A 57671-nucleotide genomic window follows, 5' to 3' on the forward strand; every position below is an offset into this window, starting at 1 on the left:
GGAGCTGTATGCGGTGAAAGTCGCACGTACAGTTCTTAATGGGGAAAGCGGCAGCAATGCCGCCGACCTACATAACATTCATGTTATATGGATATACACGAGATTATCAATAAGATATACCCGATACCGGAAGCTTCGATGGATAAATTGACAAAGCATCTGTCTAAAGTGACGTACCCCAAAGGGTATCATATACTGGAAGCCGGTAAAACTGAAACGAATATCTTTTTTATCGAGAAAGGGATTGTCAGAGCTTATATTCCTGTGGATGGGAAAGAAGTTACATTCTGGATCGGGAAAGAGGGTGCTGCCATTGTCTCGCTGAAAAGTTATGTGGATAACCAGCAGGGATATGAATCGATGGAGTTGATGGAAGAGTCGGAGTTGTATTTACTGAAGCGTAAAGACTTACAGGAATTATTCAAAGAAGACATTCATATCGCCAACTGGGGACGTAAGTTTGCCGAATCCGAATTCATGCAAACGGAGGAAAGACTTATTTCCCTATTATTCACCAATGCATCCGAACGGTATATGAAGCTGATCCGGAACAATCCGGAGTTATTGCAGAGAATGCCATTAGAATGCCTTGCTTCTTATCTGGGAATAACTCCGGTAAGTTTGAGCCGGATCAGGGCAAAGCTGAAACGAATGCTCTGAAAAAGAACAAAGAGGGAAATCATGAATATAGAGGAGTATAGAGACTATTGCCTGTCTGTTAAAGGAGCAACAGAATGTATGCCGTTTGGTGAAAATGTCCTGGTTTTTAAGGTCATGGATAAAATGTTCACTTTTGCCACATTACAACCAAAGAACGGAAGATTCTGGGCTGATATGAAATGTGCTCCTGATAAGGCAGAAGAATTAATAGAACAGTATAGAGATATTTTTTGGGGACCATTTTCTGATAAGAAACATTGGATAACCGTATACTTAGAGGGAGATGTGCCCGACAAACTTATCAAAGAACTGATTAATCATTCGGTAGAAGAAGTCATCAAGAAGTTGTCCAAGAAAAAACAGGAAGAATATTATAGAATATGCGAAAGATACAGAATGCCATAAACTCTCGTTGGCAGGTATCAGAATTACAATTTAGTATTCTAACAATAAATATCCGGTTCTACTGTCATTGCAGAATGTAGAACCGGATAAGAATCCTCCCTTTTCAGAAACGTATGTCCCAAATGCCACAAGCCTTTTCCAGTTCTACCAACGAGACAGCATATCCTTTCATCGTTTCAAGATATTCTTGCTGCACTTCATTATAAGTACGCTGGGCGACTAATACATCCAAAATGTTGGTTTCACCACGTTTGTATTTATATACCATCCCATCCATTACTTTTTGAGCATCTCCAAGCATTCCCGACTTAAATTGAACCACTTTCTTTTTCTCTGCTTCATAACTGAACCATGCCTGCATAATCTCTGCCTGTATTTGTTGTTCTATATCTTTCTCCTGAATTTCGGACTGGGAAATACGAAATTTAGCAGCCTTAACGGCCCCTTTATTGATATTCGAAAAAGCCAAAGGAACAGACACTCCTACCGTAGCAGAACGAGCCGATGGAAAAAAACGATTCCAGTCTTTTTCATAAGAAACGGACAAGCCAATATCCGGGCGGCGTTCTGCCCTCGTCAGTTTATATGCACGGGAAGTAACTTCCGTATTTTTTTGAGCCGTAAACAAATCTATACGATTATCCAGACCTACTTTAATCAACTCCGAAAGATAAAACTCACGGTTTAGTTCATCCCAATGACCTAACGGAATATAAAGAGTGTCCGCAGCCATCCCCATCTGTCTATTCAGCACGACCAATGCCGACTGATAGGCAGCTTCCTGACTATAAACCGCATTGAGCAAAGTGACAGCTTCCAACTTTGATTGCCGGGCATCATTCTCTGTAATCTCTCCCGCCACATAACGTAAACTATCTGACTGGCTCAATTGCAACATATACTGGTAAGAACTTTGCTGTACTTCAAGCAACTCTCTTTGAAGAACTGCCTCCAAAAAAAGACTGGCAGCTTCGGCCCTCAAATTCTGAAATGACTGTTCCAGGATTAGTTTTTCAAGCTCCATCTGACTACGTGCCAACTTTATACGTGCCCCTCGTTTGTTTCCTAATTCCAGTGAATAGGAAAGCCCTAATGAAAAAGTCTCATGACCGGCTTCAAATCCCACTTCCGGATCAGGAAGCACTTTTTGCGCAATCATCTCCGCATCAGCTATACTTACATTCAATTTCTCTGCCAGATAGTTTAGATTACCTTCCCCTACCCGTTTCAGATACTCATCGAGAGAAATACTCTGATAGAGAGTACTGTCCGGTATTTGCGCCACTGCATGAACAGACATTGCTTCCACAAGCAACAAAAGGAGCAAGATATTAAAGTGTATATTCCTTCTCATCATTCTTCTTTTTATTTAAAACGTTATTCTCAATCAGATAATAAAAAACCGGAAGCACAAACATAGAAATGAGTGCGGAGAACATCAATCCATATACAATAACCGTTGCCAAAGGACGTTGCACATCACTCCCGATTCCAGTTGCCAGAGAAGCGGGAAACAGTCCGAGTACCGTAGTGACCGAGGTCATCAGAATGGGACGGAACCGTTGACGTGCCCCTTCGATAACAGACTTCCGAAGTTCCATTCCTCCTTTACGCAAGTTATTTATCTGAGATACCATAATAATTCCGTTTTGAATGGAAAGTCCGAACATGGCAATAAAGCCCACGGCAGACGATACATTCAATGTCATACCGCGTACATTGAGTGCAAGCATTCCGCCAAAAAGAGCCAACGGCACGATGGACAATACCAGACCGGCTTGCCGGAACTTCCCGAACGTAGCATAAAGCAAAATAAACATACACATCAGCGTCAACGGAAGAATGACAGAAAGACGGGTATAAGCCCTGTGCTGGTTTTCGAAAGCCCCTCCCCACTTGACTGTATATTTGCTTTTATCATAGTTCACTTTCGCATCGATCACATTCTGCGCTTCTTTTAAGAAAGAAGCCAGATCGCGTCCACGCAGATTCAACTTTACCGTCAGGTGGCGTCTGTTCATTTCACGAGTGATCGTACTTTCCCCGACACTCAACCTCACTTCGGCTACCTGCGAAAGGGGTATTTTAGCTCCGGTAGAAGAGGTCAGCATCAATCCGGCTATCTTTTCGGGTGTATCCCGCATTTCTTCTTTATATTTACAGGTAATGTCATACTGACGGTCTCCCTGATAAAGCTGAGCAATAGCTTTCCCTCCGATTGCCACCTCTATCAAATCAGCCACATCAGACACGTTCAGACCATATCGGGCAATCGCATCCCGATTCATAATGATTTGCAGTTGAGGTAATGGAGGTTCCTGGTCAATATCCAGATCAACGGCACCTTTCACCGTTCCCAGCGCCCGGGTGATTTCTTCCGCAATACGACGTGTTTCCCGAAAATCCTCACCATATACCTTTACAACCAATTCACTATGCGCACCGGCTATTTTATCCATCACCCCGTCTATCATCGGTTGGCTGAATCCGACCCTAAAACCGGGCAGTGTCTTATATTCTTCTTCCAGTTCATGAATCAAATCTTGCTTGGTCTTTCCCTTCGGCCATTCATCATAAGGCTTTATCCCGATAGATACCTCAAAATGCGAAGGGGTGAACGGATCTGTACCATCGTCATTTCTCCCTGCCTGAACCATGATATAAGTTACTTCGGGATACTTCATCGTACGGAAACGAAGGGTATCGGACATCTCTCTCGATTTCTCAACAGAAATGCCGGGAGGAAGATTCACCTGCAACCAGATCGAACCCTCATCCAATTCAGGAAGGAAATCTTTCCCTACAACACCACTTAACACGATACCTGCAATCAGAATCAAACATGAAAAGAGTATGGTCTTTATTGGTTTTTCTATGAGTTTCACTATTGCGCCAGTATATTTCTCCTTCAATTTTTCCAGCCATTTATTCTTATAGACCTTGCGCGGCTTACGATAAATAGCATAAGCCAGTCCCGGAATCAGCAGAAGAGCAACCAAAAGTGCTCCGATCATTGCATAACTCATCGTAAATGCCATAGGAGTAAACAGTTTACGTTCCACACGTTCGAAAGCGAATAATGGCAAGTAGGCTGTAATAATGACTATGGTGGAGAAAAGAATCGGGCGTCCTACCTCTTTGGCTCGTTGTGCGATACTTTGTTCTTCGATGTACTGTTCGGGATAATCCTCACGTTTCTTGAGAATAGTTTCCAGCATAACAATGGCACCATCTACTATGATTCCAAAATCTATGGCTCCGAGTGACAGAAGATTGGCAGGGATATCCGTAAGATGCATCAGGATAAAAGCGATAAGCAAGGATACCGGAATGGTGATTGAAACCAGTAATGCTCCACGCCAGTTGCCCAAAAACAAAATAAGCACAATAACAACCAATGCCATCCCCATTAAGAGCGTATGGGAAACAGTATCCAAAGTTGTATCTACTAGGCTGGTACGATCCAGAAAAGTATGTATACGCACCCCCTCCGGCAAAATTTCATGATTCAATTCATCCACTGCCGCATGAATGCCATCCAATACCTTAGACGGATTCTCATGTTTCAGAAGAAGTACAATCCCTTCCAAGCTTTCCGAATAATCACGGGTACGATCGGTATATCCCAATACACCTTTCCTCTCCAGATTACCGTATTTCAAAGAGCCGATATCATTTAAAAAGACAGGAACTCCGGAAGTTGTAGTGACCACAATATGCCCCAAATCGTCCAGATTCTCTATCAAACCTATACCGCGTACCACATACCCCAGATCTCCCCTATTCAATATGCTGCCTCCCACATTGGCATTGTTATTTTCAATAGCCTCAATAACCTGACTAAGGGATAAGTGATATTGTTCCAGTTTATAAGGATCTATTTCTACTTGAAACTGGGTGGTGATACCTCCGAAATTTGTCACATCCGCCACTCCTGAGACTTCTTTGATACGGGGAATAACCACCCAATTCTGGAGGTCGGTCAGTTCACGAAGTGAATGTTGGTCACTTTCTATAATATAACGGTAGACTTCTCCCACAGGTGATGTCAGCGGATCGAGCCCGGGGACTGCCCCATAAGGTAGTTCCACTTCATTCAATCTTTCCTGTACCCGTTGGCGGCTCCAATAATCTTCTGTCCCATCCTTGAATACAATCGTAATCATAGAGAGTCCGAACGTACTCTTGCTACGCATAACATGCATGCCGGGCAAACCGTTGATGGCACGTTCCAAAGGAATAGTGATCTGTTGTTCCACTTCTTCGGCAGCCAGTCCCGGCACTTGGGTAACAACCTGCGATGTGACATCTGCAATATCCGGATAGGCTTCTATTGAAAGTTGCGTCCATGAGTAATATCCGAAAACACACATCATCACAAACAGACAAAGCATGATCCATCTTTTCTGTATAATTGAAAGCATCAAATCCTTCTTCATAATCTCCTATTTTAAATAATATCCTCCTTCACTGATGACTTTATCTCCCGGATGCAATCCCTCATTTATCACAGCAAATCCATCTTTGGTCGCTTCTACCTTCACCGGTGTTCTTACAAAGATATCCGGAGTAACCTGCACATACACATAACTGTCTTTCTCTCCCTGCAACAATGCGCTCTCCGAAATCTGAATCTGTTCAATGGGAGCACTAAGAAAATGGACGGTAGTATACATACCCAATTTCAAATGTTTCTTCGAATTATCACAAACCGAAAGTACTTTGATAGACCTTGTATCTTCGTCAACCGCCTCTTCCACATGATAGACGTTACCTTTAATCACCATCCCCGGTAATGCCGACACTTCTATATCCAGACTGCTGCCTGCATTGATAAACCGGATGTCTTTTTCTTTCACTTGGGCGGCAATCCATACTTCCGACAAATCTGCCACTATTGCAACAGGTTCGGTATCATCTTTCAGGTATTGTCCGGTCACAATATTATTCTCTATAATTTCGCCCGAAATAGGCGAACGCACCACAAGGGGCTGTCCCAGTGTCATATTCTCCGGATGCTCTACCTGATATACTTCCAGTGCAGCAGACGCATTTTCAAACTCTTTGTCGGCAATAAGCAAAGCATTTTGTGCTTCTTCCAGTTCTTTCTGCGAACTAACTCCGTTCTTTATCAGGTCTTCTTTGCGCTTTAAATCTTTCTTAGCCAGCTCACGTGACGATAATGCCTGGAAGTATTCTTTTTGTGCCGTAGTAAAATCCGGTGAGCTGATTTCAAACAAAGGGGTTCCCCGGTTCACCTGTTGTCCGATTTGTATATACGATTTTGTAACTCTTCCTGCAAAAGGGGAAGCAATGCAGGCATAACGGGTAGGAATAGGACGCACCACACCGGAAGTTATCACTTCTTTGGAATAAGGTTCAAGTCTGGCCTCAGCCACTTTTATCTTTTCAGATAAAAAACGGTCTGTGATCTGCACTGTGTCACCTTCCATACGATAACCACTCTGTTGTTCTTCCTTTGATTTACTCTTGCATGCGGTAACTAGCAATGCACCGCAAATTAAAAGCATTTGCAAATTTTTCTTTTTCATCATCATCCATAAAAATATTGTTAGCATTCTTTTTCGGATGCAAAGGTAAGTGGAGGTATTCCGGAAGCCTGTTAGAGATTTGTTAGAACGCTATTAGAATTTTATTAGAGTCATGCTATCGGTATAGCCAATCTCTTTGCTATATGCGGTATTGCAATTGTGATAACAGGGACACTCGCATTCTTCATTCCATCGATCATGAATCTGAAGAAAAAATAAATGACTAATTTTATTAACTAATCCTTTTTTAGAAGCTTTTTTTTAGGTTATTTTGCGGAACAAATATCACGAACTTGTCAAATTATGGATTGGATTGGCCTTGATTTAACATTCCCTATCACCGACCCTACATGGATATTTCTCCTTGTACTCCTAATTATTTTGTTTGCTCCGATATTATTGAATAAGCTGCGCATTCCTCATATTATCGGTATGATCCTGGCGGGATTGGCTATTGGCGAACATGGATTTAATATCCTGGCACGTGATAGCAGTTTTCAGTTATTCGGCAAAGTCGGGCTTTATTACATCATGTTTCTGGCCGGTCTGGAAATGAACATGGGGGATTTCAAAGAGACGCGAAACAAAGCATTAGTGCTGGGATTACTGGCTTTCATCATTCCCATCGGGATTGGGTTCGTGGCAAATATATCTTATCTGAAATACGGTGTAATCACTTCTGTACTGCTAGCCAGTATGTATGCCTCCCACACACTCGTTGCCTATCCCATCGTCACCCGCTTCGGTATATCCCGCCATCGTAGTGTAAGTATTGCTGTAGGAGGAACGGCCGTGACGGATACGCTCACGCTGTTAGTACTAGCCGTTATAGGCGGATTATTCAAAGGAGAAACCGGTGGTTTATTCTGGATTTGGCTAGTAGTAAAAGTAATCTTTCTAGGAGCACTTATCATTTATTTCTTCCCACGCATCGGTCGCTGGTTCTTCCACCGATACAATGACAACGTGATGCAGTTCATTTTTGTGCTTGCAATGGTCTTTTTAGGAGCAGGACTGATGGAACTTGTAGGTATGGAAGGTATTTTGGGAGCTTTCCTCGCCGGATTAGTACTCAACCGACTCATTCCGCACGTTTCTCCATTGATGGATCATTTAGAGTTCGTCGGTAATGCCCTCTTCATTCCTTATTTCCTTATCGGAGTAGGAATGTTAATCAACCTACGGGTTATTTTCGGACATGGGGATGCTTTAAAAGTTGCTGCCGTAATGATAACCATGGCACTGACAGGCAAATGGATTGCGTGCTGGCTGACACAAAAGATATACAAGATGTCTGTTCTTGAACGAAACCTGATGTATGGTTTAAGTAACGCACAGGCAGCAGCCACATTGGCAGCCGTATTGGTCGGATATAACATTATTCTGCCCACCGGCGAGCGCTTGCTGAATGATGATGTACTAAACGGCACAGTTTTGCTTATCCTGGTCACTTGCGTAGTGAGTTCACTGATTACCGAACGGGCAGCCAGAAAAGTGGCAATGGATGACTCACTATCGGAAAATGAATCTTCAAAAGAAACAGAGAAGATTTTAGTATCCATAGCCAACCCGGACACTATCGAGGACATGGTGAATCTGTCTCTAATCATACGTGATTCTAAATTGAAAGATAATCTACTGGCCCTCAATGTAATCAACGACAATAATAATTCCGATAATCTACGACTTCGAAGCAAATATTACCTGGAAAAAGCGGAAATGACAGCAACAGAAGCAAATGTACCACTGAAGAAAGTCACACGGTATGATTTGAATATAGCTTCCGGCATTATACATTCAGTCAAGGAAAATGAGATCACAAGTATTATCACCGGTCTGCATCGTAAGAAAAATATCACAGACTCATACTTTGGAATACTTGCCGAACATTTATTGAATGGATTAAACTGTGAGATAATTATTTCTAAGTTTCTAATACCAGTCCATACAATCAAACGAATTGTCATTGCCGTCCCTCCTAAAGCCGAATACGAATCCGGTTTTCCTCATTGGATGGAACATTTCTGTCGAATGGGAAGTACCCTCGGATGCCGGGTACATTTCTTTGCCAATGAAAAAACAACCATACGCCTGCAAACGTGGATAAAAAAGCGGCATAAGCAGACACTTACCGATTTCTCCCTTTTGGAAGATTGGAATGACTTGCTGGTGCTGACGGGACAAGTAAGCTACGACCATTTATTAGTTATTATCAGTGCACGACCGGGAACTCTCTCTTACGACAGTTCTTTTGAGAAACTACCGAGACAGCTTAGTAAGTACTTCTCCAACAATAGCTTAATCGTATTATATCCTAACCAATCGGGAGAACCATTAGATACATCATTCTTCTCTAAACTATACACTGATACCGAAACCCGGCATTATGAAAAGGTGGGTAAATGGGTTTACAGGTGGTTTAAGAAAGACTGATATTTCATAGTGCCTACCTTGTTAAAATTACAGGCTGCTTATACTAAACAAGAACAGACTAATTTTGTATAGTTGTCAATTTTCCATTCTCAAAATACAAGTATTGTCCCATTCCATATACCCATTGTTCATGTGTCCCCCATGCACCAGTAGTTTTATTAATGCCACCCGAAGGATGCCCCCATGATTCCAGAACCATAGCCTTAGTCATCCCAATACACACTTGGCCTTTTAATATCAAGTCCGCCGTAGCTTTTCCGTATTTCTTATATAATTCTTTAGTTCTCTGTTGTCTTTTTATACTAGCTAACTTCTTTGCCTCTTCTTGTGCTAACTTTTCCTTCATCAATAATTCCTCTTTAGCAAGTCTTTCTCTTTCCATTGTTTCCTCATAAACGTCTGCTTCGACAACATCCAAATTATAGAAATACATCTGAGTCATTCTTTTCTGATTATCAAATATGCTTACTTCGTATGAAAATAGAGATGGACTCTCACATAATGGCATTATCAAATCGGCACTATCATTCTTCAGAACAAATGAAGGAACCATATAAGTATCTTCACTGCCTGAATAGGCTATTTCCATACATTTATATTTATTAATCGGATGAATATTTTTAATGTATATGTCTTTATTCAAATACAACTGTTTCATTTTATCCATAAATCCTAATACAATGACAGGATAGTGTTGCCTAGTATAATTGAATCCATCATACTCACCACGTTTAGCATACCAATAAAGAGTATCACCTTCTTCAGACTGTAGTGCAAAAATTGTGTTTTTTTCAACTCCGGCATCAGACAGCTCTATATCTAAAATTTTAAAAGTCCTGCCTTCTATCTCATTATAAGGTGTGAAAATGCCATCATGTTTTTCCATTGAATGATTCGTTGCTCTATATATTTCAAATGGAAAAATCCTATATCCTTGTTCAAGTATATCGTGAAAAGAAGCACATAAAGTAACATAACCATCCTTCACCAACTGAGGTTTATATCTCTTGGAGGTTATTTGATTTAATTTATAATCTTTAGGTTTAGGGTTAGATCTTTTTTTTCGCCAAATAGTGTCAATGGCAACAACCTGCTCATTAGAAGTTAGAAAATTAGCATAATACTTAGGTAGTGATTCCGAAGAATTTGGATTCCGGGGATAGAACAAAATACTTTGCCCAACAAATTGTTTATAATAGGAAGCATCTTTATAAGGGCGTATATTAGTTAACGAATCATATTCAACTACCACAGCCTCCTTTTTATCTTTTTTAGGCACACTAGTATCAATCATTTTCATATTCTGAGCATAGGAAACAGTATAGAGCGTAAATACAATGGCAGATAGCAAGACTTTCATTTTCATAATTCTTTGTTTTATTTCTACAAAGCTAACTAAAAATACAATTCGTCCACAATGATTTCAGATAAAAAGCACCCTTTTATTTTCCCGTATTATCCTATCTGTTTATATTTGTAGAATTATGTAATTCACAAAGAACATTTAAAGAAAGGAAGCACCATGCCAAAAATTCCGAAGCTATTGGTGCGACTTCGATTCATGAATTGGTTAATTCCTAAATACACCGATATGGCAACTTACACTCATTTCGCAAAACAACCCGATGTCTTGAAACATCTGATACTCTGTGAAGTACTCAAGAATGAAACTCCGCAAGTATATGTAGAGACCAATTCGGCATGTGCCATCTATCCGATGACACAAACCCCGGAGCAGCAATATGGCATCTATCATTTCCTGGAGAAAGCAGATGAGGTCCCATCTCTAAAGGATTCCGTATATTACCAACTGGAAAGCGGAGAGATGGCAAAAGGAAATTATTTAGGTTCACCTGCCTTGGCTATGAATGTATTAGGGAAGCAAGCAAAAAGGTTTGTATTCTTTGATTTAGAAAAGAGTGCACTGAAGAATGTGGGTACCTATGCCAAACAAATCGGATTAAGTGCCTCTGTAGAGATACATCATACCGACTCTTCGAGAGGTACCATAGAGCTACTGCCTTCACTTCCCACATCCTCTTTCATCCATATCGATCCTTACGAAATAGACAAGAAAGGAAATTCTGGAGTAACCTATCTCGATGTCCTGATACAGGCTACTCTATTAGGAATGAAGTGTTTATTATGGTATGGATTCATGACCGGAGATGATAAAGCATCTTTGGACAACTATATTACATCCAGTCTGGAAAAGGCCGGCATCAAAGATTACACAGGTGTAGAGCTTACCATGAATTCAATAAGGAAAGACAGTGTATTATGTAATCCCGGTATTTTGGGAAGTGGTATTCTGGCGACCAATTTATCCCAAACCTCCACAGATATAATCCTTGATTACAGTAATCAACTGGTTGATATATACAAAGATGCTAAATACAAAGATTATGATGGGAGTTTATATATTCAGCATCTTTGATATCAACTTATTAACAATTTTATTTTAATCCATCTACTATCAATCAGTATCCTCCTCCCAATGCATGATAAAGATTAATAACTCCCTGTATTTCATCAAAACGATTGGAAGCGACGGATAATTCTGCCTGCAACAGAGTCTGACGGGCAGTAAGTACTTCCAAGTAGTTTTGCGAACTGTGCCGCATCAACAGTTCGGAACTACGCACCGCGGACTGAAGCGAAGTGACCTGCTGTTTGGAGAGTGCCAAACGGCCTTGCGCTTTCTGCCATTGCACCAACGCATCGTTTACTTCCGTTCCCACATCAAGCAAACTTTGGCGGAAGGTGAGTAACGCCTCTTCCTGTTGTGCTTTCGCTACTTTCAAATTAGCAATATTCTGCCCGCGATTGAAAAGTGGCTGAACCAATGAGCCGACAGCGGAAAGCAACCACTGTCCGGGATTGGTTACAGCGCCACCTGCCGAGTTTGTCCATCCTGCGGAACCACTCAACATGATAGAGGGATAAAAAGCAGAACGTGCCTGATTCGTTGCATAAAAAGCCTCGGCCAGTTCAGCTTCCTTTTGACGAATATCCGGACGACGGTGCAACAGTTGCAACGGCACTCCGGTTGAAAGGGATTCCGGGAAACGCTGGTTGTCAAGCGTAGAACGTGTTATCAACTGCGGAGCCATACCCAACAGAGCGGAAAGAGAATTCTCCATTTCACTGATTTGCTGTTCAATAGAAAGTACGGAGGCATCTACCGATAGCTTGCTCGCTTCTGTTTGGGCAACAGCCATTTCCGTCGTTTGCCCGGCTCTTTTCAATGCTTTCATTGCACGCAGGTTCTCATCCCATGTTTCAGCCGTGCGACGGGTGATATCCAATTGCTTATCAAGCATCAACAGGGTATAGTAACTATTGGCAATCGTTGCTACCAGTTGTGTCTGTACCGCTTGCCTATAGGCTTCACTCTGTTCGAGGGCGGCTTTGGCTCCTCGTTTGGCATTGGTCAACTTTCCGAAAATATCCAGTTCCCAGTCTGCCGATGCTGCCAGATCATAGGTCTTGGAGGTTTTCGAACCATCCACGCTACTCAATGTTCCTTGCGGAGTGAGCGATACAGAAGGCAAATAAGCCAACTTGGAAGAAAGCAGTAATGCTTCTGCTTCTTTCACTTTCAAACGGGCGATATTCAAATCGGTATTATTCGCGATACCCGTTTCAATCAGTTGTTGCAGTTGCGGGTCGGTAAACAGTTCCTTCCACGAAAGGGAAGCAATGGAAGCGGTATCCGCTACACCCACCGGCTGTCGGTAAAGACTGTCGGTAACCGTCATATCCGGACGTTCATAAGTCCGGTACACATGACAACCGCTCAATCCGGCCGACAGGAATAAACATATTATTATCTTTTTCATACACTTCAACAATTAAAGATTCTCCAACTCTTCCGGTTTACGTGCCGGCATCAGTTTTTCCTGAAGATACTGGAATACGATAAACAATACAGGTACGATAAACAACAGAGCAACCGTACCGATCAACATTCCACCTACGGTTCCTACACCGATGGAAATATTACCGTTTGCTCCTACTCCCGATGCAAACATCATCGGTAGCATACCGAATATCATCGTAAGAGAAGTCATCAGAATTGGACGCAGACGGACTTGTGCAGCCGAAACAGCCGCTTGTGTGATTGTCATTCCCTGACGGCGGCGTTCGGAAGCATATTCCGTAAGCAGAATAGCTGTCTTCGACAACAAGCCGATCAGCATAATCAAACCTGTCTGTAAATAGATATTATTCTCCAGCCCGAACATCTTGGCAAAAAGGAAACTTCCGGCAAGTCCGAATGGTACAGAAAGAATCACCGCAATCGGAATGAACAAACTTTCGTAGAGCGCACAAAGAATAAGATAGATAAAGACTACACAGATGATAAATACCAGTGTGGTGGTATTCCCTGTGGAGGATTCTTCACGTGACATACCTCCGAACTCAAAGCCATAACCTGCCGGCAACACTTGTTCCGCAACTTCACGTACCACCTGAATAGCTTGTCCGGAACTGTAACCATCTGCCGGAGCACCATTGACGGAGATGGCAGAGAACAGATTGAAACGCGTCAGCGACTCTGCACCGTAGACTCGTGTCAAAGTGAGATACTGACTGACAGGAGACATCTCTCCGTTGGAATTGCGGACAAACATATTATTCAATGCTTCGGTATCCAGACGGAATTCCGGTGAAGCCTGCACCATTACACGGTAAAGTTTGGAGAAACGGTTCATATTGGATGCATAGTTACCACCGATATAGCCGGACAAAGTACTCAATACATCCGAAGGTGACACTCCATTCCGCTTACAAAGGGCGGCATCCACTTCTACCAGGAATTGAGGATATTTTGTATCGAACGAAGTCGAAGCACGTCCGATTTCAGGCCGGGCATTCAACGCGTCAATCATCTGACGGGTGTATTTCAGCAAATCTTCTACCGAACCGCCTTTCTGGTCCTGGATATAAATTTCAAAACCACTACTTACCCCATACCCGGGAATCATCGGTTGTGCAAAGGCCATAATTTGCGCAGAAGAAATGTCATCCGTACGCCGGTAAATCTCGTTAATAACAGCATTGATACCGTCTTCCTTTTCCGTACGTTCATCCCACGGTTTCAGACGGACGATAAACATACCGTTCGATGCTCCCTGACCGCTTATCATACCGTTACCCGTCACTTTAGAAAACATTCTGACTTGCGGTATGTCATGAATACGCTTATCTATTTCGTCCATTACACTTTTGGTTTCTTCCAGACTGTTTCCGGGTGAAGTACGCACATCTACAAAGATAGTTCCCATATCCTCTTGAGGAACCAACCCGGTCTTGGTGGTTTTCATCAGAAGGAACAATCCCGCACAAGCGACTAACAACAATGCTCCTGCCAGCCATTTACGTTTCAACATGAAAAATACGCCACTCTTGTATTTCAGTACCAACCGATGAAAAGCACTATCAAATGCCATGTGGAAACGGGATGAGAAACTCAACTTCTCCCCTTTCGCAGCCTCCATGTGCGGTGTCATTATCAGTGCGCAGAGAGCGGGACTTAAAGTTAATGCGTTAATTAGAGATATTGCTACGGCAACAGCCATGGTCAGTCCGAACTGGGTGTAGAACGTTCCGGTAGTTCCTCCCATAAAACATACGGGAATAAATACCGCCATGAAGACAAAGGTGGTAGTTACCAGTGCCGAGGTAATGCCCCCCATGGCATCAATGGTGGCCCGGTAAGCCGATTTATATCCTTCATCGAACTTTGCCTGCACCGCCTCCACCACAACAATAGCATCATCCACCACCGTTCCGATAACCAACACCAGTGCAAACAACGTCAACATATTCAGACTGAAACCTGCGGCATAGAGAAAAGCAAAAGTACCCACAAGGGAAACGATGATAGAAATGGCCGGAATAAACGTAGACCGCAAATTTTGCAGGAAAACGTAAACCACAAGTACCACTAACAGAATGGCTTCAATCAAGGTTTTGATCACATTCTTAATGGATGCATCCAAAAAATCTTTCGAACTCATCAGGTCTACCAGCTCCATTCCTTTAGGCAATCCTTGAGCAATCTCTGCTGTCACCTTATCTATTTCCTTAATAATCTCATTGGCGTTCGAACCGGAAGTCTGCGCAATCATACAGTTGGAACCGGGATGCCCGTTCACTTCACCGATGTATGTATAAGAGTTGGCACCCAATTCGATACGTGCCACATCTTTCAGCCGTAGCACCTCGCCTCCTGCCTGCGAACGGATTACCAGATTGCCATAATCCTTTTCTTCTTCATAACGTCCGCGATATTTCAATACATACTGAAAAGTATTCTTCGATTCGGCGCCAAGCGTTCCCGTAGGGGCTTCCAGATTCTGTTCGTCAAGTACCGTCGTGATGTCGGACGGAACCAATCCATATTTAGCCATCTTGGCAGGATCGAGCCAGATACGCAACGAATAGTCCGCTCCCATCACATTCACCTCACCCACACCGGCAATACGTGAAAGACGGGGTTCGATATTGATTTTCAGATAGTTATTCAGAAAGCTTTCATCGAACGTGTTGTCGGGGCTATACAATGCCAATGCTTTGATATTACTTGTCTGGCGCTTACGGACGGTGATACCGCTGCGGGTGACTTCTGCCGGTAATAATCCTTGTGCCGTAGCAATACGGTTCTGCACATTAACTGTCGCCATATCGGGGTCGGTCCCTTGACGGAAGTAAATGGTGATTCTCGCTGAACCGTTATTGGTAGAGGAAGAGGTCATGTACATCATGTTCTCTACCCCGTTGAGCGCTTCTTCCAATGGCACGACTACACTCTTCTGTACTGTTTCCGCATTAGCACCGGTATAGGTAGCGGAAACACTGACGGTAGGAGGTGCAATTTCAGGAAACTGTTCAACAGGAAGCTGCGAAAGTCCTATCAATCCGATGATAAGAAAAACGACCGAAATTACTCCTGCGAGAATAGGCCGGTCTATAAATGTTCTGATTTTCATAACGGCATCTTATTCTTTAGTCGGATCACTCTTGATTACTGTTCCCTCACGCACCAGTCCGGCACCTTCGGCTATAATAACATCACCCGGCTCAAGTCCTGTTTCAACGATATATTCAGTACCGTTATTCAACCGGAACACTTCTACCGGGGTTGATTTCGCTTTACCGTCGACCACTTTATATACAAATATACGATTCTGCAATTCGTAAGTAGCCGCTTGCGGAATAATGATACATCCTTTCTTTATAGTAGGAACTACTACTTTACCACTTCCACCGTTACGCAGGAACTGGTCGGGGTTGGCAAAAACAGCCCGCAGTCCAACAGCACCGGTTCCTTCATCCACCGTACCGCTGATAGCGTCTACCTTTCCGGTATGGGAATAGGTTTTTCCATTGCTCATAGTCAGCTCCACTTCGTCCATGTTTTCTATCGCTTTTTTAAGTGAGCCATATTGTTGTACAAAGTCGAGTATCTGATTCTCCGTCATGGAGAAATAGGCGTATACTTCGCTGTCGTCCGAAACAGTGACTAACGGCTCGGTGATACTGCTGCTCACCAACGCCCCTACCCGATAAGGAATCATGCTGGCGACTCCGTTCACCGGACTTTTCACTTCGGTATAAGAAAGGTCATTGCGCGCATTCACTTCCTGTGCCTTAGCCTGTGCCAATGCCGCTTCTGCCGCCGCTTGTTCATTACGGGCTGTTTGCAGATCGAATTCGGACACAATCTGTTCTTTGTAAAGTTCAGCTTTACTATCTGCTGTCAATTTAGCAGTGGCAAGCTTGGCTTCCGCGCTTTTTACATTGGCAACTGCTGTTTCCAACGCTGCTTTATAAGGAACCTGGTCGATAATGAAAAGTGTCTGCCCTTTATGGACAGGATCCCCTTCATTGATACATATTCCGGTAATAATGCCACTCACCTGCGGACGAATTTCAACATACTGCCGCCCTCGTAACGTAGCTGTATAATCGGATTTTAAAATCTGGTCACTTTGTGTTACGGTAAGTGTTTTGTACGTGGCCTCTGCCTTTTTCTGTTGCGAACCTCCACAAGCACATAACAGAGGCAAACAAACCAAGGCAAAAATGATTAGTTGTTTCATTGTAGCTATATTTAAATGATTGTTAATGATTTATAACCCATTATTCCATAAAAAACGCGACTGACCAAATCTAAGAATTATCAAACAATAAAATAAGAATGTAGTGACGAACGGCAAGAATATGATGACGAACGACAAAAGGGAATGCTTGGGGTTTCAGAACAATCTTTTATCTTTGCAAAGAAGTGAGAAAATATACTTCCGGGAGTTAAACGAGCAATGAGAAGAATATGAAACGTACTAATATACCTGTTTACATCGACTTGCTTTTCTGTCTGGTAATCATGCCGCCCATCATCATGCTAGTGCCGGTAGACAAATGGATTGTACACCACACGGTCTTTATGCTGACCCTGATTGCCTATCTTTACGGTCTGTACTTCATCTACCGTAAAGTGAAACTACCGATGCTTTTCATGCAACGGAAGTTCGGACATATCTTACTGCTCATGCTATCGCTTATCTTCATCACATGGTTGCTAACCCACTTTCCATATCCACCGGAACCCGACAATATAGATCCGATAATGCATAAAACCCGGCAACACATGCGGGCGCAGACTGTGTGGTTCTTTTTTCTGGTAGTGACGGGGTTCAGCCTTTCCATAGAACTGATCTTTGAACTTTTCCGGCAAATTCTTTCCAAACAGGAGATTGAAGCAGAAAAGAACAAGGCGGAGCTGGCTCTCTACAAGGCACAAATCAATCCGCACTTCCTTTTTAATACATTAAATGCTCTCTACGGGCTGGTACTTACGAAGTCGGACAAAACAGAATCCGCCTTTATCAAATTTTCCAATATTCTGAAATATATGTATGCCCAGACTACTTCAGATCTGATTTCCATAAGCAATGAAGTAGAATATATACGCCAATACGTTGACCTGCAATCTTTGCGTTTAAACAAGCATACGAAAGTGGTATTTGAAACCGAGATGGATGACGAACAGATACAGATTCCTCCGATGATTCTCATTACTTTTGTCGAGAACAGTTTCAAATACGGCGTTTCGTCCGACACGGACTGTACAATTCTTATTCGTATCATTGTAAAGGAGGGCCTGCTAAACTTTGAAACCGAGAATATGATTATGAAGAAGAACCACAAAAATCCTCATGCCATCGGAATAGACAATTGCCGTAAACGACTGGAGCTTCTTTATCCCAGCCGCTTTGCATTGATTACAAAAGAAGAAAACGGATGTTTCAAAACCTATCTTAACATTCAACTACGATGAAAAAGCTTACTTGTATCGCTATTGACGACGAACCGATTGCATTGCTCATCATCAGCCAGTTTTGCGAACGAAAAGGAGGACTGGAACTTACTACTTTCAGCGAACCGCTGACCGGACTGCGAGAAATAGCTCGGCGCAAACCTGATCTGGTCTTTCTGGATATTGAAATGAACAGTACCAACGGACTGGATATTGCCCATGCGCTTCCTCCCGAAAGTTGCCTTATTTTTACGACAGCCCATGCACAGTATGCACTGGATGGCTTCGACCTCGATGCCGTGGATTTCCTGCATAAACCCTTTGCTTATGAACGATTTGAAAAAGCTGTTGAGAAAGCGATTGTCTTTATTGAAGCACGCCAGCATAAAGTACCGGAAAACATCATAATCAAACAAGAATATAATAACATATCCATCCCTATCTCCGATATTCTTTATATCGAAGCAATGGAGAATTATACGAAAATATTCCGTATAAACGGCAACTATATATTATCGCGCACAAGTCTGAAAAGTATTCAGGAGATGTTACCCGAAAAGGCTTTTCTACGTACGCACCGCTCCTATATCATTCCGGTTAATAAGGTGGAACGGTTCTCTAAACGGGAAATAAACCTGACCGGATGCCGGATTGTAATCCCCATAGGAAGACAATATGCAGAAAATGTCTATGCCACATTGACGGCCAGGAATATGACGCTATAAACAAATCTACAGAATACCGGAGCTTTTTAAATCAGCTTCCGGCTTTCTGGGTATAAATTAATTTATCTCTTTGGCTGATTGTCCACAAGCCATCTATCAAGCGTACATTTTTCGTATCATCGTCTTCCACGTTCCATGCATAACCTCCTGAAAGCAGTCCACGCCTTTCCAATATTTCATTGGGCTGATTATTGGAGAAGAAAAGTTCCAGCTGTGTAGAATCGGGACCAAAGACAATGAAAGCTGAAATGCCGCTGCCATCCACCGCTTCTGTACGAATCCCTTTCTCAAATAAGCGGATACAGTCTTTTTGCACTTCACACCATACGTATCCGGCAGAGCCGATACAGCCATGTTCATCCCGGTCACCTCCCACAAGCGGAGATTGCGGATACTGAACTAATTTGGTAGCCGGCATCCCCGGTGTATATTTTCCTGTATAAAAGACTTCCAGCGTATCATTCAGAAGTAAACCGTTGACTTCTTCTTTATTCGCATCCATCGTACTGAATGAAAGGGTATCATTCTTATCGGTGACAATCGTTACCGTATTCATGGTTGCATCACTTACAATTCCTTTAGAACTGCTTACTTTCGACGAGCAACCTGCCATGAGGCACAGAGTGCCTACCGCTAATAGCATTGTTTTCATTTTCTTCAAATTTTGCTTTGTTTTAAATTAATGCAAAGATAAAGGGAATACAACAATATTTTAGTCTCAGAACCTGGATAAATACATAATTCCCCCTCCTTTTTTTCACAGCATTTGTTTTCCCATAAACATCAATTAAACAATATGTTATCAGCTATCGTTTTTTTTAAGTGCTTTTTTAAGTTATTTTGTGCAACAAATATTACGAATACATAAATTTATAGTTTCTATTTCCATTATGTCAAATGTTGCAGAAACTCAGCCAAGTTATCTCCTTCGCCCAATCCTAGTTTTTTTCGTAGACGATAACGACTGATTTCTACCCCTCGCAATGTTATATTCAATAACGGAGCTATTTCCTTTGACATAAGATTCATTCGTAAATAAGCACACAGCATCTTATCCTTGTAACTCAAATCAGGATAACGTTCATCAAGCAGATGGAAGAAATTATGATGCACCGAATCAAATGTATTCTGAAAAGTCTGCCAGTGTTCCTCATTATCAAGGTCCTTATCGATACGTTCTATCAGTATTAATGTTTTCCGACGAATATTAACTAGGTTCTCATCATTGACAGAACGGGAAATACCCACTGCAACCTTTCGTATATCCTGCAAAATCTCATTCTTATGTACAATGTTTAATGTCGTTTTAATTAACTCTTCCGACTTATGCCGCAACTCTGATTGCAGATTTTCTTCTTCTAAAGAAACAATCTTGCGGTCTTTCAACTCACTTTCTTTCCTGAATTCTTGTTTTTGTGAAATCAATTCCAATTCTTTCTGACGAATCAGATTCTTCCTGCTTTGTACTATACGATAATAAATATAATACAAGAATAGAATAACCAACACCCCATAAATACAGTATGCCCACCACATACGATACCAAGGCGGTAATATTTCAAAAGAAAAGGATGTTTCAATAGGCTCCTGTGCCTTATCAGTTATTATCTTCACATTAAAAACATAACTTCCTTCAGGCAGGTCAGTATACTCCTTCGTATTATTTTCACTGTATTCGCTCCATTCGTTATCATTGACCCTCCCCCCTGACAAACGGCAGGAATACAAAGCTGCAGATGACTCGTCATAATCTGTCACACTATATTCGATCCTTATCGAATTTTTCGAGTATGGAAGTACTAACGGCTCCTGATCATACGTATAACTACGCCCGTATACCAAAGAATCTTTTTTCCCTGTACAATATACTCTCCTGATTTGTAACCCCAACCGTTGTTCTGAAATATTTTCGTTATACTTTAACAAAGAAAAACCATCTTCCGTACCTATAATGGCACGTTCTTTATCATAAAAATAAATATCTTCAAAATCTTCTATCAATGCCCCGCAAAAATAAGCCTCATTATTCAGTTTATAAAATCCCTTATGTCCGTCACTTCGAAGCAATTTTAGCTTTCCATTCACAACATACCAAATATCTCCTTTCTCACTTTCTTTCAAATAAGTATAGGCAGTATGCCCGTCCAGCGACTGTTCCAATAATGTATCCAGCACCAACTGATCATTTATCTGATCGTAATAATATAGTCCTTCGTGAGCCGCTACCACAATTTTCCGGTTGATACGTGTTATAAATGAATTATTATTGTTTGACAAAGACTCATTATTATAATTTTTAAGACTCATAATGCTGTCTAATCCTTCCGTAAGAGTGATTCTAAAAATACCTTTGCCTTTGTTCGCCACCCAAAGTGTATTAGCCTCTTCTACAAAAAAAGTTTTGCATGAATGGGAAAATCCTTTAATCTTATGCTTCACCTCCCATCTTCCGGTTGCTGATTTTCCCAACAAGAACATTCCACTATAAGTTCCGGCTATCAACAAATGCTCATTATAGGGAAACATTACTACCGACCACACTCCTTTGAGCGAACCGGGAGAATAATGTTTCAAACCATCTATAATAAAAATTCCATTATCAGCACAACAGAACAATTGATTATTATATGTCTTAATAGACCATACCTGCCCGTCTGTTCCCGGCATAAATTGCATATCCACCGGTGTATTGATCTGTCCCAAAGAAGTGCGATATAATCCCTGATTCGTCCCCAAATAGAGTTGACCGTTATAACAACAAGAAGCGTATCCTGAACCAATAACCGCCTTTCCGCCATAAAGTGAAAAAATCGGAGATTCCAAATGTACGCAATCAATGCCATTATCCAACCCCAGCCAAAGATTATTACTACGATCAAAATACAATCCCAAAACCGTCTTATTCTGTAATCCATTATCTATAGAAATCCGCTCTAACTGACCGGTTTTCGAGTCCAACAGTAAAACTCCTCCTTGTACAGAACCTAAAGCAAGCAGTCCGTCTTTAGCCTCTGCACAGAACAGCAGATTAGAATGAATAAACGAATCGGCAGCAGAAGAATAAGGTAGTATTGAATTCCCATCATATACAAATAAGCCATTTTTGCTTGTCACTATCAATACTTTATTCTCCCATGGAAGCAATGCAACGATTTTGGCTGAATGATTCAAAGCCACAGTATGTCCGATATTAGATAAAGGTACGATTTCCATTCCTTTCAAGACAGCCAGCCCTTCCTCCAATGCTACATAAAACTTTCCATGAATCACTGCAGAACACCAAATTTCCGAAGAAGCATTCAATACTCTGATCCGCCCCTTGTCAAAACAATAGATATTCCATTCCGATTGGAAATAAATCCGATTGTCTACAATATGTATATTCCAGATAATGCCAATATTAGTATTCCCGCCGATACTATCCGAAAGACAAGTGTACTCTAGTCCACCAAGCCGATTGGGGGTAAAATAACCGAATTGTCCCATTCCACCGATATAAATTCTCCCGTCCGCTCCGACCTTTACGGCTCTGGTCTTAGCGTTATGTATAGAATAAGTATTCCAATTTCCGCCATCAAACTCAAGCAAACCTTTATTATTTGCGAAATACATCCAGCCATTCTCCTGTTGTGAAATCATCCAATTTTGATTACCGGAATTATATGTATTTCGATAATAGTTCGTCACCGAACGTTGCCATGTTGCAGAAATATCCCCATAAAAAGAGATAAATAACAAGATTAGATATATGCGTAACTTCATAGAATGATTTTTTTACAAAGATAAATGTTTCGCCAAATATCCAATAGAAACCTTAATAAATATTTCTTTGTTTCTTCACAAATTATCGGAAAACCTATAAAGTTTTGACACATAACAGTACTACATCTTCTTCATTAAAAAAGAGCATTAATGGAGAGTGTATATTATAGTATAAAACACTAATTATAAGTATATTAAAAAACATAAGAGAAAGTAAAGATGTAGTTTCCAATACTTTCTGTAGTAATTGTGATGTAGTCTTTTTTTTGGCATATACATTCACAAACGATACTTTTGTCCCATCAAAATCTTAAAAAACTAAAGTTATGAAAAGCAAAAAAATCCTATTTCTTTTCCTTTTGTTAGGAATACAATTATCGCTCTATGCATCTTGTAGTCCCAACGAAAAATCCAGTCCGACAGACAATCAAGAAAAAAAGAACAAGGAGAATACTGATGTGACAGTATATATTACTACTGCAAACCGTGCATTCGATCTGGTTAAAAAGACTACCACATTAAAAAGCGGTTCCAGTATGTCACCGACAACTATCACTTTACAACCTGAAATCAAATATCAAAACATGGATGGTTTCGGAGCGGCAGTAACAGGCTCCACCTGCTTCAATTTGTCACTAATGCCTCCCCAGAAACGTTCTCAATTCTTAAAAGAGACCTTTTCTCCCACCGATGGCTTTGGCTTAAGTTACATTCGCATCTCTATCGGCTGTTCCGATTTCTCACTAAGCGAATATACTTGCTGTGATACCAAAGGTATCGAGAACTTCAACCTGACCATGGAAGAAAACAAATATATTATACCTATATTAAAAGAGATTCTGGCAATAAACCCGACACTTAAGATCATTGGCTCCCCCTGGACCTGTCCTAAATGGATGAAAGTGAATAATCTAACAGAAAAAAAACCTTATGATTCATGGACTTCCGGTCAGTTAAACCCTGCTTATTATCAAGACTATGCCATTTATTTTGCCAAATGGCTGCAGGCATTCAAAGATAATGGAATCAATATTTATGCCATAACACCCCAAAACGAGCCTTTAAACAGAAAAAACTCGGCCTCCCTCTACATGGGATGGAAAGAAGCCAGCAATTTTATAAAAACAGCTTTAGGACCGACACTACATTCCAAAGGCTTCTCTGACGTCAAAATCTACGCATTCGATCATAATTATAACTATGATAATATGGCTGACCAAAAAGGTTATCCGATAAACATCTACAAAGACGAGGAGGCTTCCAAGTACTTGGCTGGAGCTGCTTACCATGATTATGGCGGTACACGAGAAGAACTGAACATTGTACATGCGCAAGCACCGGATAAAGATTTGCTCTTCACCGAAACATCCATCGGTACGTGGAATAATGGACAAGATCTTACTAAATCCCTCATTCGAGATATGAATAATGTAGCTTTAGGCACAGTTAATAACTGGTGCAAAGGGGTAATCGTATGGAATCTGATGCTCGACAGTGACCGTGCTCCCAACCGTCCAGGCGGTTGCCGGACTTGTTATGGAGCGGTAGACATCAGCAACAGCGATTACACGACAATTACCCGCAATTCTCATTACTATATTATCGCACATATGTCATCGGTTGTCAAGCCTGGTGCCGTCCGCATCGGAAACAGCGGCCAACCAGGAGAGAATCTGACCTATGCAACCTTCCAAAATACTGATGGCAGCTACGCAGTAGTTATTTCAAATAATGGAAGTACCGATCAAGACATTCATATCAACGCTGAAGGAAATAACATCAGCTATAAAATACCAGCAAAGTCTATCACTTCCTTCCAGTGGAAATAATAAATTCATTAATATATTCACTAATTTAATTCTAATAATATGAGAAAATTAATCTTGCTATGTAGCATGATGTCGGCAGGACTTTTCAGCATTACATCATGTGACGATGCGAACGACGAGTTCGATGACAAGGGTAGTTGCTCTATCCTTTCATTCACGGGACAAGAAAGCGCATACATGGGCGATAGTATCGCTTTCAGCTTTCAGGTAGCCAGCCAGGGTGTTCCTCTTAATCAAGCTAAAGTACAGCTTTTATTTGATGAGAATATTGTATCGGAACGTTTCCTGAGTGTGGGAGAAAATAATACTTATTCCGCAAAGCTCTTTGTTCCTTTTTTGGCAAACGTGCCGGACGGTACTGCAAAAGTAGTGGTTTATGCCCAAAACGAGCGTTTTGCAAAAGACCGCAAAGAAAGAGAAATTCAGATTCAAAGACCACATTTTGAAAAGTTGTATCTGAAATCATCCAAAGGTGTGACCTATGAAATGACAGAAAATCCGAATGTAGCATTCGAATATGTAGCAAGCAGTCCTGATATGCCCTCTGATTTGGAAGGCTATATCGAGATTCCAGCCTACAAGACAAATGGAAATAAAATTACATTCGGTGCTGAAGATGGTATTGTGACACAAGGTTCTACTCAAAATATTGAATATATGATAGATCAGACCACTCCACGTGCCTGCTTCAACACAAAAACATTTGAAGCTAGTCCGGCTATAAAATTTGCATTAAACGGACAAGAATTTATCAAAAAGAACGATAACGAATTCTATGTCGAGAGAGAGATAAATCAAAACGAACGGATTGTCATCAGTGGAATGAAAAAAGAATGGGCGCAATATTGGATAGACCCTTCCTGGTTCAATTTCAAAAAAAACACCGAAAAGAAAGAACTTGTATTTAGAGCAATCACCGGAAAATATAAATTTACTGTGGATAAAAAGCTTAAATTCATCAAAGTAGAAGCGATGAATGGTGATGCAATGGCTTCTTTACTGGAAAACGGAACCGGTACAATCTGGACCAGCGGTAATAATGCTATTGGAAAACCGAATCTAACGAGCAATAATATCAACTGGTCTCCTGCCAAAATGTTCTGTCTATCTCCAATAGAAACAAACAAATATGAGTTCATATTTGAAGGTGGAAAACAATTAGGAACAGGCTCTTTGAATTTTAAATTCTTTTACGACAACACACAATCGGACGGAAGCGCAGATGCTCCTTTAGCATTCAACCAACATAATAAATTAAACCTCATAGGAAATGCGGGAACATATCTTACTGTCAGTGGCACTGATGGTAATATCAAACACGCATCTACAAAGTTCGCAGCGGGACAATTTTATCGTCTGACGATAACCGTAGCAAACGAGAGCCGTAAAGGAGAACTTGATATTGAAGAAATTAATGAGACGCTTCCCAAAGAAGTTGACTAATAAATAATATACAATGAAAAAGATTAAATATTGTGCAGCCTTGTTTGCTCTATTTATAACAATGCAACCGGGCATAGTTTTAGCAGACCCTTCCGGTATAGCCAATAAAGTAGCCGATGCACAGGTTATAACACAAAAGAATTTACAAAAAACAATCACGGGTGTAGTTATGGACACTAATGGAGAATCTATCATCGGAGCCACTGTACTTGTAAAAGGAACTTCACGTGGTACAGCCACCGACATTGACGGTCGTTTTACCATCAATGCTGCCGAAGGTGATGAACTGGAATTCCGCTATGTCGGTTACATAACTGTCGTCGAGAAAGTAAAAAAAGACACACGTACAATCAATATACGTATGGAAGCAGATGCAGTCAACCTGGAAGACGTTGTTATAGTCGGTTACGGACAACAGAAAAAGGAAAGTGTTGTAGCTTCCATGTCAACTATCGGCCCGGCAGAGCTTCATGTTTCAAGCCGAAGCCTGAATAACAACATTGCCGGTAAAATTTCAGGTGTTATTGCCGTACAACGTTCCGGTGAACCGGGATGGGATGACGCACAGTTCTGGATTCGTGGTGTAAGTTCCTATGCAGGTGGTACAGATCCACTCGTATTGGTAGACGGTGTACCTCGTTCCATGAGTGATATTGACGTAGACGAAATTGAATCTTTCACCGTATTGAAAGACGCGTCCGCCACAGCAGTATATGGCGCTGAAGGTGCCAATGGTGTTATTTTAGTTACTTCCAAACGTGGTAAACAACAAAAAACCCGTGTCAATGTCAGTGCACAGTATGGTATTTCTACTCCGATGCGTGTTCCATCTTTGCTTAATTCCTATGATTACCTAAGTCTTTACAACGAAGCACAATGGAATGACGCGGGTAACCCACAAGTTGGATTTCAACCTACTACCAGTGATGAAGAACTGGAATTATACCGTAACGGCAGCGACCCCGATCTATATCCTAATACAGATTGGATGAGCATGCTCCGTAAACATACACAAAACCAACGCTATACCATCAACTTCCGTGGTGGTGGCGAGCGTGTACGTTTCTTCGTTTCCGGTGCCTACTATACAGAGGACGGTATTTATAAAAAGAACAAAGTTGTGGAGGGAGTAGACACCAATGTCAGCTTCAAACGTTACAATCTCCGTTCTAATGTAGACTTTGATTTGACGAAAACAACCAAAATGGCTGTCGATATGAGCGGGCAGTACATCAACCGTGTAGCACCGAGCAAAACATCTGACGAGATTTTCAGCACGATGACTTTATTCCCGACTCACTTGATTCCAATGATTTTCTCGGATGGAACACCGGCAGAACATTATCAGGCAGATAATGGCGGATATCGTCGTAATCCGTTCAACTATCTTTATTATAGTGGTTACAGCAAGTCATGGAAAGCGACCATACAATCTAAGATCAGTCTGGAACAACAACTTGAATTTATCACTAAGGGATTATCGGTAAAAGGTGTATTAAGCTTTGACGCTGAATCTGAACAGTATGTAAACCGTGCTATGACTCCAACCACTTACTACGTTAATAAAAGTAATGGCGGCGGACGGGATTCGGAAGGAAACCTCATTTATACATTGAAAGAAAGCGGGAGTGCCTTGAGCAATCCCAGTAACGGTTCTACCGGTGGCAGTAAGAAAATATATATCGAAGCTTCTTTGAACTATAAAAACACATTTGCTCAAAAGCACGATGTAACCGGTATGCTTCTATATAATCAGAAAGAGACACAAAAACAAAATCAATCCGGATTAAACTTGCTGCCTTATCGTAAACAGAGCGTTGTAGGACGTTTCACTTATGGATTTGACAACCGATATATGCTCGAAGGAAGTTTTGGGATGACAGGTAGTGAAAACTTTGCGAAAGGAGAACGTTGGGGTATCTTCCCGGCTATTGGTGGTGCCTGGTTCCTTAGCCATGAAAAGTTCATGCAACCATTGGAAAAGGTGGTAAATAAGTTGAAACTGAGAGCTTCTTACGGACGTACCGGTAATGACGATTTAGGTAATGGTGTCACACGCTTCCCATATCGTCCTACAGTAAATGCCAATGCCAGCGGATACAATCTTGGTATTAATGCACTAACCAATGTTACAGGCACTCACTGGATAGCAGGTGCCAGCGAACAAAGACCGGCCGCTCCGCTTTTGCATTGGGAAATTGAAGATAAAATCAATGCCGGATTCGACTTAGGACTTTTCGAAGGACGTATCGATATGTCTGTTGACTATTTCTCCAACCGTCGTCACGACATTTTGGAAACTCGTAATTCAATACCATCAATGACAGGGCTACGCCAAGGGCCACTTCAAAACTTCAGTATCGTAACAAACAAAGGTATTGACGGTAATATCACTTACAAAGAACATTTCGGTAAGTTGAATATGACCTTCCGCGGCAATTTCACCTACACGAAAAATAAGATTATCGAATGTGATGAAATCAAACATGTTTTTCCCTATCAGGATCTGACTGGAAATACTATTGGCACACCATTCATTTATATAGCTGACGGTCTTTACACTCCGGATGATTTCAACATCACCCGTGATCCGGTCACCGGTGCCGAAAGTTATGAGCTGAAATCACATTTGCCTAATCCGGGAGCAAAGGTATCTCCGGGTGACATTAAATACCGTGACTTAAACAATGATAATGTAATTGATGGAAATGACCAAACTTACTTATCTGGAATGAACTCTCAAAACCCTAAGTGTGTCTACGGTTTCGCTGTAGATTTCGAATATAAAGGTTTCTTTGGTGGCATCTTCTTCCAGGGTAGTGCCGGTACCTCAGTTAATCTAATGGCTAAAGCAAGTAACTTCATGCCTTTCAATGGCGGTAAAGATGCTTCATCGGCACGTACTGAAGCTATGAATCGTTGGACTGCATCCAACCCATATAATCAGAATGTACTTTATCCCCGTATGCATACTACTGCATTCGATTATAATCTTAAACCTAGTACATGGTGGTATAGAGATGCAAGTTTCCTTCGTCTGAAAAATATAGAGTTCGGTTATCAGTTCAATAAAAAACAGTTGAGAAAGTTACAAATGCAAAACTTACGTCTTTATGTACAGGCAACCAACCTCGCAACATGGGATAAAGTTAAATACTGGGATCCTGAATTGAGCAAAGCCAATTCAGGAGCTAAATATCCATTATCCAGCACTTGGACAATCGGACTGGAAGTTACATTTTAAAAAAAGGAAAGAATCATGAAACTAAAAAACATTATATATACGGCTGTTTTGGCAGCAGGATTGTGTATCGGAACCAATTCTTGTTCTGATTACCTGGATATATCCAGTGAACTATCGGCTGATTTAAGTATCGAAGAAATATTCGAAACCCCCAAATATACCCGCCAATGGCATGCTAACATATTCAATTGCATCAGCGAATATTCAGAAATGGGATCGGAAATGAACGCATTCCGAAACCCTTGGGCCAATCTTAGCGGTGAAGTGACTTCCGAGGGTGCCAGTTCCAAAAACGTAATGACAGCAGGATATACAGCAGCCAATGCCGGTTATCATCGTTGGGCTACCCTCTACCAGTATATCCGCCAAGCAATGATCTTCCTCGAAAGAGGAAAAGCCATTGGCTCCGGTACAGAAATCATAACAGAAGCCGAAATGGCCCAGATGAAAGACGAAGCTCGTTTTTTCTTAGCATATAGCTACTTCAGTTTATTTGAGCTATATGGCCCTGCACCCATTGTCACCGTGATTGATGATGCTTCTTATCCTACTGTGAATGATTATATGCGTCCATCTGTAGACGAAATGGTAGAACATATAGATAAGATTCTGAATGATCTTATCAGTCCCGACAGTAATCTTCCCGAGTCCGTAGTCACTTCAGTGGATGCTGACGGCAGAGCCAACGGCTATAACCTGAATGACATTGTCCGCCCGACTAAAATCACAGCAATGGCACTGCGTGCCAAATTATGGGTTTACGCTTCTTCCAAATTGTTTAACGGTGGTTTCGGACAAGATTTAGCAGATAAAGACGGAAAGAAACTGTTCCCGGCCGAAGACAAAAATAAATGGAAAAAAGCAGCAACGTATCTGGAGAATTTGATTACTGCTGCAGAAGCTGCCGGACACAGACTGTACGAAAAGTATGATAACGCCGGCAATCTGGACGTAAACCAAACCCTATATCTGTTATTCCAAAACTATACGGAAGAAATATTATGGTGTACTTCCAATAACGACTGGAGTAATAACACCAAGATGGAAAAACGTACAACCCCACGCGACATTGCTTCTTCTTATGGCAACATCGGACCTAGTCAGGAATCTGTCGATATGTTCTTCACCAAAGAAGGACTGAACATCAATGACCCCGGAACCAACTATAACGAAACAGGTTTCGCCGACGTTGCAAATCCTGATAACAACAACAAAACCGACCGTGTATTCAGTATGTATGCCGACCGTGAGCCACGGTTCTATCGTGATGTTCTTTACCAAGGAAGAAGTTGGTTTGCTAATTACATGGCGATCAACCCTAATTACAGATTGGATTTCTCCAAAGATGGTGGTGCAGGCCCGGCAGGAAACAACTCTAAATGTGGCTACATGATCAGCAAATTCAAAAATGTATCAATCACATTCCAAGGGAGCAATAATAGTAATATTGGCCGTCCATCCATCCTTTTCCGGTTGGCAGACTTCTACCTCTACTATGCAGAAGCTTTGAATGAAATAAATCCTCGTGACCCGAAAATCATCAGTTATATTGATAAGGTACGCGAACGTGCCGGTATTCCGGGCTATCAGGCACTGAAGGATGCAGGGAAGAAAGACATCATTGGAGATTATACCAAACAACAGAAAGCAATCCAAAACGAACGTTTTGTCGAATTATTCTGTGAAGGACAACGTTACTTTGATATCCGCCGCTGGATGATCTGTGGCAAAGGCCAAGATGCTGACCAGACCCAGTTCCATGGCATGGATCAGTATGGAGACCCAACTGTTGCAATCGGACAACAAGGTTCATTCTATCGTCGCACACAATTGGAAAAAAGATTATGGGATGACAAGATGTATCTCTACCCGGTGCCACAAAATACAGTCAATCTAAGCGAGGGATTAATTGTACAAAATCCGGGATGGTAATTTTTTCTTGAACAATTCTTCATAGGTTCTCAAAAAGGTTATAGATTGTTTTAACTAGAGGAAAAAGGCAGAATCAAAGAGTCCCGACAAAGACCTGATTCTGCCTTCTCTTCATCTATTCAATTACAATATCATGAAAAGAAAAGTACTTTTTTCACGACTGCTCCTTCTAACTTGCCTAAGTTTATGTTTCCAATATGCCACAGCCCAACGCGAAATGAGAACAATCAACTCTGGTTGGTTATTTGCCAAAGGGGTACAACCGGACAGTGCGGCTTTCACTCCCGTTTGTATTCCTCACACGTGGAATACGGACGCTTATACTGATAAAAAATATTATCGGGGGACGGCCTGGTATCAAAAAACACTCACACTTTCCGAGCAATGGAAGGACAAACAGATTTTTCTACGATTCGAAGCAGTCAGCCAAGTTGCCGATATATACATTAACGGACAATTGGCAGGACAACACAAAGGCGGTTATACCGCATTCACCATAGACATTACCCCTTTCTGTTCTTTTTCCATTCCTAATTTATTAACTATACGGGTAGATAACGCACAGGACAATGTGCCACCCATTTCGGGCGACTTTACTTTTTTTGGCGGTATCTATCGGGATATATGGCTTATAACCGTACCCAAACAACATTTCTGTCTCAACAATAATGGTTCGGACGGTATTTTCATCAGTACTCCGCACGTTAGTGAATCAGAAGGCACACTCTTTATTAAAGGCAGCCTTCGCAACGATGCTACTACCCAAACGGAGCTAGAAATCATTAATACACTCTATGCCCCGGATGGCAGCATTATCCAACGCCTGCACCGGACAGTAAAAATAGCCCCCGGCGAGGACTATACATTTAAAGAATCGCCCAAACCTGTGAGTAATCCACAACTTTGGTCACCGGAAACTCCCCACCTCTATCGAGTAGAAACAACCTTATTAAACCGGAAAAATCGGCAACAACTCGACTGTGTAAGTCACCATATCGGCTTCCGTTGGTATCATTTTGACGGAGAAAACGGATTCTCACTTAATGGAAAACCTTACAAATTGAACGGCATCTGTCGTCATCAGGATCAAAAGCCTTTCGGAGTGGCACTTAGCGACGAAATGCACCGGCGAGATATATTGCTGATGAAAGAAATGGGAGTCAACTTTATCCGTATTTCCCACTACCCGCAAGATCCGGCTATCCTCGAACAATGTGACAAGCAGGGAATACTGGCATGGGAAGAGATTCCAATTATTGACATTGTCCCCGAATCGGAAGAATATGCCAATACCTGTGAGCAAAACCTGCGTGAGATGATTCGCCAACATTACAATCACCCGGCAATCATCACTTGGGGATATATGAATGAAATCCTATTAGTCACCCAACGCCAATACAAAACTCAAGAAGAACAAAAGCCGGTATTGGAACGTACATTGGCACTGGCACACCGGCTCGAAAAAGTATTAAAAGAAGAAGATCCATACCGCAACAGCACTATAGCATTTCACGGAAGTAACCATTACAATACCGTAGGACTGGGAAACATTACCGATATAATAGGTTGGAATCTGTATCAAGGATGGTATGGAGGCGAACTAAAAAGCTTCGACCTCTTTCTTGAAGAACAACATCGCCAATATCCTTCCCACCCCATAATTGTAAGCGAATATGGTGCCGGTTCAGATCGTCGCCTACATTCTTTTGAACCGAAATGTTTTGATTTTAGCATAGAATATCAGCAAAAATATCTGGAACATTATCTTCCGGTTATAACTGACACTCCTTATATCTGTGGTGGAACACATTGGAACTTTATTGATTTTTCGGCAGCCTTACGGGATGAAGCGACACCCCGAATCAATAACAAAGGGTTAGTCTATTCCAACCGTACCCCAAAAGATGTGTTCTACTATTACAAAGCAATGTTTCGTAAAGATATTCCTGTACTGCACATCGCATCGCGCGACTGGACTCATCGTGCAGGTATTCTCCAGAAAGGAGCAACAAGAGTGACACAGCCTGTAAAGGTATATACTAATCTCCCTGAAGTGGAACTTTTCCTTAATGGACAGTCACTGGGAAAGAAACAATGCGAAAATTGCACCGCCAGTTTCAATGTTCCATTCAGAGAAGGCAAACAACTACTTCTAGCAAAAAGCAAAAATATAGAAGATGCCATTGAGGTATACTTTTCTCCCGTTCCCGCCCAATTGACAAAAGATAATATAAATGGAATAGAACTTGCAGTGAACGTGGGAAGCAATTGTTTCTACACAAGCGACGAAAGTCAGTTGACATGGGTGCCCGACCAGCCTTATACTCCTGGCAGTTGGGGATACATCACACATGACACTGCTAAAAGAGAGAACAATCGCGAAGAATCCACACAAACAGAAATTACCCTGACTGGTGACAATCCACTTTACCAGACAGCCCGCAGCAGACTGGAAGGTTATCAGTTCGATGTACCCAACGGAATATATGAACTCGAACTTTTGTTTGCAGACATCTTCCAGACCAGCGAAAAAATTCCCTATTTACTGGGTAGCGGACAAGGCGGAACAATCAGCCTCGGCAACGCATTCCATATCTTAATCAATGGGCAACAAGTAGAAGAAGCCTGTTGTCCATCATCAGAGAGTGGCACCTTCCGTGCTATAAAAAAACGTTTTATTGTTCCTGCCAAAGAAAACAAGATCAATATCCAGCTGAAAACAATCAACGGAAAAAATTTTTTGAATGGAATAAAACTAAGGAAATTATAAATATTTATTTTTGTAAAAAACTGTATATACATGAAGAACTTTATACGAACCAAACGCATCTGCATACTTTTTGTATACCTCCTCATCTTAATGCCGGCTCATGCCCAGTCCATTTGGGATAAGACAAATCTGGAAAAAGTAAAGCAACAAATTGATCAACCAGCTTACCAAACCGCCTATAATGCATTGCTAGAGCGAGCGGAACAGGCTTTGAAACAGCCCAACCTCTCTGTTATGATGAAAGAAAAGACAGCTATCAGTGGTAATAAGCACGACTACTACAGCCAAGCCCGCTACTTCTGGCCTGATCCTACTAAACCTGACGGTAAACCGTATATAAACCGTGACGGTATCTCCAACCCTGAATTAAATAAGCTGGATCGCAATCGCCTGGGTAACATGGCGAATAATGTCACCGCACTCTCGCTGGCATGGTACTTCAGTAACGATGAACGTTATGCACAAAAAGCTGTAGAACAATTGCAGGTGTGGTTCCTCAATAAAGAAACCTTGATGAATCCTCATCTTAAATATGCGCAGGTAGCTCCCGGTCACGGAAACGATGAAGGTCGTTCTTTCGGTATAATAGATACTTATTCTTTTGTAGAAATGCTGGAAGGCGTTCAGTTACTGGAAAAGTCCGCCGCTTTCAGCAAAAAGGATCAGAAAGCCCTTAAAGCATGGTTCAGCAAATTATTGGACTGGATTCAGAATAGCAAACAAGGAAAAGAAGAATCTAAACAAAAGAACAACCACAGCACTGCCTATGATGCGCAAGCCATCGCTTTTGCCCTATACACCGGCAATACCCGATTGGCTAAATCCATTCTGGAACAGGTTCCCGAAAAGCGTATCTACAAACAAATAGCTCCGGATGGGAAACAGAAAGAAGAGCTGTGGCGCACTCTAGCATTCGGCTATTCCGAATACAATTTACAGCATCTCATTGATATCGCCACCATATCACAAAAACTAAATATTCCCATCCATCAAGCCAGCTCAGAAGATGGCAGAAACATTTATAAAGCAGCCGATTATCTGAAAAACTTTTTAGGCAAGGAGGTTTCCGCCTGGCCTTACAAGCAAATCAGCGATTGGCAGGGTAAGCAGCAGGAGCTATGCAAAGATCTCTATCGACTTTATTTACTAGATCCTACTCGTACGGAATATAAGAAAGCATTCTTCCGTTATTGGAACCAAAATAAGAAAGACCGTTTCAGTTTACTGTTTTTACATCCGGACGATGCCAATCAATTACCGAATGAAACAGACCGTATGTTTACCTTTGCCGCCCATCAGCTGAAATTTGCCATCCAATGCACGGCAGATACCCGAAAAAATACAAAAGATAAAAAAAGAATCAGTCCGCGAAGTATCGAGAAAGATGGTAGTTTACGCATTGTCCGTCCATGGGACTGGTGTTCCGGCTTCTTCCCCGGCTCATTATGGCAACTCTATGCTTACACAAAGGATAATTATTGGAAAGAACAGGCAGCCACCCACACTTGGCCTTTGGAAGAAATTAAGAACCATCGTGGGACGCACGACCTGGGATTTATGGTCTATTGCTCTTTTGGGCAAGGTTATGAACTGACCGGAGACACCACATTCCGAAATGTAATCATTCAAGCAGCCCAAACATTAAGTACCCGTTACAACCCGACCGTTAAAGCAATCCGTTCATGGGACTTCAACCGCGAAAAGTGGCAATATCCGGTCATCATCGACAATATGCTCAATCTGGAACTCTTGTTCCGCACCACCCAACTGACTGGGGATTCCTTATACTATCAGATAGCTGTCAATCATGCCAATACCACACTAGCCAATCACTTTCGTCCCGATGCCTCTTCCTATCATGTGGTAGATTATGATCCACAGACCGGAACTGTTCGCATGAAGTGTACGCATCAAGGACTCTTTGATGAATCGGTATGGAGTCGTGGACAAGCCTGGGGACTCTACGGATATACTATGTGTTATCGTTTCACCCATAATCCGGCATATCTGGCACAAGCAGAAAAGATTGCAGACTATTTCTTCCATCTGCCCGATTTACCTAAAGATTTCATTCCATATTGGGATATGAAGGATCCTGCAATTCCCAACTCTCCGAGAGATGCTTCTGCCGCTGCTGTCATGGCTTCGGGCCTGTATGAGTTATCAACCTATGTATCAGGAGAAAAAGGCAGACAGTATAAAGCAACAGCAGACAAAATCATTAGCAGCCTCAACCAAGACTATCGCGCTGCAGAAGATAGTACCCAAGGATTCCTATTACTCCATTCCACAGGTAACTATCCTGCTAAAGATGAGATCGACGTACCGATCTCCTATGCTGATTATTACTATTTGGAAGCACTCTTGAGGAAAAATCAATTAGAGAAGTAAAGTAAGTTATCAGTTCCCTATGGAGACACGCCAGTTCCCACATCGGAAAATGACAGTGTCTCATAGGGAAACAGCTATTGGAATGGATTTCCTTTCTTATTGGTTGAAATAATCCATCTCAATGCATTAAAGAAAAGGTAATTCTGTGTCGGATCACAGAAGATGCGGTCGCCATGTCCCATATTCAGATAAATCATACGATAATCTGTGTTAGTCCAGACCACAGGCAAGTCTCCGTCAGGTATAATATCTTTCAATCCAATCGGATAATTCTCCGGTGAAAGTGTCAGAAGTACTTTCACATTCTTACGTTCACGGGGACTTGGTTTCCATTGATACCATTCATTTGCCGGAGAAATATATGAAGAAGGCATACCTTTGACTACTGGATGTGCCGGATCGTCTACCACCAATTTAGCAGGTTGCGGCGGCCAGTTATTGCGATGAAACACACTACCACCAATAAAATCGACAAACCATTGCCAATCAAAACCCTCCATGTTAAAATTAGCAGAATGGAATCCCATCCATCCGCCCCCATTTTCCATATATCGCTGGAAAGCCATGCGCTGTTCCCGTGTATGCGCAGGCAAATCATTCAGGGAGATAACTAGTTGATAGTTACGAAGAGTCGCATCATTCACCTTGTTCCAGTTACTGGTCGTATCACAAATGAACCCTTCGCCATAAGTAGCCTTATGAAGAAAATCCATTGCATCACGGGCAAACTCCCGATGCGCCGTTTCAACGTGTGGATTGTAAAATGCCAGCACCTTGAAACGAGGGAACCATTTAGCAGGCCCGGCAGCCCAAAGAACAGCATTACCAAACATGGTCGTAAAGTCCTTGTTTTTCAGCAAATCCGCATGATGTCCCATAAGAAAATAAACATTACGTGCTTTCATTCTCTCATTCACCCACACTACAGGATGGTCCCCCATCTTTATGTTTGATGCCGGTTCATAACTGGATTCGTCAACATGTGCCAATACACGTACATTACGACGGGGACTACGATCGAAAGTATACCATTCGTCATGCGGTAAAGTAAACGATTTACTCACTCCTTTCATCACCGGATGCGAATGCTGCTCCAGTTCCACTTTACCGGACGCTGTAGGAGCGATATAGTTTTTAAACCGAATCCCCCCCATGAAGTCGGAAAACCAATCCCACATCGGATAGCCATCAAAATTTCCCAACAGCGTAGCGTGATGAAAGCCTACCCATCCTCCACGTCCTTCTTCAATATAACGTTCGAAAGCTTTTTTCGACTCATCACTCCAAGTGTAAGGCGGAAAATCCAGTTGGATAAACACTTTAAATTCTGCCAGAAATGCCTCATTGATCTTTGAAGTGTTATTTATTTCAGTTACTTCAAACCGGTTCTCTCTGGCAAAATCTTTCAACCAAGCAAGTGCTGCATCGGTGAAACCACCGTGTTGCCCACCACGTTCAGTGAGCACTAACACTTTAAACAGTGGAGTCGCATCCGTCTTTTCCATTGCCTGCAGCGTATTGATAAAAAACACGCCCAAGAGGAATATTATCACTATAATTCGTTCTTTCATCTCAACCCATAATTCTGTTTTCATAATCACATTGTTTTAAAATTAATACAGTTCCATATCTTCAATCGGACAAGCACCCATTCAGCAAAATATGAAGGCAAATTTGTAAAAAGGACTGAAAGCCCGAAAACATTATCAATGCACGAAAACCATCAATAACATGGATTCGTTGCAACTATATAATTTGATCTATTCCTCAGTTTATAAATAATCTTTCAAGGCAATACGTAGTGCACGTTGCGCTTTACTCACATGATAATCAATTCCTTTGGCAGAAATTCCAATTCGACAGGCAGCTTCATGATACGTCATCTCATGAATACGAATCATCTGAAACACCTTCTGCGTCCGTTCAGGAAGCATAGCAAGTGTCTGTGTCAAGATATGACACACTTCTTCCGAAAACAGTTCACAATGACTTGCCTCTTTCCAACTGCAGATACTTATACGTAGTTCTTGCCGCTGACTATTACAAATATCATTAAAAACAGCCTGTTTTACTTGCTCATGCCGCAAATAATCATAAGATTTATTGCGCAAAATTGTAATAAGCAACCGACGGGTACTCTCAACATCTTCCACTTTTATTTCCCTCCATACTTTCAATAAGGCTTCAGTAGCAATATCTTCCGAGACTCCTTCATCACGCACATAGTACTTGACAAAGCAACAAGCTTTCTTATAATACAAGTTATAAATGTAGCTAAAAAAACGAGATGACATAGTTTTATTTATCTTTGAGTATTAGTTGTTTTTCAGCGATTAGTGAATGATGCAAACATACTGATTACAAGCAAAAAAGCAGAGGAAAAAACAAGAAAATACACCTCACAAAAGAAGTATAGAACAAAGACAAGAAAGCAAGAAAAAAGGATGTTATTTCATTATAAATCAACAACATAAAGAAACAATGAGAAAGTATTGACGTATTCAAACATACTTGCAGTAGTAGTAATGAAGTAGTGGAAAAAGAGTTATTCTTCTCATTTTTTTCCAGAAAAACGACTTATCCTGCTAGGAAACAGGCTTCCTTAAACGTCCTTTATTGTAAAGGAAAGAATATAATGAGAAAACACGTATTATTCACATGCGCTATCGGATGTTTTTGCATGGCGACAATGGGTACGTCCGCACAGGAATCACCCCAACAAATGAAAGAGATAATTATAAAAAGTGGAGTAATACACCGCCCACTTCCGTTGGCTGTCTCCCGTTCACTGGAAGAAGCAGGGCTGAAAAAGAAGGTACTCGTTTCTACTCCTCTATGTACCATGGAAAGTCTTAAAGGATGGATCCACCACGGTATCGGAAAGATGGAACGAAGTACAGAAAAAAGCATCACCGGAAACGGAAGTCTGAAGTTGACCGTTCCAACGACTCGTCAGGGGTGGAAGAATTCTGACCATGCTGTCTATGGATACTCCCAAGCTACTTTCGATGTGAAAGGTGCCAATTGGGAGAAATACAATCGTATCTTCTTCTATATCTATCCCGACTGTGAAGGAAGTCGTAACACACACCTGAATCTATATCTGTTCAATGATGGAATATTAAAAATACCCGACGAATACGGGCGGGAAGGTGCTCATGAAATTAATCTTATAAATCGTCAATGGAACAAATGTTATCTCGAAATCAGTGAACTGCCCCGTGATAGAATTACTCGATTGACTTTCGGCTCCACAGCCTTTGGTCGTGACCGAACCACCGGAGAAACGCAAGAATTCTATATTGACGGAATCGAACTTCAACAAATCGATAATCCTGAGATCGTAAGCGGATGGTTGCCGGAAAAGGAACGTATTGTTTACTCTACCAGCGGTTACACAGTCAAAGGGAATAAAATGGCTGTCACGACCCCTCAAACCGATTCTCCCAACAAGCAGTTCCAGCTACTGAATGCCACAAACAAAATACCTGTCTATACAGGAACCATCAGAAACGAGCAAACAGCCATCGGCCTTTTTGGTATTCTCGATTTCTCCGACTTCAACCAATCTGGTAATTACTATCTCCAAACCGACTCATTCACAACTCCTTCTTTCCGTATCGGAGAAAATATATGGGAGAACTCGGTCTGGAAGGCTCTGAACTTTATCTTCTGCGAACGTTGCGGATACCCTGTCCCCGGCAAGCACGATTACTGCCATGCCGATATCTATGCCAAGCACAACGGACGAACTCTTGCTTACAACGGTGGATGGCATGATGCCGGGGATATGTCACAACAAACCATGCAAACAGGGGATGTTATGTTCGCCCTCTTCGAAATGGCCAATAAAACAAAAGAAAAGAACACCCTACTCTATCAACGCCTACTGGAAGAAGCCAAATGGGGACTAGACTTTATCTTAAAATGCCGCTTTGGAGATGGATACCGTGCAAGCAGTGCCGGTATGGCTATATGGACTGATAATATGACAGGCAACGAAGACGACACTCCTGCCCGCGTACACAATAATTCGTTTGACAATTTCCTGTTTTCAGGAATGGAAGCCTACGCCGCTCTCTCTATTGATGATGACCCAGCTTTAAAAGAGTCATTAATCAGCACGGCCAAGGAAGATTTCGAATTTGCCCTGACAACACATAAAGAAATAGGATACGGATATTTCAAAATATTCTGGGAACACAGCTACAACACTTCTGAAAGCCAATATATGGCAACAGCATCATGGGCTGCCAGCCAACTTTACCGACTGACCGAAGAAAAATACTATTCCCGCCATGCCGTTGAATTTGCAGAATATGTTCTCGCCAGCCAACGCACAATCCCCATACAAGACAAAGACCATCTTTCCGGCTTCTTCTACCGCAACCATGAGCAAAAAATAATCACTCATTTCAATCATCAATCACGTGACCAAATCTATATGCAATCGCTTATCGCACTTTGCGAGACACAACCGGAGCATATCTACTATAATAAATGGAAAAAAGCCATTGAGCTGTATGCCGGCTACCTGAAAAGCATCACTCGTTACTCACATCCCTATCGAATGATACCCAGCGGTATATATCATATCGGTGAAGCAAAGGATAATACCAGTTTCTATGCTCAACATTTATTTCCGGGCGAGCAGGCTGTGAACAACTACACTCGACAGTTGGAAAATGGTATCCGTCTGGATAAAGAACATTATCTACGTATCTTCCCCGTTTGGTTTTCTTTCCGGGGAAATACAGCTATCCATCTCGCAACAGGAAAAGCTGCTGCTCTCTGCGGTAATTTTCTGAACGACCGTGAACTAAAAGAGATAGCCGAAGACCAACTAAGATGGACTGTCGGAAAAAATCCGTTCGGACAATCTTTGATGTATGGAGAAGGAGACCGATATGCACAACAATATGCCGCCTTACCGGGTGAAATGACCGGTGAACTACCGGTAGGCATTCAAACAAAATATAATGAAGACAAACCCTATTGGCCACAATGGAATAATGCCACATATAAAGAAGTATGGGTGACATCAGCAGGCAAATGGTTATCCTTGATAGCAGAATTATAAAACAACCCTCTTAAACTGAATAATAGAATGAAAAAAAATTATTATGTATTTATCACATGGATTACTACTGTAATCCTTTACTGTCTTCCACTCCATACAAATGCCACAAAAAAGAATGCTCCGGTAGTTGTCGCATACGTCACCTCATGGAGTCATATCCTTCCCGACCCGGAAGTAGTCACGCACATCAACTACGCCTTCGGGCATATCAATGAAAACTTCAACGAGATAGGTATTACCAACGAAGAACGATTACGAACGATTGTCAAATTGAAAAAAAAGAAACCAACCCTGAAGATACTTCTTTCCATCGGTGGATGGGGCAGCGGACGTTTCAGCGAAATGGCCGCATCAGCCGAACATCGGGCTGAATTTGCGGCAGACTGCAAACGGATAATTCACGAATACAATCTGGATGGTATCGACATCGACTGGGAATACCCTACCAGCAAAGCTGCCGGTATCTCTGCTTCTCCTGAAGACACCTCAAACTACACTCAGATGATGAAAGAAATACGCAAAGCCATTGGAAAGAAGAAACTACTGACACTAGCCTCAGTAGCAAGCGGACAGTACATTGACTTTACCGCAATCAAACCATACATAGACTTTGTCAATATCATGACCTACGACATTGCCAATCCGCCCTACCACCATGCGTCACTGTTTCGTTCCGTTTTTACGCATGGGATATCTTGCGAGGAAGCTGTAGAGGCGCACGTAAGGGCAGGCATACCTATTCATCGCCTGGTGCTCGGTATCCCTTTCTATGGTCATGGCAAAGAAAGTATTACCAATTTTATCAATTATAAGGATATTGTTAAACTGATTGATAACGGTATGTACATTAGAAAATGGGACGCACAGGCCAGAGTTCCTTATCTTGTGAATACGGACGGGAAGATGGTATGCACATACGAAGATACCGAATCCATTGACAGGAAATGCCTGTTTATCCGTGAAAGAGGTATGCTGGGCGCAATGTATTGGGATTATGACGGAGACGATGCACAAGGAACACTACGAAAAGCAGTATACAAAGGAGTGAAGAGAAAAAAATAAAGGCGGTTTATAATAACCGCCTTCACCTACAATTTTCCCCAACCACCAATAACAGTGTTTATTTCAACTCAAACCTAACAGTTCCCCTTATATCTCTTGACGAACTTCCAAACAATGCTTCAAATTTACCAGGTTCCGCCACCCACTCATGTTTAGTATCATCGAAGAAACTCAATGCTTCCTTGCCGATAGTAAATGCTACTACCTTCTCTTCTCCCGGAGCAAGCCTGATTTTCTTGAAGGCTTTCAGTTCCTTCACCGGACGAAGCAAAGAGGATTTTTTATCACTGATATACAACTGAATAACCTCCTGACCGACATAATTCCCTGTATTTTTCACTGTGACCGTGAAAGTTATTGTATCATTCATTGTTATCACTTTCTTATCAACCGAAGGTACCGAGTAATCGAAACTAGTATAACTCAATCCGTGCCCAAACGGGAATAACGGTTTGATTTTCTCTTTATCCGCCCAGCGATAACCCACAAAAATATCTTCACGATATACTTCATTTATTGTGTCACCTTTCTGAACCGACTTTGCCAGCTCTTCTTTATTTCCGGGATATTCACCCAATTTATGAGCACCAACATCATCCAACTTTACAGGGAAAGTAAATGGTAGTTTACCGGAAGGATTTACATCACCAATTAATATGGACGCAAGCGCCGTTCCGGCTTCCGACCCCAAAAACCAACCTTGCACAATAGCAGGAACTTCATCCGCCCATGGCATAGCAACAGCATTTCCCGAAATATTAACCACTACCAGATTACGATTTACCTTTGCTAACTCGCAGATAACCCGATTTTGTGCGTATGGTAAATCAAAGGAAGCACGATCTGAATCCTCACAATCCTGATGGGCACTCTTATTCAAGCCACCGAAAAAGACCACATAATCAGCATCTTTTGCCACCTGTAAAGCCTCAACCAGCAATTCATCTTCTGCACGTTCTTCTTTCAGGTCCTGACCTGTTTTCACTCCATTATACTCTCCTGTTGAATCACCTACATAGCCACGAGCATACACAATTTCAGCATGAGAACCTACACGCTTTTTTAAGCCATCCAAAGGAGATATCTCATATTTCACTTTCAAAGAAGAACTGCCACCACCTACGGTCATCATCTTTATAGCATTTTCTCCGACAACAACAATCTTTTTTGCTTTTGTCAAATCAATGGGCAATATATTGTTCTTGTTCTGCAACAAGACAATACCTTCTTCTCCTATTTTACGCCCTGCCTGTCTGTGCTCCGGAGAACCCAATGAACCAAACGGCTTATTAGGATCCATTGACGTACGGAATATCAAACGTAGGATATTGCCAACTTTTTCATCCAGTTCCTTGGTACCTACTTCACCGTTCTTTATCATCCGCAGATAAGGAAAAGCCAAATAATAATTATCATAGGCATTACTTGCACCATTAGAAAGTCCGTTCGTCCAGGAACCGAATTCCATATCCAAACCATTCATTATAGCCTGACGAGTGTTGTGCACACCACCCCAATCAGATACAACAACTCCATCAAATCCCCATTCATCACGCAAAATGTCTTTCAGTAGCCGTTTATTCTGACAAGCATGTTCACCTAGATAAAGATTATAGGAACCCATGATTGCCCAAGCCCGGCCTTCCCGTACAGCAGCTTTAAAAGCGGGTAAGTATATTTCATAAAGAGCGCGGTCACTCAATTGTACATTCGTCGTATGTCGGTTGAATTCCTGATTATTCAGCGCATAATGTTTCACACAAGCTGCAACTCCGTTCAATTGGACTCCTTTAATATAAGGAACTACCATAGTAGCAGACAAGTAGGGATCTTCACCCATGTACTCAAAATTACGACCGTTTAATGGTGTCCGATAGATATTTACACCAGGTCCCAGCAAAATATCTTTTTTCCGGTAACGGGCTTCTTCCCCAATACTTTTCCCATAGAGATACGACATTTCAGGATTCCATGTTGCCGCAAGACAAGTCAGAGCCGGATAAGCAATACAAGAATCGTTCGTCCACCCTGCCTGGTTCCACTCGTCCCACAAAACTTCAGGCCGAATGCCGTGAGGACCGTCGGTAGTCCAGACTTCAGGAATGCCAAGACGAGCAACTCCCGGAGAACTGAACTTTGATTGCGCATGTATCATTGCAATTTTTTCCTCAAGCGTCATGCAGGCCAACGCATCTTGTACCCGTTCTTCAATAGGTTTATTCACATCAAGATAAACTGGAACTTGCGCTGATACAGATAAAACTGTAAGGAAAAAGCAAGCTAATATCAATTCCTTTATTTTCATAACATTACTGTTTTTTGCAGTTTTCAATTATTCATACCTAATGAACAGATATATCCTTCCTGAACTATACAATTCCTGAATTTACATGCATCAATAAAATCCATCATTGCCTTACGGACCATTTCTTGTTCAGGACGTGCATTACGGATCTCTTTATAACTACTACGAGGAGCTTCGGAGAACGTAACAATCTTATCCCAATTTTCCGGTGGAGTAATTCCGACAAATGATGAACCATCCATCTTTTTATAAGGCCAAAAAGTATAACCGATGTTATTTTCTCTCATTACCTGACAGAAAGCAGCCTGCCACTCATCAGTGTTATGACCTATTTCACCCATATACATAGGTAAATTCACACTATCTCTAAAATTTATAATTTTCTGAATAGCCTCTTTTGTCGGTTCTCCACCATAGCGATGGCATGTATACATAATTTTGTCATCAAACGTAGAATCTTTGAATGGCTTGAAATTGCCATTCCATTGCGAACCTCCCAATAAAATAATATGATTCTTGTCAACCTCACGTATTGCAGCCGTTCCTATCTTGTAAATACCTTCAAGTTTACTATTCATTTCCTCCATGTTAGGAAAATACGGGGCGATTGGTTCATTAAAAAGTTCATACCCCAAAATTACAGGTTCGTTCTTATAATAGTCGGCAATACGTCGCCAAATATCACAATATAGCTTTTGGCTGTCTTCACTCTCAAACAGCCATGGATAACCATAACTGTCATCAATATTATCACCAGTTTGTCCCCCCGGTGCATCGTGCATATCCAAAATCAAGTATAAGCCTTCTTCACGACACCAGTTTACAACAGAATCTACACGTGCGAACCCATCCTGTGCCACTGTCAGTCCCATATAATCTTCATCCGTAAAAAGCTTGTAATGAAAAGGCAGGCGAATAGTGTTAGCGCCACTTTCCTTAATGAAGTGTATATCATCACGTGTAATATAATTATCTTTAAAAGCCTTCCAAAATTCGGCTGTAAAGTCTGCCCCCACCATTTGACAAAACATCTCATTAATAAATCGTCCTGAATTCGTTTTATTAAAGCGAAACATATAACCTTCAGGATTTAGCCAGTTGCCCAGATTTGTTCCTTTGATAAACAATTTACTTCCATCTGGCCGAACCAGATCTTGTCCACTAATCGTAACAAATTTAACAATGTTACCTTCCATTGGCTTCCCTGAAGTACAACTATTCAAAAAGATAATTGTCGGAAGCATAAATAATAAAAGAATGTGTTTCATAAATAACTGCATTATAATAAATAATATATGAGAAGAACGGACATATGTTCCGTCTGCCTAGTCCTGTTAACCTTTATTAGTTAAACAGATTAGAAAAATAGCCATATTGGACAACGTTCTATTAGAAAATCATCCTATCTTTGTGATATGAAGTGCGACAAGAAGTCGTACAAGTAATTGTTCAGCATGATGTCTGAACCTATTGTTCCGTCAATAGTAGCCTAAAGAGGCGTGCTTGACTGGCAACGGTCGGGTGCGAAGCCCTCCCTCTGAAAAGGGTCTGCATACCGAAGAAGAACGGCAAGATGAGACCTCTCGGGATTCCAACCATGAAAGACAAAGCCATGCAGGCTCTCTATCTGATGGTTCCGGAACCCATTACGAAGACAACAGCCGATGCCAACTCTTATGGATTTAGAAAGTTCAAAAGTACGGCTAATGCTATTGATGCCCTGCACAGATGGCTAAGCAAAGGTTGTTCGCCCCAATGGATATTGGAGGGAGACATCAAGGGATGCTTCGACCACATCAGCCACGATTGACTTCTCGATAACGTACGAATCGATAAGTACATATTGGAAAAAGGGCTGAACTTTATCGGAAGCCGTTGCCTGAAAAAGAACGGATGAGCCGATTTAGTTTTATGAGAACTAAATTTTGAATTATCAGAACTGTATGCGGTGAAACTCGCACGTACAGTTCTTAATGGGAAAAGTGGCGATAACGCCGCCGACCTGCATAACTAATCAAAAGTAAATACCGAATACCATGAAAGAAACTTTGCAAATTCCCATTCCCAAAACACTGGAAGCCCTGATAGGTAAAGAACTATATAATGTATGGTCTTCGCTTTGCCAACTTATTGAACAGAAGTACAATATGGAACAATTATGGAATCATGGCGGAAAAGCATGGAAGTATGAATATAAATATCGCAGAGGTGGAAAAACGCTGTGTGCCCTATATGCCAAAGAGCAAACGATTGGTTTCATGGTTATTTTAGGTAAAGATGAACGCACTAAATTCGAATCTATGCGAGAAATGTTCTCCAATGCAACTCTAAAGATATATGACGAGACGGTGACTTTCCATGATGGGAAATGGCTGATGTTCGAATTAAAGGACACCTGTCTATTCAATGATATAGAGCGGCTCCTATCTATCAAACGAAAACCAAACCGATGATTGAATCAGAAATAAATAAGAGGTATTGTCAAAGTTACGGGATGTCCCTCCGCTTTGATGTAGAGAAATATCTGGGGTACTAACTCCGACAGTTCGCGGAGTGACGAATACTGCTATTACTGCCTGAAAGACGGAAAATATATCGTTGACATTCCGATGTCGGAAATGATTACAGACTGACCAATTACTCCAAGCAACATCATAAAGGTACCTTTAGTTTTGAGATGTATATGAACCGTCCCACCTCTACTCTTAGGTTTGAGTTAGAAAGTTGGAAAAGGAAATTAATATACCGACTTCTAACAGAGAAGACAGTGGAGAGAATACGTGCCCTTTATTTATAGAGGAGATATAGAACTTTTTTTGAAAAAACAGGGTATCCTATAAATTTGGTGCAGTTGACTTGGTTCACGAAAATTATAACTATATTTGCAAAATAAAAGAAAAATACTATGGAAACAAAACTGACAAAACTTAGTTTATTATTTATTCTGCTATGTTCTTTACCTGTATTTCACTCATGCAGTGATGATGAAACTGACAAGTTTTTCGTATTTGAATATTGGGAAGTACTCACAGAGACTCCCGTAAACAATGTCAATATATCAATCCTAACAGGTACTAAACTAGGGATTATAGGCGGCACAATGCCTTTCACCGTTGAAATAGACGATAAGCAAATAGCGACCGCCTCTTTAGATGAAAGTAATGACATTCATATCAGTCCTGTAAAACTAGGCACAACCTCATTGATAGTGAAAGATGCTGATGGAAGAAGAATAAAAATAGGTGTACAGGTTGTCAATGCCAGACAATCTTTCGCTGTACAAGATGTAAAAGGAAGAATCACAGGAATAGATGATAGCGGACTGACTGATCAACAGAAAGAGACGATAAAAAAGTTGGAAGAAGAGGTTATGGATAAGATACAGGAAGAATCATCCATCATTGTACAACCTACAGGACGCATAACATTTTCCTTTGATACGAAAGAAGCTGGTACTGTGAAGATTATTACTTCCGCAACAGAAACTGCCTCACCAAAACAGGGAACATTCGTCCGCTTATTATCAGAATCCGGTTATTCCTTTCAAGTTACTATTGATAATGGAAAAACATATAATTTAAAACTCCAATCTCCTGAACGCCCCGATACCTTCAAAGAAAAGAAAACGACGACACGAGATATAGGTCCGGTTCCTTTTTGGATGATAGAAGACATGACAGAACATTATAAAACATTTGTAGAAGAACAGTTGGAAGCAGAAAATATTAATGCTGGTTCTCTTCTGAAAATAGAATGTATTTATATCGGTACACTAGCTCATTAAGAATTAGATTAGTAGTTCAATCTCTTTCCACAAGAAAATGCGACAAAAACACTCATTTTACATACTAATGTCCCATTCTTAAGATTATCCTAAGACATCGTTGTGTGAAAAATGACAAACTGGAAAATAAATTGCATAAGCAAGTGCAATAATATGCAGAAATGCAGCCTCTTTTTGTATAAAAAAGCATGAGATATGCATCTTCCCTTACTAAAGAAACGTCTATTGGTTTTAAACCAACGAGAAGTCCCTCACCGAGGAACATGTCTTTTCTCACCGAGGAACGTGTCTTTCATCGGTGAGAAACCCATTAAATGTCAATTTTGAATCTTTTTTCTCCTAGTTTATCATAAATTCAAATGAGAAGACAAATAGCATAATGATTAAAATCACACGAATAAATCTCTCATATAGAATAAAAATGATGAAATAAAAATCATTTGGGTTACAATTTACCTAAAACAAAATAATAATAAAATTCACATCTGCAAATGCTGCGTTTTTTCTAGGCTTCCCGTAATTCGGATCACATTTATTGCCTTCTCGGCTGTTTAAATATTCCATTCTTCAGAAAGGATAGCTATATGAAGTTAATCTCCCATATTACTTATTTCGTCATGAGAAATCAGGGCGTTCGTCGAATAATCCTATACAGAACCCTGTTTAAACTTACCTTTGCACAGAAAACAAAAGTAATCGATAGTAACTATGGAAGAGCAAATACTAATTTTTCGCACCTCGGTAAAGAATGTACGGGATATCAAACATATCGCAGCGCTTTTCACCCTATGTCCCCAAATCTACAAATGGAATGTAGATATGGAGGATTGGGAAAAAGTGTTGAGAATAGAATGTCAGGGGATCACCCCGACTGAAATATTAAAGGCATTACGCGCCATCAACATTTATGCACAGGAACTGGAATGAAGCAGAGAGAAAGCCATAAATTAATAGCGAGGTAAATCCCTTACCTCTTCATAATATTTTTCTATTCCAATCTCTTGCATCCGTTTGTTGATGGCTACAAATCTCTTATATAAATGTTCATCAAAACCTGTATTCTCGCAAGGAAAACAGCTACACTGGAAGCAATAATCCACTTGCTTCTCTTCGCTGCATACACGAACATTACAGTTTTTGAACAACTTGCATTTTTCTTTTCTGCACCCCTGACAAGTCGCCACGGACAAATGATTTAAAAACTCTTTAAAATCGGGGTATTTTGCAAAGACAGGCTCATCAAGCATCTCTACAAAACGTTGTGCATAGACATCAAAATTGCCTAATGCCTTCTTGAGTTCACCGCTGTGATAAGAAATATCTCCATCGGCAAAAGCAAAGCATTTTCCGCAATGCAGTCCACAAGGGGCAATCCGCCCCTTAATAAATTCACCATCCACCTTTTTCATTTTCACTCTTCAATCATTAATTCCATCTGTATGTCTCCTCTTTCATAAGTCGTGTGATATTCGGGAAGTTCCTTGAAGCCTAACTTATGATAAATATGGATAGCCGGTTTCAGACGCGTATTGCTCTCTATAAAGATTCTTTTACCACCAAGCTCCTTCGCCTTATTGACAACGGCTTCGCAAAGTAGTACTCCGATACCTTTTCCTTGAATCTTGGGGCTAACAGCCAACTTGGCTAACTCATAATCATACAACGGATGATCCATCTTGCACAAAGCACATACACCGACCGGTTCATCTTTATAAAGAGCCACCAAAATAGCTCCTCCCTTATCCAGAATATATTCCTTTGGATGATCTAAAGCCTTGTAATCGGCCTCTTCCATCCGAAAATAAGCAGTTATCCACTCTTCGTTAAGAGTCCGGAAAGCAGATTGATAGCAAGGTTCATAAGGAACTATTTGGATGTCCTTACTCTCTCGTTCCTTTTTCGCTTCCTTCACCCGCTCCAACAGGGATTTATCCGACAAAAGATTCTCCCATTCTTCGATAGCTTTCCAAAGATCATTCCGGGTTTGCTGCGTGATTTGCTCAATAGCTGCCGTAACATCTATGCACTGTTCCGAAAAAGAGTCGGACATTCTTTTTCCTTTGGCAGATAACATGACCATGTTTCTTCTCCCGTCGGATTTGTCCTTTGTCTCTTTCACTAATCCTTTAGCTACCATTTCTTTAATAATATTACTCACGGAAGGATGAGAATGACCAATCTCTTTGGCTATGGACGTAATGGTTTTTGCCTCCCCACGTGATAATACAAAAAATACTGGAAACCATTTCGGTTTGAGGTCTATTCCAAACATTTTATAGATGGCGGCCGCATCTACTGTTATTTTATCGGTCAACATGCGTAATCTGCTGCCGATGGCTAATTTGCCCGTCTGATTAAAAAAGTCCATGTTTTTATTAGTTGCGTTACTAAATACGTAATTGATTACGCAAATATATCAGCTTTTCATAATATGAACAAACATTTTCCGTAAAAATACGTAAGCAGTTACGTAATTAGTTCTGTTTATGGATAAACATCAGGAAATAGTGAAAAGAATATTTGCCACTCCCCTTTCCCAATTTGGCATACGTGTTTCCATGAGCCCTGTTTCTTGAAGTATCAAAAAGGCAAGTTGTAAATTCTGTTTGTGAGAAACAAGAGAGTGCCGATAATAAAAGAACAAATACAATAATTAGCTTCTTCATGTCTATGATGTAACATTTATCTTTTTCAATTCTTCAATCTTTCCACCTGTAATATAAGGTATACATTCGGATATCTTCTCAATACTCCAATCCCACCATTGCAATTTCTGCAATTGGGCAATCGTATTCTCATCAAAACGCTTCCGGATTTCTTTGGCCGGTGTCCCACCTACTATCGTATAAGGAGGAACATCTTTAGTAACCACTGCCCGCGACGCAATGACTGCCCCATTTCCAATATGTACTCCTGCCATGATAACAGCTTCATATCCAATCCAGACATCATTACCTATTACTATATCTCCTTTATTATCCCAGGCAGAAGTTACATCTCCCTTATCTAAATTCCATTCCTCAAAAAAGATAGGAAATGTATAATTGGATAAAGAATTCAATGTGTGATTTGCACTGTTGAAAAGAAACTTAGCTCCACAGGCTATGGAGCAGAATTTTCCTATTATCAAGCGATCTTTATTAATCGGATAATGATATAAAACATTGTTCTTCTCAAAAAGAACCGGATCATTTACAAAATCATTGTATATTGTATAATCACCTACGATAATAGCAGGATTCTTAATCACTGTATTCAGATAAACAGTCTGGAAATCATTGGTGCGAGGATATATTTTTGTATTCATTGTGTCAGTAGAAAAGGATTTATATTACATAGCAAATATACAAGATAAATTTCATACTATCACGCAACGAACTAAATATGTATCCCATATTGATGCTTCACTTCCGCCATCACAAACGTACTTTCCAATGATCCCAAGCTATCAATCGTCCCCAACACATTCAGAATAAACTCCTGATAGTATTTCATATTGGGAGCATGAATCTTCAACAGGTAATCATAACTTCCTGATATGTTATAACATTCGGTTACTTCAGGAATATCCTGTATGATCCGTGTAAACTCGGCTGCTATATCCCTATTCAGCCGTCTAAGCTTCACACTGCAGAATACGACAAATCCCTGATTCAGCTTTTCCGCATCCAATACGGCAATATACTTCTTTATATATCCTCCACTCTCCAACCGTTTAAGACGTTCAAAAACAGGAGTTGAAGAAAGACTCACCCGTGCGGCCAGCTCTTTGGTTGTCAATCGGGCGTTTTCTTGCAAAGTACGGAGTATTTGCAAATCGACTCTATCCAGTTTATCAAAAGTATCCATAAGAAAAATATTCTTCTAAAAGGTGATTTTTAGGAATAACGCAACTATATTATTCTATATAACGGTACAAAAATAGCATTATTTTCTGTATTTTATCTATATCTTGTTCGATATATCTCCATCCCATAACTTTGCAAGAAAATAAGGAAAGAATATTAAACTTAAAAAATATACGATTATGGCAACAAAGAATTTACATTTCGAGACTTTACAAGTTCATGTAGGACAAGAACAAGCAGATCCGGCAACAGATGCCCGCGCAGTACCTATTTACCAGACTACTTCTTATGTATTTCACAACTCCGCTCACGCAGCCGCACGTTTCGGCCTGCAGGACCCGGGAAACATCTACGGTCGTCTGACCAACTCCACTCAAGGAGTTTTTGAGCAACGCGTAGCTGCTCTTGAAGGAGGAGTAGCAGGACTGGCAGTTGCTTCGGGTGCTGCTGCCATCACTTATGCTTTCGAGAATATCACTCGTGCAGGCGATCATATTGTAGCAGCCAAAACGATTTATGGAGGAAGCTATAACTTACTGGCTCATACCTTACCCAGCTATGGCATCACAACCACATTCGTCGATCCCAGTGATTTATCGAACTTTGAAAAAGCCATTCAGGAAAATACGAAAGCCGTATTTATCGAGACGCTGGGAAATCCGAACTCAAATATCATTGATATAGAGGCAGTAGCTGAAATAGCTCATCGCCACAAAATTCCTTTGATTATTGACAACACATTCGGTACTCCGTATTTAATCCGCCCTATCGAACACGGAGCAGATATCGTCGTACATTCCGCAACAAAGTTCATTGGCGGACACGGTTCCTCATTAGGAGGAGTCATTGTAGATTCAGGCAAATTCGACTGGGTGGCTTCCGGCAAATTCCCACAACTGACCGAACCCGATCCAAGCTATCACGGAGTACGTTTTGTTGATGCGGCAGGTCCGGCTGCCTATGCCATCCGCATCCGGGCTATTTTGCTGCGCGACACAGGTGCCACCATCAGTCCATTCAATGCTTTTATCCTGTTACAAGGATTGGAAACTCTTTCCTTGCGCGTAGAACGTCATGTAGAAAACGCGTTGAAGGTCGTGAATTTCTTAAACAATCACCCGAAAGTGAAGAAAGTGAACCATCCGTCATTATCCGATCATCCCGATCATGCGCTGTATCAGCGTTATTTTCCGAACGGCGCCGGTTCTATTTTCACTTTCGAAGTCAAAGGCGGACAAGAAGAAGCACACCGCTTCATCGACAGCCTGGAGATTTTCTCCTTGCTTGCCAATGTTGCCGATGTGAAATCATTGGTGATCCACCCGGCAAGCACTACCCACTCGCAGCTCAATGCACAGGAACTCGCCGAACAGGAGATTTATCCGGGCACTGTACGTTTATCAATTGGAACGGAACATATTGATGACCTGATTGCGGATTTGGATCAGGCACTTGCCAAAATCTAACATTCAATCATTGAACTTTCCATGACTGCAAGATGTTATACCTATATAACATTAAAACATTGCAGTCATGGAAAAATATTTAATACACAGCAACGAACTGCATCTGATAGACGCAGAGAAAATCCATCAAGCCGTAGAAAAGATGGTGGAATCACTCGATTTAGCCGCAGGATCAACCACTAACTTCGATCTCTATCAGGTTGTGGAAAACTACTTTAAAGATCTCGAGAAAAGGAGAAAAATCAATCATGTACTGGGAATCAAAGAAGATAGATATGAATTAGCCGAAGATTTCGGTATAAAATAAAAAAGAGATTTATTCAATCACGCCAGACAAGTTTTCCAAAAAATAAGGGAGTTGCACGTTAAGTACAACTCCCTTATTTTTTGAATTATCAGAGTATAACAATCAATTTCCCTGATGCACAGTAAGCTGTGGGAAAGGGAAGTTGATACCTTTTTCATTGAAGGTTTCGTAAATTGCTTTATTTGTATCAAAATAGACACCCCAGTAATCTCCGCTGTTTACCCAGACACGTGCCACTACATTCACACTGCTGGCATCCAGGGCATGAAGAGCTATAAACGGAGCTGGTTCATTCAGGATACGTTTATCGGCGGCCAGAATATCACGAACTATCTGCTGAACTTTATTGTAATCTTCCCCATAATCTATACCAATAATCCATTCTACACGGCGGGTTTCCTGATGACTGTAATTGGTCACTACTCCACTGCTCAATGAACCATTTGGGATATAAATCAATTTATTATCCGCAGTCGTAAGGATGGTGTGAAATATCTGGATTTCTTTTACCGTACCGGATGAACCTTGCTGTGTTTCTATCCAGTCACCCACTTTATAAGGTTTGAACAAAAGAATAACCAATCCTCCGGCAAAGTTCTGCAAATTACCGGACAAAGCCATACCGATAGCCACACCGGCAGAAGCCAGTAAAGCTGCGAACGAAGTAGTTTCAACTCCCAGAGCGCCGACAACAGAAATGATCAAAAGGATCGTCAACAGGATATTTACCAGACTTTTAACGAAAGTTTTGATACTTACATCCACTTTTCGTTTATCCATCAGACGTCTTATAAACTTATTAAGTAGCGAAATCAAAAAACGTCCGACGATGAAGACAATGACCGCAATCAGTATACGTTCTCCGGCACGAATACCAAAATCTATCAGTTGTTGAGTAATTAGCGAAAGCTTATCCAATCCGTCGGCATTGGCAATCGCCTCTTTCATTAATTCATCTGCGGCCACTTGCACAGAATCCGCAGCTTGTGTTGCTTGAAGTAAGAGTAGCATAATTAAATTATATATTAAATGAATAAACTGTTGTATTGGTATTTCAACAATCTACAAAGTTATATTGTTTTTAGTAAATCTAAAAGTTTTTTTTGCTTTCCTCCTTCAAAAGCCGTATTTTTGCAGTCGATTCACTGGTAGGGGTGCCTTAACATGACGGGCTGAGAACATACCCATAGAATCTGATCCGGGTAATGCCGGCGTAGAGAACTAATTAGTAAGCAAAATGAAAAGAATTGTATGGATGGCCGTCGCCTTATCGGGCGCAGGCATCACTGTTCATGCACAGACGAGTGCAAAGGACAGTATGAGAGTAGTAAACCTGCAAGAGGTGCAGGTAGTATCCACGCGTGCCACAGCCAAAACTCCCGTGGCATTCACCAATATAGATAAAGCAGCACTCAAAAAGGTAAACTTCGGACAGGATATCCCCTATCTGCTAAGTATGACTCCTTCCACACTGACCACATCGGATGCAGGAGCCGGTATTGGCTATACGACGCTTCGCGTGCGTGGAACCGACGGCACACGAATCAACATCACGGTAAACGGCATACCGATGAACGATGCCGAAAGCCATAACCTGTTCTGGGTGAATATGCCCGACTTTTCTTCTTCCGTAAAAGATATGCAGGTGCAGCGCGGAGCAGGTACATCAACAAATGGAGCAGGTGCTTTCGGAGCCAGTGTCAATATGCAAACCGAAGGTGCATCTATGAAACCATACGCCGAATTCAATGGTTCATACGGTTCGTTCAACACGCACAAGGAAACAGTGAAAGTGGGAACCGGCTTACTCAATAACCACTGGACGTTTGATGCCCGCCTTTCCAATATCGGTACGGACGGATACATAGACCGTGCTTCGGTGGACTTGAACTCTTACTACCTGCAAGGAGGTTATTTTGCAGAAAACACCTCTGTGAAACTGATTGCATTTGCCGGAAAAGAAAAGACATATCATGCTTGGGGATACGCAACAAAAGAGCAAATGGAAGAATTTGGCAGACGCTACAATCCTTGCGGGGAAATGTACACCGACGCCAACGGCAAAAAACATTATTACGACGACCAAACGGATAATTACCTGCAAAAGAATTATCAACTTCTCTTCAACCATACTTTCTCAACGGCTTGGAATCTAAACGTTGCCTTACATTATACTAAAGGTGACGGTTATTACGAAGAGTATAAAGATGACAGATACCTGACAGAATATGGTTTAAAGCCATTTACAATAGATGGAACCGAAATAGCTAAAAGCGATCTAGTCCGTCAAAAGAAGATGGACAACAAATTTGGCGGTGGTGTTTTTTCCCTCAATTACACAACCAACAGACTAAGTGCATCTCTGGGCGGCGGATTAAATCAATACCGGGGCAATAACTTCGGAAAAGTCCCCTGGGTGAAAAATTACGTGGGTACTCTATCGCCCGACCATGAATACTACCGCAACAAATCCAAGAAAACCGATGGCAACATTTATCTGAAAGCAAATTACGATCTTACCAGAGGACTAAGTGCTTATGCCGATCTCCAGTATCGCCACATCAACTATACCATCGACGGAAACAATGATAAATATGACTGGAGCAAGAATGCGCTGCGCCCACTGGCAGTAGACAAAAAGTTCGATTTCTTTAATCCGAAAGTAGGATTAAACTGGAACATTACTTCCAACCATCGTGTCTATGCGTCTTTCTCGGTTGCTCAAAAAGAGCCGACAAGAAACAATTATACGGATGGTGATCCGGATTCGTACCCCAAAGCAGAAAAGCTGCTCGACTATGAAGCGGGATATACCTTCGCCAACCAATGGCTGACGGCAGGTGCAAACTTCTACTACATGGACTATACCGACCAACTGGTTCTGACCGGAGCCTTAAACGATATAGGTGAAGCACTGACCGAAAATGTGCCGGACAGTTATCGCATGGGAATCGAAATCATGCTGGGAATCAAACCGTGCAAATGGTTTCAGTGGGACATCAACGCTACATGGAGCAAAAACCGTATTCAGGATTTCGTAGAGAGCCTGCCGGGCTACCACTATAATAATGACGGTAGCTCTACTTCTCTCCCGACTATTCAGATAAAGCATAAAGACACTCACATTGCTTTCTCACCGGACTTCCTACTCAACAATCGTTTCTCATTCAAATCTAAGGGATTCGAAGCTGCCCTGCAATCACAGTTTGTAAGCAAACAATATATGACAAACGCAGAAGTTGAAGAACTGACTCTTGATAAGTATTTTGTCAGCAACCTCAATCTGGCGTACAGCTTCCACCCCAAGAAAGTACTGAAAGAAGTTACGGTAGGATTTACTGTATA

General features: G+C 41.4%; 38 protein-coding genes, 4 pseudogenes and 1 riboswitch (1 of these 43 running past the window's edge). Of the genes and pseudogenes, 22 read left to right on the forward strand and 20 right to left on the reverse strand.

Annotated features, from left to right (window positions below):
• Nucleotides 1-87: 87 nt before the first annotated feature.
• Both I2I13_RS16200 and I2I13_RS16205 read left to right on the forward strand, forming a co-directional pair.
• Nucleotides 88-660 carry a Crp/Fnr family transcriptional regulator gene (locus I2I13_RS16200; protein WP_074557505.1) on the forward strand — a complete coding sequence of 191 codons (573 nt, stop codon included), beginning with the start codon at nucleotides 88-90 and terminating at the stop codon, nucleotides 658-660.
• 21 nt (nucleotides 661-681) lie between these two features.
• Nucleotides 682-1065 (forward strand): MmcQ/YjbR family DNA-binding protein, encoded by a 384-nt coding sequence (locus I2I13_RS16205; protein ID WP_148365754.1) that lies wholly within the window; start codon nucleotides 682-684, stop codon nucleotides 1063-1065.
• A gap of 103 nt (nucleotides 1066-1168) precedes the next feature.
• Here the strand turns inward: I2I13_RS16205 and I2I13_RS16210 are convergent, their stop codons facing one another.
• From I2I13_RS16210 to I2I13_RS16220, 3 genes are read right to left on the reverse strand one after another with little or no spacing between them, the layout of a single operon-like run.
• On the reverse strand, nucleotides 1169-2419 hold the full coding sequence (locus I2I13_RS16210) for a TolC family protein (protein WP_195650020.1): 1251 nt from the start codon (nucleotides 2417-2419) through the stop codon (nucleotides 1169-1171).
• Nucleotides 2397-5504: an efflux RND transporter permease subunit gene (locus I2I13_RS16215; protein ID WP_195649978.1), complete on the reverse strand. Its 3108-nt coding sequence runs from the start codon at nucleotides 5502-5504 to the stop codon at nucleotides 2397-2399. Before I2I13_RS16215 ends, I2I13_RS16210 begins: the two co-directional genes overlap by 23 nt.
• 6 nt (nucleotides 5505-5510) lie before the next feature.
• Nucleotides 5511-6620, reverse strand: coding sequence for an efflux RND transporter periplasmic adaptor subunit (locus I2I13_RS16220; RefSeq protein WP_195650021.1), 1110 nt, complete (start codon nucleotides 6618-6620; stop codon nucleotides 5511-5513).
• A 300-nt stretch (nucleotides 6621-6920) separates the two neighbouring features.
• Between I2I13_RS16220 and I2I13_RS16225 the strand changes: the two genes are divergently transcribed.
• Nucleotides 6921-9050 (forward strand): cation:proton antiporter, encoded by a 2130-nt coding sequence (locus I2I13_RS16225; RefSeq protein ID WP_195649979.1) that lies wholly within the window; start codon nucleotides 6921-6923, stop codon nucleotides 9048-9050.
• Between the two features lie 58 nt (nucleotides 9051-9108).
• Here I2I13_RS16225 and I2I13_RS16230 read toward each other — a convergent pair whose 3' ends face one another.
• The gene (locus I2I13_RS16230; RefSeq protein ID WP_195649980.1) at nucleotides 9109-10416 is read right to left on the reverse strand and encodes a hypothetical protein; all 1308 of its coding nucleotides are present in this window, start codon (nucleotides 10414-10416) and stop codon (nucleotides 9109-9111) included.
• 225 nt (nucleotides 10417-10641) lie between these two features.
• Here I2I13_RS16230 and I2I13_RS16235 point away from each other — a divergent pair, with 225 nt between their 5' ends.
• On the forward strand, nucleotides 10642-11487 hold the full coding sequence (locus I2I13_RS16235; RefSeq protein ID WP_195650022.1) for a hypothetical protein: 846 nt from the start codon (nucleotides 10642-10644) through the stop codon (nucleotides 11485-11487).
• Nucleotides 11488-11530: 43 nt separating this feature from the next.
• Here the strand turns inward: I2I13_RS16235 and I2I13_RS16240 are convergent, their stop codons facing one another.
• Genes I2I13_RS16240 through I2I13_RS16250 form a run of 3 tightly spaced genes read right to left on the reverse strand, consistent with a single transcriptional unit; the run spans nucleotide 11531 to nucleotide 17161 of the window.
• On the reverse strand, nucleotides 11531-12892 hold the full coding sequence (locus I2I13_RS16240; protein WP_195649981.1) for an efflux transporter outer membrane subunit: 1362 nt from the start codon (nucleotides 12890-12892) through the stop codon (nucleotides 11531-11533).
• A 12-nt stretch (nucleotides 12893-12904) separates the two neighbouring features.
• Complete coding sequence (locus I2I13_RS16245) at nucleotides 12905-16048, reverse strand: efflux RND transporter permease subunit (RefSeq protein WP_148365763.1); 3144 nt, start codon at nucleotides 16046-16048, stop codon at nucleotides 12905-12907.
• Nucleotides 16049-16057: 9 nt separating this feature from the next.
• Nucleotides 16058-17161 carry an efflux RND transporter periplasmic adaptor subunit gene (locus I2I13_RS16250; RefSeq protein ID WP_148365765.1) on the reverse strand — a complete coding sequence of 368 codons (1104 nt, stop codon included), beginning with the start codon at nucleotides 17159-17161 and terminating at the stop codon, nucleotides 16058-16060.
• A gap of 230 nt (nucleotides 17162-17391) precedes the next feature.
• On the opposite strand from I2I13_RS16250, the gene I2I13_RS16255 reads away from it, so the two are divergent.
• Both I2I13_RS16255 and I2I13_RS16260 read left to right on the forward strand, forming a co-directional pair.
• Nucleotides 17392-18399: a sensor histidine kinase gene (locus tag I2I13_RS16255; protein ID WP_148365767.1), complete on the forward strand. Its 1008-nt coding sequence runs from the start codon at nucleotides 17392-17394 to the stop codon at nucleotides 18397-18399.
• On the forward strand, nucleotides 18396-19103 hold the full coding sequence (locus tag I2I13_RS16260) for a LytTR family DNA-binding domain-containing protein (protein ID WP_148365769.1): 708 nt from the start codon (nucleotides 18396-18398) through the stop codon (nucleotides 19101-19103). The genes I2I13_RS16255 and I2I13_RS16260 overlap by 4 nt, the downstream gene beginning before the upstream one ends.
• A 31-nt stretch (nucleotides 19104-19134) precedes the next feature.
• Here I2I13_RS16260 and I2I13_RS16265 read toward each other — a convergent pair whose 3' ends face one another.
• Nucleotides 19135-19755: a hypothetical protein gene (locus I2I13_RS16265; RefSeq protein ID WP_195649982.1), complete on the reverse strand. Its 621-nt coding sequence runs from the start codon at nucleotides 19753-19755 to the stop codon at nucleotides 19135-19137.
• A 236-nt stretch (nucleotides 19756-19991) separates the two neighbouring features.
• Nucleotides 19992-22865 carry a transcriptional regulator gene (locus I2I13_RS16270; protein WP_195649983.1) on the reverse strand — a complete coding sequence of 958 codons (2874 nt, stop codon included), beginning with the start codon at nucleotides 22863-22865 and terminating at the stop codon, nucleotides 19992-19994.
• A gap of 326 nt (nucleotides 22866-23191) precedes the next feature.
• Between I2I13_RS16270 and I2I13_RS16275 the strand changes: the two genes are divergently transcribed.
• The 6 genes from I2I13_RS16275 (at nucleotide 23192) to I2I13_RS16300 (ending at nucleotide 36474) form a co-directional block, all read left to right on the forward strand.
• A complete protein-coding gene (locus tag I2I13_RS16275; protein ID WP_195649984.1) occupies nucleotides 23192-24694 on the forward strand; it encodes a glycoside hydrolase family 30 beta sandwich domain-containing protein in 1503 nt (500 codons plus the stop codon).
• Between the two features lie 39 nt (nucleotides 24695-24733).
• Nucleotides 24734-26137, forward strand: coding sequence for a DUF5125 domain-containing protein (locus I2I13_RS16280; protein ID WP_143259977.1), 1404 nt, complete (start codon nucleotides 24734-24736; stop codon nucleotides 26135-26137).
• Nucleotides 26138-26150: 13 nt separating this feature from the next.
• Complete coding sequence (locus I2I13_RS16285) at nucleotides 26151-29381, forward strand: TonB-dependent receptor (protein WP_195649985.1); 3231 nt, start codon at nucleotides 26151-26153, stop codon at nucleotides 29379-29381.
• 15 nt (nucleotides 29382-29396) lie between these two features.
• Nucleotides 29397-31313 (forward strand): RagB/SusD family nutrient uptake outer membrane protein, encoded by a 1917-nt coding sequence (locus I2I13_RS16290; protein WP_195649986.1) that lies wholly within the window; start codon nucleotides 29397-29399, stop codon nucleotides 31311-31313.
• 133 nt (nucleotides 31314-31446) lie between these two features.
• Nucleotides 31447-34083 carry a glycoside hydrolase family 2 TIM barrel-domain containing protein gene (locus tag I2I13_RS16295; protein WP_195649987.1) on the forward strand — a complete coding sequence of 879 codons (2637 nt, stop codon included), beginning with the start codon at nucleotides 31447-31449 and terminating at the stop codon, nucleotides 34081-34083.
• Between the two features lie 30 nt (nucleotides 34084-34113).
• Nucleotides 34114-36474 carry an alginate lyase family protein gene (locus I2I13_RS16300; RefSeq protein ID WP_195649988.1) on the forward strand — a complete coding sequence of 787 codons (2361 nt, stop codon included), beginning with the start codon at nucleotides 34114-34116 and terminating at the stop codon, nucleotides 36472-36474.
• A 74-nt stretch (nucleotides 36475-36548) separates the two neighbouring features.
• Here the strand turns inward: I2I13_RS16300 and I2I13_RS24540 are convergent, their stop codons facing one another.
• The 3 genes and pseudogenes from I2I13_RS24540 to I2I13_RS16310 all read right to left on the reverse strand — a co-directional run bounded on the left by I2I13_RS24540 (nucleotide 36549) and on the right by I2I13_RS16310 (nucleotide 38768).
• A complete protein-coding gene (locus I2I13_RS24540) occupies nucleotides 36549-37307 on the reverse strand; it encodes a ThuA domain-containing protein (protein ID WP_223225920.1) in 759 nt (252 codons plus the stop codon).
• Nucleotides 37284-37949 (reverse strand): annotated as a pseudogene (locus I2I13_RS24545) (ThuA domain-containing protein); the annotation flags it as partial. The pseudogene I2I13_RS24545 and the gene I2I13_RS24540, both read right to left, overlap by 24 nt.
• A 297-nt stretch (nucleotides 37950-38246) precedes the next feature.
• Nucleotides 38247-38768 carry a sigma-70 family RNA polymerase sigma factor gene (locus I2I13_RS16310; RefSeq protein ID WP_195649990.1) on the reverse strand — a complete coding sequence of 174 codons (522 nt, stop codon included), beginning with the start codon at nucleotides 38766-38768 and terminating at the stop codon, nucleotides 38247-38249.
• A gap of 341 nt (nucleotides 38769-39109) precedes the next feature.
• Between I2I13_RS16310 and I2I13_RS16315 the strand changes: the two genes are divergently transcribed.
• Both I2I13_RS16315 and I2I13_RS16320 read left to right on the forward strand, forming a co-directional pair.
• Nucleotides 39110-41554, forward strand: coding sequence for a glycoside hydrolase family 9 protein (locus tag I2I13_RS16315; RefSeq protein ID WP_195649991.1), 2445 nt, complete (start codon nucleotides 39110-39112; stop codon nucleotides 41552-41554).
• A gap of 27 nt (nucleotides 41555-41581) precedes the next feature.
• Nucleotides 41582-42616: a glycoside hydrolase family 18 protein gene (locus tag I2I13_RS16320; RefSeq protein ID WP_195649992.1), complete on the forward strand. Its 1035-nt coding sequence runs from the start codon at nucleotides 41582-41584 to the stop codon at nucleotides 42614-42616.
• Between the two features lie 58 nt (nucleotides 42617-42674).
• Here the strand turns inward: I2I13_RS16320 and I2I13_RS16325 are convergent, their stop codons facing one another.
• Nucleotides 42675-44921: a glycoside hydrolase family 3 C-terminal domain-containing protein gene (locus I2I13_RS16325; protein ID WP_195649993.1), complete on the reverse strand. Its 2247-nt coding sequence runs from the start codon at nucleotides 44919-44921 to the stop codon at nucleotides 42675-42677.
• 23 nt (nucleotides 44922-44944) lie between these two features.
• Nucleotides 44945-46189, reverse strand: coding sequence for a glycoside hydrolase family 5 protein (locus I2I13_RS16330; protein ID WP_195649994.1), 1245 nt, complete (start codon nucleotides 46187-46189; stop codon nucleotides 44945-44947).
• A gap of 251 nt (nucleotides 46190-46440) precedes the next feature.
• On the opposite strand from I2I13_RS16330, the pseudogene I2I13_RS16335 reads away from it, so the two are divergent.
• The 5 genes and pseudogenes from I2I13_RS16335 to I2I13_RS16355 all read left to right on the forward strand — a co-directional run.
• A pseudogene (locus I2I13_RS16335) lies at nucleotides 46441-46728 on the forward strand (reverse transcriptase domain-containing protein); the annotation flags it as partial.
• 229 nt (nucleotides 46729-46957) lie between these two features.
• Nucleotides 46958-47374: a DUF3788 domain-containing protein gene (locus tag I2I13_RS16340; protein ID WP_195649996.1), complete on the forward strand. Its 417-nt coding sequence runs from the start codon at nucleotides 46958-46960 to the stop codon at nucleotides 47372-47374.
• A pseudogene (locus I2I13_RS16345) lies at nucleotides 47371-47545 on the forward strand (zinc ribbon domain-containing protein); the annotation flags it as partial. The gene I2I13_RS16340 and the pseudogene I2I13_RS16345, both read left to right, overlap by 4 nt.
• Nucleotides 47546-47826: 281 nt before the next feature.
• The gene (locus I2I13_RS16350; protein WP_195649997.1) at nucleotides 47827-48705 is read left to right on the forward strand and encodes a pilus assembly protein N-terminal domain-containing protein; all 879 of its coding nucleotides are present in this window, start codon (nucleotides 47827-47829) and stop codon (nucleotides 48703-48705) included.
• A 708-nt stretch (nucleotides 48706-49413) separates the two neighbouring features.
• On the forward strand, nucleotides 49414-49632 hold the full coding sequence (locus tag I2I13_RS16355) for a hypothetical protein (protein WP_148365777.1): 219 nt from the start codon (nucleotides 49414-49416) through the stop codon (nucleotides 49630-49632).
• 20 nt (nucleotides 49633-49652) lie between these two features.
• Here I2I13_RS16355 and I2I13_RS16360 read toward each other — a convergent pair whose 3' ends face one another.
• The 5 genes and pseudogenes from I2I13_RS16360 to I2I13_RS16375 all read right to left on the reverse strand — a co-directional run bounded on the left by I2I13_RS16360 (nucleotide 49653) and on the right by I2I13_RS16375 (nucleotide 52554).
• Nucleotides 49653-50114, reverse strand: coding sequence for a DUF3795 domain-containing protein (locus I2I13_RS16360; RefSeq protein ID WP_148365862.1), 462 nt, complete (start codon nucleotides 50112-50114; stop codon nucleotides 49653-49655).
• A gap of 2 nt (nucleotides 50115-50116) precedes the next feature.
• Nucleotides 50117-51073 (reverse strand): GNAT family N-acetyltransferase, encoded by a 957-nt coding sequence (locus I2I13_RS16365; RefSeq protein WP_195649998.1) that lies wholly within the window; start codon nucleotides 51071-51073, stop codon nucleotides 50117-50119.
• A gap of 196 nt (nucleotides 51074-51269) precedes the next feature.
• Nucleotides 51270-51371: pseudogene (locus tag I2I13_RS24725) on the reverse strand (alpha/beta hydrolase); the annotation flags it as partial.
• Between the two features lie 2 nt (nucleotides 51372-51373).
• Complete coding sequence (locus I2I13_RS16370) at nucleotides 51374-52012, reverse strand: CatB-related O-acetyltransferase (protein WP_195649999.1); 639 nt, start codon at nucleotides 52010-52012, stop codon at nucleotides 51374-51376.
• A gap of 71 nt (nucleotides 52013-52083) precedes the next feature.
• A complete protein-coding gene (locus I2I13_RS16375; RefSeq protein ID WP_004299136.1) occupies nucleotides 52084-52554 on the reverse strand; it encodes an Lrp/AsnC family transcriptional regulator in 471 nt (156 codons plus the stop codon).
• 178 nt (nucleotides 52555-52732) lie between these two features.
• Here I2I13_RS16375 and I2I13_RS16380 point away from each other — a divergent pair, with 178 nt between their 5' ends.
• Complete coding sequence (locus I2I13_RS16380) at nucleotides 52733-54019, forward strand: O-acetylhomoserine aminocarboxypropyltransferase/cysteine synthase family protein (RefSeq protein WP_099146753.1); 1287 nt, start codon at nucleotides 52733-52735, stop codon at nucleotides 54017-54019.
• 67 nt (nucleotides 54020-54086) lie between these two features.
• Nucleotides 54087-54326, forward strand: coding sequence for a hypothetical protein (locus I2I13_RS16385; protein ID WP_004306417.1), 240 nt, complete (start codon nucleotides 54087-54089; stop codon nucleotides 54324-54326).
• 102 nt (nucleotides 54327-54428) lie between these two features.
• Here I2I13_RS16385 and I2I13_RS16390 read toward each other — a convergent pair whose 3' ends face one another.
• Complete coding sequence (locus I2I13_RS16390) at nucleotides 54429-55337, reverse strand: mechanosensitive ion channel family protein (protein ID WP_148365781.1); 909 nt, start codon at nucleotides 55335-55337, stop codon at nucleotides 54429-54431.
• Nucleotides 55338-55466: 129 nt separating this feature from the next.
• A riboswitch (TPP riboswitch) is annotated at nucleotides 55467-55563 on the forward strand.
• On the opposite strand from I2I13_RS16390, the gene I2I13_RS16395 reads away from it, so the two are divergent.
• Nucleotides 55564-57671, forward strand: partial view of a TonB-dependent receptor gene (locus I2I13_RS16395; RefSeq protein ID WP_195650000.1) — the 5' portion only. It continues 142 nt past the right edge of the window; the window shows 2108 of its 2250 coding nt (coding positions 1-2108); the start codon lies at nucleotides 55564-55566; its stop codon lies beyond the right edge, outside the window.

The sequence above is a fragment of the Bacteroides sp. D55t1_190419_B8 genome (assembly GCF_015558905.1).
GTDB lineage: Bacteria > Bacteroidota > Bacteroidia > Bacteroidales > Bacteroidaceae > Bacteroides > Bacteroides vicugnae.

Coding starts and splice junctions, on each gene's coding strand:
- I2I13_RS16200 (WP_074557505.1), top strand. CDS start 88: ATGGATATACACGAGATTATCAATAAGATATACCCGATACCGGAAGCT.
- I2I13_RS16205 (WP_148365754.1), top strand. CDS start 682: ATGAATATAGAGGAGTATAGAGACTATTGCCTGTCTGTTAAAGGAGCA.
- I2I13_RS16210 (WP_195650020.1), bottom strand. CDS start 2,419: ATGAGAAGGAATATACACTTTAATATCTTGCTCCTTTTGTTGCTTGTG.
- I2I13_RS16215 (WP_195649978.1), bottom strand. CDS start 5,504: ATGAAGAAGGATTTGATGCTTTCAATTATACAGAAAAGATGGATCATG.
- I2I13_RS16220 (WP_195650021.1), bottom strand. CDS start 6,620: ATGATGAAAAAGAAAAATTTGCAAATGCTTTTAATTTGCGGTGCATTG.
- I2I13_RS16225 (WP_195649979.1), top strand. CDS start 6,921: ATGGATTGGATTGGCCTTGATTTAACATTCCCTATCACCGACCCTACA.
- I2I13_RS16230 (WP_195649980.1), bottom strand. CDS start 10,416: ATGAAAATGAAAGTCTTGCTATCTGCCATTGTATTTACGCTCTATACT.
- I2I13_RS16235 (WP_195650022.1), top strand. CDS start 10,642: ATGGCAACTTACACTCATTTCGCAAAACAACCCGATGTCTTGAAACAT.
- I2I13_RS16240 (WP_195649981.1), bottom strand. CDS start 12,892: ATGAAAAAGATAATAATATGTTTATTCCTGTCGGCCGGATTGAGCGGT.
- I2I13_RS16245 (WP_148365763.1), bottom strand. CDS start 16,048: ATGAAAATCAGAACATTTATAGACCGGCCTATTCTCGCAGGAGTAATT.
- I2I13_RS16250 (WP_148365765.1), bottom strand. CDS start 17,161: ATGAAACAACTAATCATTTTTGCCTTGGTTTGTTTGCCTCTGTTATGT.
- I2I13_RS16255 (WP_148365767.1), top strand. CDS start 17,392: ATGAAACGTACTAATATACCTGTTTACATCGACTTGCTTTTCTGTCTG.
- I2I13_RS16260 (WP_148365769.1), top strand. CDS start 18,396: ATGAAAAAGCTTACTTGTATCGCTATTGACGACGAACCGATTGCATTG.
- I2I13_RS16265 (WP_195649982.1), bottom strand. CDS start 19,755: ATGAAAACAATGCTATTAGCGGTAGGCACTCTGTGCCTCATGGCAGGT.
- I2I13_RS16270 (WP_195649983.1), bottom strand. CDS start 22,865: ATGAAGTTACGCATATATCTAATCTTGTTATTTATCTCTTTTTATGGG.
- I2I13_RS16275 (WP_195649984.1), top strand. CDS start 23,192: ATGAAAAGCAAAAAAATCCTATTTCTTTTCCTTTTGTTAGGAATACAA.
- I2I13_RS16280 (WP_143259977.1), top strand. CDS start 24,734: ATGAGAAAATTAATCTTGCTATGTAGCATGATGTCGGCAGGACTTTTC.
- I2I13_RS16285 (WP_195649985.1), top strand. CDS start 26,151: ATGAAAAAGATTAAATATTGTGCAGCCTTGTTTGCTCTATTTATAACA.
- I2I13_RS16290 (WP_195649986.1), top strand. CDS start 29,397: ATGAAACTAAAAAACATTATATATACGGCTGTTTTGGCAGCAGGATTG.
- I2I13_RS16295 (WP_195649987.1), top strand. CDS start 31,447: ATGAAAAGAAAAGTACTTTTTTCACGACTGCTCCTTCTAACTTGCCTA.
- I2I13_RS16300 (WP_195649988.1), top strand. CDS start 34,114: ATGAAGAACTTTATACGAACCAAACGCATCTGCATACTTTTTGTATAC.
- I2I13_RS24540 (WP_223225920.1), bottom strand. CDS start 37,307: ATGTTTGGTAATGCTGTTCTTTGGGCTGCCGGGCCTGCTAAATGGTTC.
- I2I13_RS16310 (WP_195649990.1), bottom strand. CDS start 38,768: ATGTCATCTCGTTTTTTTAGCTACATTTATAACTTGTATTATAAGAAA.
- I2I13_RS16315 (WP_195649991.1), top strand. CDS start 39,110: ATGAGAAAACACGTATTATTCACATGCGCTATCGGATGTTTTTGCATG.
- I2I13_RS16320 (WP_195649992.1), top strand. CDS start 41,582: ATGAAAAAAAATTATTATGTATTTATCACATGGATTACTACTGTAATC.
- I2I13_RS16325 (WP_195649993.1), bottom strand. CDS start 44,921: ATGAAAATAAAGGAATTGATATTAGCTTGCTTTTTCCTTACAGTTTTA.
- I2I13_RS16330 (WP_195649994.1), bottom strand. CDS start 46,189: ATGAAACACATTCTTTTATTATTTATGCTTCCGACAATTATCTTTTTG.
- I2I13_RS16340 (WP_195649996.1), top strand. CDS start 46,958: ATGAAAGAAACTTTGCAAATTCCCATTCCCAAAACACTGGAAGCCCTG.
- I2I13_RS16350 (WP_195649997.1), top strand. CDS start 47,827: ATGGAAACAAAACTGACAAAACTTAGTTTATTATTTATTCTGCTATGT.
- I2I13_RS16355 (WP_148365777.1), top strand. CDS start 49,414: ATGGAAGAGCAAATACTAATTTTTCGCACCTCGGTAAAGAATGTACGG.
- I2I13_RS16360 (WP_148365862.1), bottom strand. CDS start 50,114: ATGAAAAAGGTGGATGGTGAATTTATTAAGGGGCGGATTGCCCCTTGT.
- I2I13_RS16365 (WP_195649998.1), bottom strand. CDS start 51,073: ATGGACTTTTTTAATCAGACGGGCAAATTAGCCATCGGCAGCAGATTA.
- I2I13_RS16370 (WP_195649999.1), bottom strand. CDS start 52,012: ATGAATACAAAAATATATCCTCGCACCAATGATTTCCAGACTGTTTAT.
- I2I13_RS16375 (WP_004299136.1), bottom strand. CDS start 52,554: ATGGATACTTTTGATAAACTGGATAGAGTCGATTTGCAAATACTCCGT.
- I2I13_RS16380 (WP_099146753.1), top strand. CDS start 52,733: ATGGCAACAAAGAATTTACATTTCGAGACTTTACAAGTTCATGTAGGA.
- I2I13_RS16385 (WP_004306417.1), top strand. CDS start 54,087: ATGGAAAAATATTTAATACACAGCAACGAACTGCATCTGATAGACGCA.
- I2I13_RS16390 (WP_148365781.1), bottom strand. CDS start 55,337: ATGCTACTCTTACTTCAAGCAACACAAGCTGCGGATTCTGTGCAAGTG.